Source organism: Olivibacter sp. XZL3, assembly GCF_004368405.1.
In the GTDB taxonomy this organism is placed as follows: Bacteria; Bacteroidota; Bacteroidia; order Sphingobacteriales; family Sphingobacteriaceae; genus Olivibacter.
Window position 1 is genome coordinate 1 of the sequence record NZ_SBJH01000003.1, and the last position, 57,671, is coordinate 57,671.

Genomic DNA, 57,671 nt, shown 5'->3' on the forward strand with positions numbered 1-57,671 from the left:
CAAAAATTAATAAATTTATAACTCGAAAGTCTCCTTAAGGTTTCATCCTAATGTGTCTAATTTAGTTTGAAGACGTACAAAGTGCGTGAAACAGAGGGCACAGGGGTAGGATTATACCTCGTAAAAACTTACTGCGAGCAATTAGGATGGCGCCCCGAACTGGTCTCTTCCCCTGAAAGCGGAACCCAGGTCACAATCCACTTAATGCTTGGCGGCCCCTCAACAGCAGCAGATTTTCAGGAAACAAAGGATGGGGAAAGAAAAAAAGTCCTGATCGTGGAAGACAATCAAGAACTCTCGTCTTTCTTAAAAGAATCACTCGAACCATTATATGCATGTGCTATCGTTCAGAATGGTCGACAGGCACTGCAGATGATCGATCGGCATTACCTGCCTGACCTCATCGTATCCGATGCGATGATGCCGGTAATGGACGGATTGGAGATGGCTAAAATGCTGCGAAAAAGCAGCTATACGGCTAGCGTTCCAATTATTTTGTTGACGGCAAAAAACGACGAAAGAGTCCAGCGGGAGCGTATCGCTGTCGGCATCGATGCTTTTGTTTCCAAACCATTTGATCTCGAACTGCTCAAATTACAGATCCGGCAACTGCTTGATAGGAAAGACAGGATAATGGCCCAGCTGCGTTTGGATAGCCTCCATCATCCCAAGACTGAAAAGGAGCTAGAATCGCCCGATGAATTATTGTTGGTCAAAATTACACGGATCATTGAAGAGCATATAGACGACTCGGAACTTTCTGTACAGCTCTTAAGTGAACATGCCGCTATAGGCACCAAACAATTGTACAGAAAAATCAAACAACTCACGGGCTTTACACCGGTAGAATATATACGAACCATCCGGATGAAAAAGGCGGCCATTCTTTTGAAGCAGCGAAATTTTACGGTAGCCGAGGTTATGTATATGGTAGGCTTCACCAATGCTTCTTATTTCTCTAAGTGCTTTCAGGCAGAATTTTCCCTGACCCCTAAACATTATATGGAACAGTATGCCACAGATTAGCTGATGGGCTCTTCCTGTCCGATTTGTGTCAACCTTTGTCCGATTTGTGTTTGTAATCATGGAGCATCATAGCTAGGTTTGTGCTACAATTTAGCAACCAACGTTTATAAATCGAATTTTTCCATGCGTATAATTCTATTATGTAGCTGTGCTATGCTGGCTTTTTTTTCATCCTTCGGCCAAGGCAAAAAAAACACACCTCTTATTTATATTGACAAACAGGGCGTCATGCGATGGTCGGACAACAAGCAAGAAGCATCATTTTATGGTGTGAATTATACCTTACCTTTTGCTCATGCATACCGTGCTATTAAAGCTAAAGGTATTGACCACAAAGCGGCTATCGACCGTGATGTGTACCATTTTGCCCGACTTGGGTTTAATGCGTACCGCATTCATCTTTGGGACGTCGAGTTATCCGACGGCGAGGGCAACTTGCTGCTCAATGAACATTTGGATTTGCTTGATTACCTGTTTTTCAAATTACAGGAAAGGGGCATACATATTTTAATTACCGCCATGACGAACTTTGGCAATGGGTATCCTGAACGCAATGAACAGACTGGCGCCTTTTCTTATTTATACGACAAATGCCTGGTACATCAGGATCCGAAGGCCATCGCGGCCCAAAAACGCTACATCTATGCGCTATTACGCCATGTCAACCCCTACACAAAGGTGGCGTATCAGGATGATCCCTACGTCATCGGTTTTGAGATTAATAATGAACCCTGTCATACTGGAGAACTGGCTATAACAAGCCATTATATCAAAGAAATGCTGGCAAGCATGAAAGCGGCCGGTAATAAAAAACCGGTGTTCTATAATGTAAGCCACAACCGGGATCATGTCCCCGCCTATTTTAACGCCCCTATACAGGGAACAACTTATCAATGGTATCCCATAGGATTAGTAGCCGGAAGGCAACGCCTCGGTAATTTCTTACCTTACGTTGATCGGTATCCTATTCCTTTTTCCAATATAGAGGGATTTAACAATAAAGCAAAGGCGGTGTATGAATATGATCCGGCAGATAATCTCTATAGCTATATGCACCCGGCCATGAGTCGTACCTTCAGGTCGGCCGGCTTTCAATGGATAACGCAGTTTGCTTATGACCCCATCGATATCGCCGCCTATAACACCGAATATCAGACGCATTACCTGAACCTAGCCTATACGCCGGCAAAAGCAATCAGCACCATGATTGCCGCGGAAGTAGCTTATAATATTCCCAGAAACCAATCGTACCCGGACTACCCAAGGGATACACTCTTCGGCAATTTTATGGTCAGCTATACACAGGATCTGAGCGTCATGAATACGAAAGACAAGTTCTATTATAGTAATGAGACGAACGTGCAACCGGTAGATCTCCGGCAGCTTGCTCATATAGCCGGACATGGCTCTTCTCCCGTCATTCACTACACTGGTTCCGGCGCCTATTTTCTGGATCGTTTGGAGGAAGGAATATGGCGACTGGAAGTAATGCCGGACGCGGAACCTGTGATCGATCCCTTTGAAAAACCGTCCTTATCGCGGGCGGTTGTCGACATTTTATGGACACCACAGCACATGACAATCCGTCTGCCCGATTTGGGTGAAGACTTTGCCGTACAGGCGCTTTCCGAGCAGACAGATGCCCAGCCTGCTGCTGAACGCAGCCGGCTTACGGTTCGTCCCGGCGTTTATTTACTGAGACGTAAAGAACGGGGGCAGCCGGACAAGTGGGATGCCAATAGTTCGTGGAAATCGGGTAAACTGGGAGCGTTCGTCGCTCCCCTTCCCTCGGTAATCCACAAACCGATTGTACTGCACGAACCGGATCCCTATTGGGAGAAAGGACAGAAAAAGGCTTTACAGATGCGGGTGATCTTTCCGACCAGGGTTGACTCGGTAATCGTACAGACCGACCAGGTTTCGTTTTGGCGGGAGGATAATCCTTCCGTCAAAATGACCGCCCTCGATGCCTATACCTTTCGCGCCGTCATTCCAGAAAAGCTGATAAAGGATGGAATGTGGCGCTACACGGCTACAGTTTATGTCGACGGCAAAAGCTATACCTACCCAGACAGCAGGCAAGGTACGCCGCTGGATTGGGATTATAATGTAACGCATTACTGGTCTACACGCATTGTAGACCCGGAGGATCGGCTGTTATTAGCTTCTCCATGGCAAGATCAGCCTGTTTTTGATCATTTTGCCATCCCGGAAACTTCTTATGCTACCTACGAAAAAGAGCAGTCGTCTTTTACAACAGCCCCTATCTGGACATACAGCTTCCGTGGCAAAGACACGGCGGCAAGGCATTTTTGGATACGGGACATTAAGAAACTGGTGGATAGCCGTCCACAAGGCGTCGGCCAAGCCACTTCGCTATGCGCGTATATCCGTGCGGAAGGCTACGACGACTGGCTGGAGCTGGGCTTTGTGACCAAAGTCGGATATACCTATGTAAAAAAGGTTTCCCTAGCAGGAAAGGACCGTATGGGGACTATCTTACGTATTCCACTATCGGAACTAAGGCAAACTGCTACCGCTTTGTTGCCCGCGCCATACCCCACGTTCTTGCCGAGGTATTTCTCGCCAACAGTAGATTTGCCCTGGCACAGGGATGATATGGAAAAACTGGTATTATCAACCCATAACGGACAGTGGTCTGACGCGAAAATTAGCATAGGAGCCGTTTGGCTCGAATAACCGGAATTAGAATTAAGCTAAAATTATAAACAAATAAATCTAACCAAATGAAGGGTGTTGTAATAAAAATAAGCCTCTTAGGCTTATCCCTACTCGGTGGGTGGGGCGGAATGATGGAGTTGCATGCAACTACCGAATGGGAATTGTCATCCCCAAAGCGACAACAAGAGATACGGGGAGTCGTACGCAATGACCGTGGCGAAGGAATTGCCGGCGTGACGGTACTGGTCGTTGGAACGAATATCGGTACGTCGACTGCAGAAGACGGAAGCTATCAGATTAGGGTGCCCGAGGGAAAATCACAGGTATCGTTTTCTATCGTCGGCTATGAGACCCGAACACTCCAGGCAACCGGACCAGTATTAAATGTCGTCCTGCAAAACTCATCCACACAGTTGGAAGAGCTGGTAATTGTAGGGTACGGCAGTACCACAAAGAAGGACCTGACAGGGGCGGTCACCACTGTCAGCAGCAAGGATTTTAATACCGGACTGGTCGGATCGTCCGAACAGTTGATTAATGGTAAAACAGCTGGCGTACAAGTGATGTCTAACAGTGGGTCGCCAACGGCGGGCAGCACCATCCGCATCCGTGGGGGAGCATCCTTAAGTGCAAGTAACGATCCCTTAATCGTACTGGACGGCGTGCCCTTGGAGACAGGCGGCATCAGTGGTAACAGCGGCAATTTCCTGAGTCTCATCAACCCAAATGACATAGAAAGTATGACCGTACTGAAAGATGCTTCATCAACAGCCATTTACGGTTCACGTGCTTCAAACGGCGTATTGTTAATCACCACCAAAAAGGGATCGGGCGATGAGCTACGTTTTTCATTTTCTTCTATTTTATCCTTGCAAAAGGCGCTGGGTGTGGCGGATATGATGTCGCGCGATGAATTTGCCGACCTCATAAACAGTAGAGGCACAGATGCGCAAAAAGCACTGTTAGGAAGCGTCACAACCAATTGGGTAGATGAAGTGTTTCAGGAGGCGATGGGAACAGACAACAACCTCAGCCTACAGGGCAAAATAGCAAAAACCATCCCATTCAGGGCTTCAACCGGTTACTATAACCAACAGGGCACGTTGCGTACCGACAAAACGGAACGGATAACAGGAGCGTTGGTGGTGAACCCTTCGTTCTTTGATCAGCATCTAAGCGTTAACCTCAACATCAAAGGGGCACGCAATAATAACCATTTCGCCAACACAGACGCGATATGGTCTGCGGTAGCCTTTAACCCTACTCAGCCTGTTTACTCCGGGGCCGACACATACGGAGGCTATTATGAGAGTCTGGATAATGCAGGTTTACCAGCTACGGGGGCTAACCGTAATCCCGTAGGCTTACTGAACCAAGAAAGGCACCGGAGCAAAGTCAACCGGATTGTTGGTAACCTCGACCTCGATTACAAGATGCACTTTCTTCCCGAGTTAAAGGCACATGTAACTCTAGGTTATGACTACGCAAACGGGGATGGTTATAATTATGTTCCTGCCAGCGCAGCAAACAATTTTCTGATAGGTGGCGCTTATGACACCTACGAGCAGACCTTGACAAACCGACTGTTTACTGGGTATTTAAACTATAATAAGACTTTGGAGGAGCTAAAAAGCACTATCGAAGTAACGGTTGGTCACGACTATCAATATTGGCGTGCTGAACGCCCGCCTATTACCTATTACAATGAGGCGGGAGATGTGCGTTCCACTGAAATTGCGTCGGACGAAAGGCACGCATTGATTTCTTGGTATGGGCGACTCAATTATCAATATAATGACCGCTACCTTTTAACAGCAACCGTAAGGAGAGACGGCACGTCGCGCTTCAGCCCGGATAATCGATGGGGCACTTTCCCCTCGGTGGCCTTGGCCTGGCGATTATCGGAAGAGTCTTTTCTAAAACCGCTTTCTTTTTTGGACGACCTAAAACTGCGCGCCAGCTATGGTGTAACCGGACAGCAAGAAGGAATTGGCAATTATGAATACATGTCGGTATATAATCAGGGTACGCCCTATGCGCAGTACCGCTTTGGGGATCAATATCACCTCGTGTATCGTCCGTCAGTATATAACCAAGACCTACGCTGGGAAACCACAAAAGCGTTTAACTATGGACTGGATTTTTCGTTCTTGCAGGGACGCCTTTCCGGTTCAGCGGAATATTACAAGCGAAAGACCCACGACCTGATTGCCAATGTTCCGGTGGCCGCGGGTACCAACTTTGATCAGAATGCAACAATTAACGTAGGGAACGTAGAAAGTAGCGGATGGGAATTCCAACTCAATACGGTTCCGCTACAGCAAGAGAACCTACGATGGGAAGTTAATTTTAATGCCACCAAACAAAACATCAAGGTAACGAATATCGCACTGGTACCAGACGCTTCTTCTATAGGCACCTATGTAGGGCCTGAAGTTAGCGGCCGCGGCATTCAGATATTAACGGCCGGTTACCAGCCTAATATGTTTTATGTCTATAAACAAGTGTACAACGCCGACGGGCGACCGCTGGAAGGCACGTATGCCGACCTTAATGAAGACGGCATCATCAATGAAAGTGATTTATACCGATATCACTCCCCTGCAGCCACTTGGCTATTTGGCTTCAACACTCAACTTAGCTACAAGAAATGGACAATAGCCACAACCCTTCGGGCTAATTTGGGCAACTACGTCTTCAACAACACAAAAATGAACCTGAGCGCTTGGGAGACCGTACAATATGTTGACGCCGCCATTAACAATCTGCACCGTGATTATTTCAATACAGGCTTTCAAAGTCGGCAATATTACTCAGACTACTACGTGGAGAAAGCTTCATTCCTGCGCATGGAAAATCTATCACTTGGATACAATTTCGGGAAGGTAGGCAAGATCAGCAATCTGCGGATTGGGGGCGTGATTCAGAATGTATTTGTTATTACAGGCTATAGTGGAGCGGATCCGGAGGTGCCGAATGGATTTGACGACTCGTTCTACCCCCGGTCGCGTACCTTTTCCCTCAGCTTAAATCTGGATTTTTAATAGGTGGTTCATCTATAAGTTATTGTTATGAAAAAGTTAAAGATATTTTACTTGAGTTTATTTGCCGCCTTGCTGTCGGTCGTTTCCTGTACCAAAGATCTGGATCAATATCCAACGGTAGAAACAACAGCTGAACAGGTATATACTAGTATTGACGGCTATCGTTCAGTACTGGCGAAGCTATATGCTTCGTTTGCCGTTGCCGGTAATGGCCGCGGCGATGAAGATCCGGATATGGCGGGAGCTACCGCTTCCTGGGGGTACCTCAGGGTGTATTTCAATATGCAGGAGGTGCCCACCGATGAGGTAATTTATACTTGGGCCGGCGGTGAAAACATGGTCGGACTGCAATTTATGAATTGGGGTGCGTCAGACACTTGGGTCAATGCCATGTATTATCGCATTTATTATTCGATCGCACTTTGTAATGAGTTTTTACGCAACGCCACGGAAGAGCGGCTTGCGGCTTTTACAGCGAGTGAACAAACAGAAATACAAACCTTTGCTGCCGAAGCCCGTTTTTTGCGTGCACTGGCCTACAGCCATGCCATGGATTTATTTGGTAATGTCCCTTTTGTGACAGAGAACGATGCCGTGGAGGCCTTTTTTCCACCTCGTATCGTGCGCAGTGATTTGTTCGACTACATCGAACAGGAGCTTATCGCCATTGAAGAATTATTACCAGCGGCCCGTCAAAATGTATACGGACGCGTGAGCCGCGCGGCGGCATGGGCACTGTTGGCTAAAAATTACCTCAATGCACAGGTATATACCGGTACAGAACGGTATACAGATTGTATCAACTATAGCAAAAAAGTAATCGATGCCGGTTATAGTTTGCACAATGATTATAAGCAGCTGTTCAATGCCGATAATGATCAACGTAGCAACGAAATTATTTTCCCGATAGAGGCCCAGGTAGAACAAACCACTACCTGGGGGGCAACAACCTATTTGGTGAACGGGCCGATCGTTGGTAGTATGCAAGCAGGTAATTACGGCGTGCTGTCGGGCTGGAATAGTATACGGACATTACGGGAATTTGTAGCTACATTCGACCCAAGTGATAGCAGGGGCGACTTTTGGACCGATGGGCAGTCGCTCGACGTAAACGACCCTTCGGTTTCCAGCCAGGGATACGGTTTGGTAAAATTCACCAACTTATACGACGACGGTACGTTTAATACGGACGAAGGCTTAGTGAATACCGATTTCCCAATGATTCGGCTAGCAGACATCTATTTGATGTATGCCGAAGCTGTTGTTCGGGGAGGTACCGGTGGATCCCTGCAAGATGCGCTGACCTTGGTCAACCAGATTAGAAACCGTGTCTTTGATGGCAATTCCGGAGAGATCAGTACCGATCAGCTTACCCTCGATTTTATCCTTCAGGAAAGAGGGCGGGAACTGTTTTGGGAATGTACCCGACGTACAGATTTGATTCGTTTTGGCCGGTTTACCGGCAGTAATTACTTATGGCAATGGAAAGGGGGAACGTTGGACGGGCAATCGGTGGATACGCGGTTTAACCTGTATCCTATACCCACAACCGATATGGCATCGAATCCAAATCTGATACAAAATGAGGGCTATTGAAGTTCGAAGAGACGATGACCGAATTTAGCGGATTGCTAAAACGGCAAAATGTTGTATTTAGCTGCTATTTTAATATGAACTTCATTATTTTTATTCACCTTCTATATAGTAAACACAAGAGGCAGGTGGTTGCTCTCGGGAATAAAATTTCCTGAGCGCCATTTACCAAAACAAACAAGACCATGATAAAAATTCATTATTTGGCCGGTTTGCTGATCATCAGTCAACTTTTATGCAACACGTCCTTAGCCCAAGTACGCATTATAACCGAATTAAAAGATGGGTGGAAATTCAACAAGGGCAGCCACAAACAGGCTATTCAGCCCAACTTTAACGATCAGGATTGGCAAACAGTCAGTATTCCGCACGACTGGGCCATTTATGGGCCTTTTGACAAAGAAGTGGACAAACAGGTCGTGGCTATTGAGCAAAATGGAGAAAAAATTCCTTCGGAAAAAACAGGCAGAACAGGATCCTTACCACATGTAGGGGAAGGATGGTACCGAAAAACATTCCGTCTGCCCCACTTTAAAAAGGGGCAACAAGCCCTCATTCTTTTTGAAGGTGCCATGAGCGAGCCAAAGGTCTATCTCAATGGCCAACAGGTTGGAGAATGGAACTATGGCTACAACTATTTTTATTTAGACATCAGTGAGCAGCTTTTGACCGATCAGCAGAACGTTTTGGCTGTCCAACTCAACAACCGTGAACTTTCTTCCCGCTGGTACCCGGGAGCTGGTCTTTACCGAAACGTAAGCATCATCGTAAAGAACAAAGAAAGTATCGATCAATGGGGCACTTTTATCACCACACCGGTTGTTTCGGAGGAGTTTGCGAAAGTCAACATCAAAACCAACATAGCAGGCAAAGGGCTTGTTTTAATTACACAGCTTATGGATGCGGAGGGCAAGCTTGTGGCGATAGACACGGCAAAGCAGCCTTTCGGACAGCAATTCGAGCAAAACATCAAGGTTCCACGCCCCCGTCTATGGAGTCCGGAGACACCTTATCTCTATCACGCCGTTTCCCGATTATACGCTGGGAAGGAACTAAAGGACGAGGTAAGCACCCGCTTCGGCATACGCTCCATTAGTTACCAGCCCGATACCGGATTTAGCCTGAACGGAAAAAACCGCAAGTTCAAAGGGGTTTGTCTGCACCATGATCTGGGCCCCTTGGGCGCGGCCATCAATAAAGCGGCATTGCGCAGGCAGCTGCGGATATTAAAGGACATGGGCTGTGATGCCATTCGGAGTTCGCACAATATGCCTTCACTGGAACAGCTCGAATTATGTGACGAGATGGGTTTTATGTTCTTGGCAGAGAGTTTTGATGAATGGGCAAAACCAAAGGTAAAAAACGGCTACAACCACTTTTTTAACAGCGATGCAGAAAAAGACATAGTGAACCTAGTCCATGCTACCCGCAACCACCCCTGCATCGTGATGTGGAGCGCTGGAAATGAAGTGCCGGATCAACACGGTACAGAAGGCGTGAAAAGAGCGAAATGGCTACAGGAACTCTTCCATCGGGAAGATCCGACCCGTCCGGTAACAGTGGGGATGGATCAGGTAAAAGCAACCTTACGATCCGGTTTTGGCGCCATCTTGGATATCCCCGGTCTGAACTACCGCTTACCCTTATATGAAGAAGCATACCGTACCTTTCCACAAGGCTTCATTCTAGGTTCAGAAACTGCTTCGACCGTCAGTTCCAGAGGCGTGTATAAATTTCCGGTGGTACCAGCAAAGGACAAAATTTATGCGGATGGACAATCTTCTTCTTACGATGTGGAATGCTGCAACTGGTCGAACCTGCCGGATGATGATTTTGTATTGCAAGACGACAAGCCTTGGGTTATTGGTGAATTTGTGTGGACAGGCTTCGATTATTTGGGAGAACCTACACCTTATGACAGCCATTGGCCTTCACGAAGTTCTTATTTTGGGATCAATGACCTGGCCGGATTACCGAAAGATCGCTACTACCTATACCGTAGTCGCTGGAATAAAGAAAAATCCACCTTGCACATCCTCCCCCATTGGAATTGGCCAGGCAGAGAAGATCAGCCAACCCCTGTATTTGTTTATACCAGCTATGATAGTGCAGAGCTTTTCTTAAATGGTAAAAGTCTGGGTGTACAACGAAAAAACCACAGCAGTCCACAAAACCGCTACCGCCTGATGTGGATGGATGTAAAGTATGAACCCGGTACATTAAAAGTAGTGGCTTTTGATCAGCACGGCAAGCCGGTAGCGGAGCAACAGGTAGTTACCGCTGGGGAGCCCCACAAAATTGTCCTGCAGCCCGACCGGACGACTATTCAGGCTGATGGGGAGGACATTTCGTTTGTAACCGTATCTGTGGTGGATAAAGACGGCAACCCGTGCCCGACAGCCGCCAATCAGTTATCGTTTAAGGTAAGCGGTAAAGGCACTTACCGAGCTGCTTGTAATGGCGATGCAACTTCTTTAGAATTGTTTCATTTGCCCACCATGAAGCTCTTCAATGGTAAATTAGTGGTGTTGGTACAGTCGACCCATGAATCAGGGACGATGGAACTGTCAGTAAAGGGCAAAGGATTGAAAGCGGCGAAACTAATGCTTACAACTAATTGAGCGACGATATAAATCGACTACTGAAATCTCGCGCTGTCTGATGAATAAAAGGCGGATCGATCACTTACAGCAGCAACATGCAGGGAGGAGCTACATTTTTGGTGGAACTTCCTGCATCGTAAAACCATCAGCCTCTTGCCCAATATGGGAACTTTTCAACTTAGCTCGCTTTCCCCGATCTCCATTTGAAAAAAAAGGTAGTTCCTTGCCCGAGCTCCGAGTCGATTTGGACGGTACCACCTTGTTTCTCCACAAACATTTTTACTAAATTTAAACCAACTCCGGTGTTATTTTTTACAGCATCGTCCCCTTTATCAAGTGTCTGGAATAGCCCGAAAACTTTGGCATAGTCTTTTTGTGCAATTCCAGCGCCATTATCTTTCACATAGAACGTATAGAAATCAGCGCTTTGATCCGACATACCGACCTCCACCTTTATGACTTCCTTATCACAATGTTTAATAGCATTTGAGATTAAATTCTGAAAGACCTGGTAGAGCTGCACGGCGTTGGTATACAAGGAAGGCAAAGGCTCAACAATTGAGAACTGTACGTTTTTTGGCAGGAATAACGCTTCTTTCAAATCTAACAATAATTGCTTCACCGATACCAGTTCATTCTTTTCGGAGTAGTTAGCACTTTTTGAATAATTGAGAATAGAGGAAATCATCTGATTTAATCTATTTGCAGAAGCTTCACCTAAACTACGGTATGAGCGAAGCGCCTCCTGATCATTATCTTCTAGCGCATATTTCATCATTCCGAAAATGGAAATAATACCTGCAAGCGGTGATTTAAGGTCATGCGCTACCACGTACATAAAACGCTCGAGCTGGCCATTGATTTCCTTTTTTTCTTCTATGGCCAACTGTAAGCTCTTCTGATAAAAATACATGCGTTCAAAAACATTCACCTTTGCTTGTGTCAGTTTAACATCCAGCGGTTTTGACAGATAATCAACGGCTCCATCTTCATAGCCTCTCATCACATAGTGTTCTTCCTTATTAATGGCCGTCACAAATATAATAGAGATATGTCTGGTACTCGGGTCCGACTGTAAAAAGGAGGCCACCTCAAAACCGTCCATCCCGGGCATTTGCACGTCCAAAATGATCAAACCGATGTCATCCCGCTTTAGTGCATACTTCAGCGCTTCGTTGCCACTTGTAGCTTGGATAAAAGTGCGATTAGGGGCCTCCAATATGGCCTCCAGTGCAAGCAAATTTTCCGGTTTATCATCTACCAGGAGGATACAGATATTTTCCTTGTTGTTCTGCATGGTTTTAAACTATTTGGCCAGCCATATTTTTAATAAATTCAGCAGTTTAGCGATGTCTAACGGTTTGGTCACATATTCGGACGCGCCTGCTTCCATACACTTTTCGCGGTCGCCCTGCATAGCTTTTGCCGTTAACGCAATGATAGGCAAATCGCGATATTTCTCTTCGGCCCGAATCCGTGCCATTGCCTCTAGCCCATCCATTACCGGCATCATGACATCCATCAAAACAAGATCAATATCAGGATTTTTATGCAATACTTCTATCGCCTCTTTTCCATCGTTTGCTACAACGATCTTAGCACCCTGCTCTTTCAAAAGAGCCGAAAGGGCAAAGATATTTCGCATGTCATCATCCGCTATCAATATCGACTTGTCTTTGAGATCCGCAAGTAGCATATCTTTAGGCCTAATGTTGCCGAATTCAATCCTTTCCTTTTCAGTTATACCCGTCCTCGTGTTTTTCTTCTGCAGAAAGTGATCAAGTTCATCTATTAAACGCTCATCGGCCTTCGGCGACATACGGATAAGCGATCCGGCATACCTTTTAAGCAACAGCTCTTCTTTCTCATCAATTTCATGATCAACGAAAACAATCATGTTGCCGCTATGTGGCTTCAGCACCTTGCTAAAAGCAGCCAAACGGGATTCCGTTTGCTGCGTAGGCTTGCTGAAGTAATAGAGCACGATGTCGTATGGGTCGAATTCGCCATTAGGCACCTGGCGATCATTCATCAGCGTCAGTTCAATCCCTTTATAAGTCTTCAACAAATCTTCGATCCCCCTAGCGTTCTGATTCTCGCCGGCAACAATCAGTACCCTTTTCTGCTGCCCTTTCTCCGCCTGATTATCAAGCAAACTGAAAACCGTTTCCATTTCCTCTACAACCAAGGGCTTCAGCGTATAACCGACAATATCCTTTTTGCTTATGCCGGGGTCGTCCTGTGAGCTGATAATGTGTACGGGTATGCGCCGAAGCTCTTCCGAACCTTTCAGATACCTGAGAATTTCCTGCCCGCTATAAACAGGCAAATTCATATCAAGTATCATTGCGTCGGGCTTATACTTTTCAGCACAAAAAATGCCTTCATCGCCACTCAGTGCCACGATTGCGCGGTAGCCTTTCGACCGGGCAAAATCTCTCAATATCGTAGAGAAATTGACATCATCTTCCACAATCAATATCCGTTTGTCATCCGCTTCCAAAGCGCTACGATCGTCTGGAATACGCGTTTGTTCTTTTACCGCCTTAGAAGTGCTGATCGGTCCGATCTCTTGAAAAGTGGAATTGTCGTTGTCGGGCCTTGCTTGCGTATTCTGATCAGAAGAAAGATCTAACGGAATATAAACGGAAAAATCACTCCCCGCATCCAGTTCACTTTCTAATTTAACAAAACCATTTAACCGTCGGGCCAGTTCACTGCTGATAGATAAGCCTAATCCGGTACCTGCATACTTTCTATTGATTGCTCCATCAATCTGTTGAAACGCATCAAAAATAAGCTCCTGCTTATCTTTAGCAACACCTATTCCGGTGTCAACCACATGAAATGCCATAAATTCTCTCCCAGCTACCGCTTCCCTTCTTATAGCTAATGTAACTTTCCCCTCTGCAGGGGTGAATTTGAATGCATTCGAAAGTAAGTTCTTCAAGATTTGCTCCAGACGTTTTTGATCAGATTGAATGTGCTCGGGTAAATCTTGCGCTCGCCGGACTGTAAAGTCAATCGAACGATCTTTAGCGACCTCCTCAAAAGTCTCCTCCATATTGCGTACGATTTGGTCTATTGCAACCGTCTCAAAGAACACATCGGTTTTTCCGGCTTCGATTTTCGATAGATCTAAAATATCGTTGATAAGATTTAAGAGATCGGATCCGGACTTGTAAATGATCTCGCTATACTGCTGTTGTTTTTCGGTTAAATTATGTGACGTATTGTTTGCCAGCATTTTCGCTAACACCAAAATACTGTTCAACGGCGTCCGCAATTCGTGGGACATATTGGCCAAGAACTCCGATTTATAGGTGCTACTTTTTTCAAGCTCATTCTTTTGCGATTCAATAGCCTTTCTTGCTTCGTCCATCATTTCATTTTGAATGGCTAGCTCTGCGTTAATCTCCCTCAGTTCTTCCTGTTGCACCCGCAGTTCCTCTTCCGAGGCTTGGAGTTCTTCTGTCTGCGTTTTGATCTGTTTATTGGAGGACGCAAGATCTTCCTTTTGAGCAACGAGTTCTTCATTTTGCTGATTGATACACTGTAGCAACAACTCCATCTTTTGATGGGCTAAACAGTTATTAAGTGCTCGCGCTATATTGGCAGCGATAATTTGCAAAAATTCTGCCTTATTGTTGATTGTATCACTTACACAGGCCAGCTCAATCAGTCCTTTCAATCCGGCGGCATCATAAAGAGGTATATAAGCCACGGTGTCTATATCGATACTGCCCAAGCCTGATTCAATTTTCCAATACCCGGGATCAATGCCGCTGATCACCTGCACCTTTCCGCTCAGCGCAGCTCTACCTGCTAAATTTTCGCCCAGCTTCGTACTTGTTTTTTTCGCATTTGGAACAGCTACCGCGGCCACAATTTCCAACAGTTGCTGGTCTTCACGGAACACATAAAATACGCCGGCAGGTACCATTAAATAATCGGTTACGACGTTCAGTGCATTCTGGGCTAATGGCTCCAGATCATGGGGATATTTTTGTAGTTCATCATTGATTTTCACCACCCCTTCCAGCTGCCAGTTCTTTTCATTGGTCTGCTCGTTTAGTTGCTCCATCCGCTGAATCGTTTCTGTGAGCTTTTCCTGGGCTTTCAGTCTAGCAATTAATTCTGCCCGAATGACGTAGCACAAAATCAGTACGATGCTTAAAACGATGAAAAGGTTGATAACAATCACAAGCAATGTCAAACGAACTAAATAATCGTTATGCGTTTTACGCTGTGCGAGCAATTTCGTTTCATTGCGCTGAAATTGATCAATGGTTTTGTTAATAACGGAAAAAAAACCGTCTTCCTTTAAAATCAACGCGGAATCTTTTTGCCTTAGGTCTGTTGTGTCTGACATTGAATCACTGAACTCCAGATAATTATAGACATTAGCCTTGATCTGATTTGCCAGGCCGTGCTGCACATGATTTTCAGTGGTCAGTTCCGTCAGTGAATCCAGTGTATATGTCAACCTACCACGCAGTTCATACACAAGATCGGCAAAAGACTTATCACCCGTGTTACGATAAGCCATCCTGTTGGTCTGCATTCTTAGCAGCAGGTTACGAACATATTGCGAGGTGCTAATAACCTGATAGGAACGCGTTACCCATTCGGCTTCCCTATGCTGATTTTGGATACGGGTATAGGAGACCACTCCGGTAACGATCACCAAACCGATGCAAAATGCTAGTCCGATATACAGACGAATTTGGAGAGGTATGCTGTTTTTCATTTAAGATGAGGTAATTTAACTTCGTTTTTTCTTTTTGATTTTTCCCAAACCGCACTTTGTCGGCCCGAAAAGTACCGGAATATTCCTGCTATCACGGCATAATTCATTAAGCAAAAGTAATAGGGAATAAAAAATGCTTTTATCTTCAAGGATATGCGTTCCATCAGCATACCGATCAGCGCCAAAGCATAAAAGGCAAACTGGCCACATAACATTACGACATATATGGAACCCTGCTCCCGAATCACCAACAAAACGTTCAACAACAGCACCAGCACGAGCAAAAAAGGCACGATAGTCCATCGTAGTACACGGTGGCTCACGTACTGAAAACAGAAAACCGGATATTTAAACGGATTAGCGGCTATCGGCAGACGTAAAATAGACTGCATCCCTCCCGCCGCAATGCGAATCTTCCTTTTCAGCTCTTCGCTTGTGTTTTCCGAAGCGGTCTCGCTGGCGTAAGCTTTTGGCTCATATCCGATGATGTAGCCCTTTTCTGCAATCCGCATGGCGATCATGTGATCGTCTATAATCGTATCTTCCTCCACGTAAGGGAACAACGCTGTCCGGATACTAAATAGTTCGCCGGCCGCGCCCACATTTGAGTAGAGTGCATAGTCCAAGCGTTTAAGCCATGATTCATATTTCCAATAAAACCCTTCGCCTGCTGCACTTGCGTCTGCCGCATCCGGCAATGAAATCCGCTTCTCTCCGGCAACCGCCCCTACGCTTGGTGTACGGTAATGCCTTACCAATTTTTTTATAGCTGCCTTGTTAAGAAATGTATTCGCATCGGTAAAAACTGTTATATCACTTTTTACGGAAGCCATAGCCCGTTTAATAGCCGCTATTTTGCCCCGTCGGGCTGCCTCATGCAGATGAGTAATCCCTTCGAACTGCTGAACCATTTTTGGGGTACGATCGGTTGATCCATCCGTAATGAAAATGATTTCTAATTTTTCGGACGGATAGTCGATCTCCAACGAATTCTTGATTTTTTCCTCGATTACGCCCTCTTCATTATAAGCAGCGACAATTAAAGTAACTGAGGGCAGAAATTCGCGCGTATTGTTCCAAGCAGGTGATTTGAACCAAATCCTTTTTAAGCCAACGAGCATATAGAGCAATAAGCCATAGCCTACGAAGGTATACGCGATTATTGCCAAACAAAACCAAAACATGAAAACCATACGTCCTTATAATTGAAATCCCAGCGTTTTACTCTGCTTACGATGGGTAAGATTCCACCATATCCCTTTGTAATGCCATTTAATCAGATCGCCCCGACCTTTTTTTATAAAAGACAGTGTTTGCTTAAAAGAAGACACACCTATAAAAAAAAGAGAAAAGCAGATTACTACCGGCAAAGCGCAGTTTTTTCGGATAAAAAGCATCCTGTTTCGGGCCATAAAATAAGTTTTCAACGCACTTTCTTTACCGACCGAGATGGATTCTTTATGATAAATGATCGCTTCTCCATGAAACCAGCAGCGCAATCCACTTTTTCGGAACTTTTCACACCAGTCCAACTCTTCGTAGTACAGAAAATAAGATTCGTCCATCCATCCCACGCGGTCCAGATCTTTCTTACGTACCATCATTGCTGCTCCGTGGCAGTAAGCCGTTTCACTACTAATACCTGCATACTGCCCCCTATTCAGTTCGTGATAGCCTATTTGCTTATTCCGGCCCGAGAGATAATTCATCTTCGTATAACCCGCATATTGTATCAGCTGTTTGTTGTCATAATACAACAACAAGGGGGATACCATACCCACGTTTTGATCTGCCTCCAGTACCTGAAGTAAAGCTTCTATCATGCCCGGCGTAATTTCTGTATCATTATTTAGAAACAGCAGATAATCGCCCTGAGCTATACTGATTCCACGATTGTTCCCGCCTGCAAAACCTACGTTTTTCTCCACCCGTCTGTAGATGACCTTGGGCAGAATATTCCCGAAGTAACCTCCCAGATCCTGTTCACTTTCATTGTCAATAATAATCACTTCGAGATCTAAGTTCGAAGCGTGCGCTGCAATAGATTGCAAAAATGCAGCCGTAACAGCGGGCTGTTTGTAGTTTACTGAAATAATCGAAACAAGCGCCATAAAAGCTATTTTTTCATACGCTACTTTATAGGCTGTACGAAGATAGGTGTCTCGCTTACTGCGAGTACCATTTTTCCGTCTACCAGTTCTTGCGTTTTCCTTCGCATATTTGTGCCGGAACGTTCAAGTTCATACACGGCTACTTCTTTAACATTTGGTAATGCCAATGTGTAGCTTTCTCTTCTGTTCTGCTCATCCGGCACGAAGGCGACATAAATCTGTTTTCCTTGATAAGTGTATTCGTCAATTACGGGATCTTTACTAAGGTTGGCTGTAAACCTATAGTTACCCATTAAGCGATTTACCTGTACAAAGTAGTTGGCAGCGGGACGTCTACTGTTTCTATTTACCAGACCACATTTTCCATAGGGCGTGCCCGAGTTTTGCCCTTCGCCATCAAAATCAAACAACTGATAAAAGAACAGCCTTTGCACGGCATGCTTCGCATAAAGAAGCGCCGTTCGCAGCAGCCAATCTGCCTGTGTGTCCATCACATCTTTATCACCGATGGGAATTGCTCGTTGCGTACTGGTTTTCCGGAGGTCGTAGCCTGTTTCGGTCACCCACACGGACAAGGCCGGTTTAAGCGTTTTACCATAGGCCACCCATTCATCTGCCACATCCGCCATATTACTCCGCTCGGGAGCGATACCGCGTCTTTTACTTTTATACACTTTGTAATACCAAGCAAGGTTATCGTTCGAATAAACATGATAATTCAGCACATCGAAACAAAGATCTACAGAACCATCCGCTCTGTATCCCCTATTTTCTGCGCACCAGGCCACCATATCCTTCACGAAACTGAGATCACCCTGTGCCAATCCGCCCATGACGACCACCATGTTTGGGTCTGCACTCTTGACGCCTACATCTTTGCCCAATTTACCTTTATGTCCGTCATAGAAGGCAGACATGTTGGCTGCATACTGGCGACCATTTTGTTGTGCTTTTTTTCCCTTCCACCATTTATCGGGCTCGTTATTACATTCGACATATTTTACCAGGTTTAACCCGGTTTTCACCTTGTTCACTGAATCGTCTTTCCAGCGGGGTTTATCATTCACGCGTACCAGCGCCCGATTTATATGTTTGTTCGATCCATATCTGGCGGCGAACTGGAAAGCCACGCGGCCCATGGCCTCATAAGACGAAGCGTCTTCGAGATTACTATGATAGGGGGCCGGAATATTTTCCGGATCACGTTCCCCTTCGGGATAAGTGTTATACAACCAATCTGGCACGTTCTTGATACACACTAACATGGTAAGACCATCCTGTTTGCATCGTTCGTATACCAGGTCCAAATTCCAACCACCACGAAAAGTGGGGTTAAACGTAAAGCTTCCTTCAGCATGCTCCAGCTTATCCCAGTCGAGGTAATGTCTTACCGAGCTAAACGATTTAATCAGCTCCATTTGCCCTTCCTGTATGCTCTCTATCTCATTGGGCACATTTGGATCTTGCAAAAAATCCCACTCAAATGCATTAATACCTAACATATTTTTCACTGGCGCAGGCTCTCCCGCAGGAGTCCATTTGCTGCTGTCTGGTATACATCCGGTAAAAAGAAAAAGGGAAATGATTGCAATAACCCGATAAGCGGTCGTATTTTTTATCATAATTCGAGTTTACTCCATGGCAACCAATCATACACTAAATTGTTATACAAAGATAGATATACGGTTCTCAAAAATAGAATTTTTACACACAAAAAGAACGTTTTTACATATCATTATATTACATTTATGACCACAACAACAAGTACCAGTACGTATCATAAGATGATGACGACACCGCTATATTTACCGTAAAAACCGGGTTACGTATACGTGTAAGGAAAAGCCAACATCTGTATTAGATTAAACAAAAGTAAACAAGTATAGCGCTCGGTGTATAAATGAAGACGGGAAAATTAGTTAAGAACATCCATTTATTGTCTCTCATGGGCACGGGAAGTATGTCCGTACTGACGTTCCTGTTTTCTGCCATCCTCTACCGCTTCCTGACAATAGAGGAAGTAGGCATTTGGTTTTTTTTTCAAACTTCGCTCTCCTTTCTAGACATGTTTCGCCAAGGCTTTTTGAGCACCGCCTTTGTTAAATTTTATGCCGGCGCTGCTTTTAAACGGCAAAGGGAGCTTATAGGCTCTACCTGGATCATTCTCGGAAGTATCACGCTTGTTGCGGTAATCGTCAATCTGATATTATTTCTTTTCATGGACCACATTTCCGACGAGAGCTTACGTAATTTTATAAACTACTTCTCCTTCAATTTTATTGCTTCGCTGCCAATGATCATCGCAATGTGTCTGGCGCAGGCGCAGTTGCGGTTCGATCGACTATTGTCCATCCGTCTAACACAAATGAGTGTGCTTATTATAAGCTTCGTGGTACTGATATTTTTTAAGCAAAACAACCTGCAACAGCTCATGTATATCAATATTTTCGCAAGCCTTTGCACGAGTGTCCGTTGCATTTTTAAGGGATGGACGGGCATGCAATATATTCGATTTACGAAGAAGCAGGCTATTTATGAGTTATTTAATTTCGGAAGATACACCGTTGGTACGATCATTAGTGCGAATCTGTTCAACGTAACCAACGCAACCCTGATTAATTTCATATTGGGACCTTCCTCCTTAGCGATCTATAATTTAGGAACCCGTTTAATGGAGATTGTTGAAATTCCGCTTCGTAGTTTTGTTGCTACGGCCATGCCTACTCTTTCCAAATACTACAACTTGGGCTTAAAGCACGAAGTCATTTTAACTACGCAAAAATACATTGGGACCATTACACTCTCCCTGATTCCAGCTTTGGCATTTGCGCTTTTTTTTGCAGACCTAGCCATGGGCATCATCGGTGGCAGCCAATATTACCACAGTCCCGCAGGCCATACAGCCGGTAACATCTTCCGCTTATTTGTGCTCTTTGCTTTATTTTATCCTGCGGATCGGTTTTTAGCGGTTATGCTAGATGCTATTCATAAACCCGAAATTAACTTCAGAAAAATATTGATCATGCTTTGCGTCAATTTATCTGTTGGAGGTATCGGGCTTTACTTGTTACAGAATATTTACGTTATCGTCTTTGCCAATACGCTTCCCGTATTAATTGCCGTTGCCCTATCTTTGAAAGCGGTCAATAAGCACTACGGCCTTTTTAAATTACCGGCAGCATACCGAATAGGCGCAAGGGAAATTTTACAAGCGCTAAAACAACCATGGAAAAACGAATAGAAAAAGAAATGATTTATGCCTGCTTTACGAACACCAAAATGGATTAAGCAATACGATTTTTCCTTCAATAAGTTTGAAGAGATTCCGCCTTCCTTATTTGCTTCTATTAATAAAAAGTTAGATCGACTGCAGGCATCTCCACCTTTGGTAAGCATTGTCATTACTGCCTGGAATGAAGAAACCAACCTCGTGAAGACCATTGCAAGTATGGCGGACTTTGCAACCGAGGTTCCACTGGAAATCATCGTGGTGGACAACAATTCCACTGATCGCACTGCTGATACCTTAGCCGCTCTACATGTAAAACACTATTTCCAGCCGATTCAAGGTTGGGGCCCGGGCCGACAAATGGGGCTGGACCACGCACAAGGAAAATACCTATTATCTGCCGATGCGGATGTGCTCTATCCAAAAAAATGGGTAGATGATATGTTGCACCTGCTGGAGGAACCCAATGTTGTTGCCGTATATGGCAGATATTCCTTTATTCCAGAAAAGGGATATCCACGTTGGAAACTCTATCTATATGAGCGCTTAAAGGATACGATCGCCTCGTTCAGGCATCTAAAGCGCCCCCACCTCAATGCCTATGGCATGAGTTTTGGCTATGTTACTGCACATGCCAAAAAAATTGGCTATGTGATGGAAAAAATACGAGGAGAAGACGGTCGGCTGTGCTTCGACTTAATGCAATATGGAGAAGTCAAGCAGCTCAAAAAGGAGCGCTCCAGGGTATGGACCAAACCACGTACGTTAAAACAGGACGGCAGCCTTTGGCAAGCCACGCGATTACGGATCAAGAAGGAAGCCAATCGTTTCATCACCTTAATGCGAAAACAAGAGCTGCATGACACCAAAACGTCAAAGAACGACTAATTTATTTTAGGTTATGAACCAGTTTCCTTCCGTCTCTTTATTAATTACACATTATAACCGCAGCAGGTCTCTACACAATCTCCTGCATGCATTCGCTAGCCTGAACTGCGTTTTCGGGGAAGTCATCGTGTCGGACGATGGCAGTAGTCCTGCGCATCTTGACTACATCCATCATATTCAGGACCAATTTCGTTTTCGTTGCATCACTACTGAACGAAACCGAGGCCTCGGCAACAACCTAAATAAAGGGCAAGATGCCGTAAGCAAAGCCTTCACCCTTTACGTACAAGAAGACTTTATACCCAAGCCTCTTTTTGTGGAAAGACTCGTTACCGCTTTACAATACATGCAAAATGATCAGCGGCTCGACATTGTTCGCTTTTATTCTTATATTCCCTTCCCTTACCTCCGTCCGTATGATGCCCATTTTTCGGAGCTGATCTTCAAGAATTTCGGAATAAAGTACAACAAGCTGCATCTATACAGCGACCATCCCCATCTTCGCCGTAGCACTTTCTTCGAAAAATTCGGTCGCTATACAGAAGGCGTTAAGGGCGATACTACCGAATATAACATGTGTCTAAGCGTTATCCAAAACAAAGGGGTGGTGTTACTTCATAACGACTACAAGCGGCTATTTATACAGGTAAACACGAGCGATGAACCCAGCACCATGATCCGGAACAAATTGCGGTATAGCAATTTCTTTCTTATAAAATGGGCCCGAGATATTTTCAGACAGTTGAAATTCAATTATGACATCCATTGGAAGCCGATGTATAAAAAAAAATAACTTATTGCTTTTGGTGATAATCATGCTTTGTCGCCACCGAAACCTTATTGGCCTTCCTTGCAAGCAGCAGTGCCTTCAACTGATAAAATATAAAATTTGGCACCGCTTTCAATGCGACGTATATCCTCCTATCCGCATTACCTTCTTTCAATGCAATTAAAAAAGCAGCTACAAACAAAAGAAAGCCAACAGCAAAAGCCGTTGCCGTCCACCAATGCTGTAAGATAACGTTTACCAAAAAGCAGAGCAAGGCCAGTCCGAGAAAAATAAATAAAGGTGGCCTCATTAAAACCAGTCCGAAAAGGAACTGGTTTCTACTCCAGTTTGAAACAGAAAGCAACATCAATTTCCAGCTATACCGTACGTACTTGAACCAGGTATTGATCCAACGGGCCCGTTGTTTCACTAGCTGATCCGTCTTAGCCGTTTTTTCGTCCCACACGATAGCCTCTTCAGCAAAAGCGATACGCTGGTTCAACCTTAAGATACCATACTGCAGAACTTTATCAAAGCCCGCGCCCTGAACATCGCTCTTACTGAATATCTGTTTGTAGAGCGCTACCTTAAAGGCCATTCCAGAGCCTGCCAATGTAGCCGAAGCACCTAAAGAAAACAAGACTTTCCCGTCGTAAAAATGATAATACAGATCACGTGCCGCGTCTAAGGCGGCATACATCGTGTTCATATTTTTAGGCATCCTCACACCTTGCACGCTGTCAAACCCTAAGGCAAAATAGAGATCCAAAGCCTTCAGGTAATCCGGGTGCACCAGGTTATCACTATCAATAATCGTCAAGCGATCGTGCGCCCGCTGAAATCGTTCGATCGCGTAAAAATGCGATCGCACATTTCCGGCCAATACCTTTTCAGGCCGGAGTAAAATCACCCTCTCTGAGTTGAAATGCAACGAAGAAATGTCACAGTTGTCGGCAACAACGTAGATTAAATACCGTTGATAATGAAGGGATAACAATGAATTTACCACAGCAGGCAGCATCGTAACGTCTTCATAAGCCGTTACGATGATCGCATAGTCCGCTTCCGCTGACAACGGAGGCGCCTTTCTCTTTCCAGTCCGCAAGAACTTGTAAAAAACATAAAAGATGATTGGCATCAACAAGTTAATCATTATAACGAACTGTATTAGCCATCCTATCGTTTTCAACACCATCATTTTTTCTTCCTCCTGGTTGTTAGCTCACTTAAACGCTGCTCCATCCGCCTGTAGATGGCATCGACAGCGTTCGACCAAGTGTGTGAGGCAGCGAGGTTCCTTCGCGCCCCAAGCACCGCATCGTCATCAGGTTCCGCCAACGCCTTACCTACCTGCCGAATAAAATCCGCCGGGCTGTCGGCTAAATATACATAGTCTTTAAACGGCATCATGGCATCGGTGGTGGTCGCCACAATTTTTTTGCCGAACGCTAAATACTCATCTATCTTCCGTGGATAATTACCGACGGTAAGCGGATTCAAAAGTTGGGGATTGATACAAACATCAAAGGCCTTCACATAAGCCGGCAATTCCTGTTGCGCCTTATTTCCGAGAAAATGGACGTTTTTACAGGCGTGTAATTCAGAAGTTTTAAAGTGTTCGTCCTCCGGTCCCACCAGCACCAACTGCCAATGAAGTTTCTCGGTAACCATTTTCAGTAACAGTTGAGTATCGAGCCTACTATGCTGCAGTGCGCCTACATAACCGATAAGCGGCGCCTTTATCATAGCCATATCCGCCGGGACAGGATACTCATTCACCGGCTCTGGCAAGTGACAACCTTGGCCAACATCATAGCTGTGGGGATTATATTGCTGACAATATCGCATTAAATAGGCAGAATTTGTTAAGCAGAGGTCGACTTTCTTAATCATTCTAGGCTCGGAAATTAAACCCTGTCGGCGCCAATAGGGTGTACCTAAGATATAATCGCGTGAATAGTAAACGCTAAGCGTCGGCTTCAGTAACTCTTGCAGGTAAAAACATTTAATAATTTCATTATCATTAAAAAGGATGAAATCCGTAAAGTTGAGGTCTGCAATTGCTTTAGCAATTGCCTTTGCAAATTTGCGGTTGTTGAAACGATTAAAAAAGTCAAAAAGGAAATAAGGTTTCAACCAATTGACGGATTCGACCAAGCAATCCGGATAGAGCACAAACAAGCGATCGTTTATCTTTAACAAGCCCTCTTCCTCGTGCCTGATAATCCGTTGCCTCCGCAACACCCCTTCCTCCTTGGCGCGTTTGATAGCGGTTATTCGATCTAGCGGAGTATTTACAAAAAGTACCTTATTTTTTTTACTAAATTCGAGTGCAATATCTTTGCAATTACTTCCGATGTCGATATCCCAGGGCTGTTGACCAACCACTACTATACATTGCTCTTTCAGCATAAGTTTTTCCATTGGAAATTACCTGTTCTTGTTTTTATCCGCATTCATTCCTCTGTAGAAGCCGAACACTAAACACAAGATACCTGGTACTAAAAATAGTTCGAACGGCATATTAAACCACTTTAGATGGATGATTCGCTTCTTTCAATTTTCTATCAAATCTTGGGCCGAGGTATACCAGGGCAAACGACATGTATACCACCAGAGACGAAGGCACCCTATTGATCACTTCATTGCCATAACTGGCAATGAAAACACCAAAGGCTCCCGCCGTGAGCCCTACCAATTTAATTTTGAGACCACGGTTTTCGATACGCCAAATGATGCCTCCGCATTTACCGAATAAATACATCATCATGCAAAACCAAATGATAAAGCCCACGATACCATACATAGCCCATACTTTCACCCAATAGCTATCCGGTTCGATGGTAGACAAATATTTATCGCTATTATACTCATGCCCCCAAATACCAATCACCCCTAAGCCTCCACCAAAGGGTCGGCTTTTCAGGTACTCCGAGAGCCTCCGTTGGTTGATAAAACGCAGATTTAGAGAAGCGTCTTCCGGGTCTAACGCCGTTCGCAAGCGAGCAATTTGATAATTTCCGCTTCCCACCGTTGTATACTTCAAAAAACCGATCAAAAGTGCCATCACTAAACCTCCCAACACCAGGGCTTTGAAGTTCTTGAACAGGATCAGCGAAAAGAACAGTCCAGAAAAAAGCACGAAAAAAGCGCCCCTGGTTCCAGAGATCAACATACCAACGAGCAAACACATCGCACAAAACGCACATAAAGCCTTCACCCACCATTTAAACGGCCCGACCGCCAAGATCAAAGTTATCAGTAAGATATGTGCCTGTGAAGCGCCAAACTGCCCCGCATCAGTATAAAAGGAGAATACCCGAAGCTTTCCCCATATCAAATGTGTAGAAGCCATTTCCTCCAAAAACAGCTTTTCGCCAGGCGTCAGAAACTTAAGTTGCCGATAGCCATTCAATGCTGCGAGTACAGATATCCCAATAAAAAGCCACAGTACGGTATTGATTGACCGCGCCTCTTTTTGAGACAGGATCAACAGCGCCAAGGGAATTAATAACATTGCATGCAATGCAGCGTTGCGAATTTCCTGTAACCAGCCCATCACGCTGGCTCCGGCGGGATTAAAGAGTTCCAAGACCGAAATGATAAACCAGACGGCTGTTAAGGTCATCAGGTCGGTTTTGAGCACCGCCCAATCATAGTCGCGGTGCTTAACGATTATAGCCAGCCATGTGCCAATCAACAGGACTTCCACACCGATGCCAAAGGGCATTCCATCGAGCTCACGACCTAACATGGGCATCAAAAAGCAAAAAGCCAAGGTAGTATAAAGTCCGACAGCAGGATTTTTTAACAGGAACACACTGTATATCAAGCCACAGCAGCAAACGACAACCAAGAGTGGAAGCACAAGCCCTATCTTGACAGTCATCACCGCTGATGCCAGCGCTAATAGAATACATACGACGATGATTCTGCGGCTATAAGGGATTACAATTTGCATACTTTGATCGATCGATATCATATTCGCTGCTGACCTTGCTAGGCCGATCGGTTCAGCAGCACCTTATTTAACACGGTACCTAAAAGACTAGGTTCCTTTTTTAATCGTTCCAATAATACTAAGCCATGATCATCCAATTTTGTACCTGCTTCGATCACCAACAGACATTTACTTACGAACATCATCCATTCCTTCACACGGTTCATATCCTGTAAGCTGTCCATATCAATAATAATCAAATCAAATTTGTCTTTTAAATAAGAGAACCCGGCTACCAGGCTGTTTGCGTCTTTCATTTCTAAAAGTGATTTACCCCCAGCATTACGGTTTAAAACCGTAATCAAATCCTCTACCTTTATTTCCTTTTTCACCAAGAAAGACTCAAAACGCTGCATAGGTTGTTCTTTACCATTACAGATCATACTTGCCAAACTTGGCGAATATTCGGAGATAAGCAGCACCTTGCGGCCTGTCATTGCGAAGGCATAAGCTAAGCCAGCACTTAGGAAAGTCTTTCCACTTTCCCGATAGATGCTTGTAATACCTAGCACCTTACCTTCGACTGCCGTCAGCTCTCGGTCTACCTCAAAGCGTAGCGAGCGTACGAAATCTTTGTAAATACCATAATCAGGAACGGTAGCGTCATCTTCCCAAATATCGCGGAGGTCTTTATTTTTTTCCTTAACACAATTTAAACCTCCAACCACTCTCACACCGGTTGCAGCCTTCAAATCCTGTGGTGTACGGATCGTTTTATCCAACACAAAAGAGAGCGTCAAAATAGCTAAACACAAGGAGAGGCCGGCAAAACCGGCGAGCCCGACATAAATAAATCGTTTTGAAGGTTCCGGGGTACCGAGTAAACCTGGCTGGGCGAGAACCAATTCGGCTGTGGTATTCTTCTCAACACTGGTTTGATTATAGCGTGCCAATGCATCCATGTATTCTTTGGTTGCCACATCCGCATCCCTTTCCAATTTCTGCACACCGGCGTCAGTTGGCACCAGCGCGCTATAGCGTCCACGTAAGGTTGCCAAGGCCCCTTCGATCGTTGATATGCTATTCTGTGCAAGCGCTAAATCCGTCTCCAATTTCATCCGTTGATCGTTCAATTCTTTTCTTACTGACGCCGGGCTCGTTATATACTTGTCTGAAGCAGCCGCAATTTTAAGGCGCCTCAAAGCAGTAAGCGAATCAATCGTTTGTTTGTCTTCCCTCCTAAAATTGTTGTTTATGTATTGCTGATTAGCAATTTTCAGTTGATTTTCCAGATTGATAATTTCATTATTCTCCTCCAGCGAAGTTCCGCCGATAGACGCTTCTCCCCCCGCAGCGAGCTTCGCATTGATTGCTTTCAGTGCCCCCTTCAACGATTGGATCTGACCGATGGTTTCGGCTCTTTTGGCCTCAACTTGAGATATTTGTGTGTAAATTACATCAGATTGTTTATCCAAATTCAAGACACCGCTGTTTACCTTATAATTTTTCAGTTCGGTATTTTTTTCTACCATGACCCGTTCCTTCTCTTTCAACAAAGAGTCTAAACGGGAAAGCGAGTTCCGTTGATTGATAAAAGTGGTATGGGTGTAATAGGCAAGAAACTCGCGTGCCAAGGTGTTCACCACATAGGCCGAAAGCTCTGGATTGGTAGAGGTAAATTCAATATTAATGAAATCGCTTTCGCCCAAACGTCGGATATTTAAGTTTTTCAGTAGTCCTCTTTCATCGTAGCCCATGGATTTGGCCACATCATAAAGTGGCAATCCCGAAATTCTATTGTCGTCTAAGGTCAGCGGCTCCTTTGAGATCAACTTTTGCCGAAAATATGCTGCTGCCTTTCCCCTATCCTGTGGCGACAGTTTCTGTAGCAAATCGCTCCAAGGTTGAAATGCTATAACGCGGCTTTCCAAGTCGTGCAACATCAATCCATTTGTTAGCGTACTCAACACGGTGCGGCTCCGCATCATTTCCATGATGTTGCCAAACTGTGTAGTGACTCTAAAATAGTCTAAGTTTTGGCTATCGGCGGTTCGCTGCGACTCATCTGTTAAGCCTGTAGCCAGCTGTGCTTGCGAAACATATTCCTTTGGTAGATCTCTTACCAGAAAAAAGGTCACGATTACAGACAATAAGGGCACCGAAATGATGAGCCACTTATATCTGCCATAATGCTTCAATAGCGCTTTAACGTCCATAGGTTATTGTTTCTTTATGCTCAGTCTTCCTTGATTTCCGTAAGTTTCACTCCAATGATATCCTCCAGCGCGTCGCGTGCTTTCAGGAAATCGGCCTCAGCCTCTATCTTATCTGTTTCTGCCGTCGTCAGAGCCGCCCGCGCTTCACTGTAAACATCGAGGGTAACTTCCGCCTTTTCAAACTTAAACCGAAGATCTTCCATTAAACTACTGGCGTCCTGCTCTGCCTGCGTTTTGATTTTGAGTTTACGTTGCTGAAGAATGTAATCATAGTACCTTTTTTTCACTTCGTTGCTCAATAAAATATCGTATTCTTTCGCTTCATATTGCGCTAACTTGTAATCTGCTTTCGCTTGTTTTACCTCAAAGGGTTTCTGCAGGAAGTTTCCAACATTTAAAGTCGCTCCAAACTGAAAGCCATTTATAATGTACGGGTTGACCACGTCAATGGCACTTTTTCCTTCCGGCCGGTAAAAGTATGAGGCGTTTAAGACATCTAGGTAGGAAACTTTAGCGAAAGGAACAGCAGCCTTCGCTTTTTCTTCTGCCGCTTCGAAAATTTTCTTTCTTGGATAGTGTTCCTTGGCCAATGCTATAAAACGCTCCAGCTGTCCGTAATTAACGTCCTCAATGATAGATTCCTGTGCGTTCAATTTCATGCCAGCCAAGAAGAACAGGACGACAAGCGCAAAATGTATTCTCATGGTTTATAAGTCGGTTTTCTAAAATTTTATACTTTTTCTTTTTGCAGGAGTGCGGGGAAAGTCTTCAATAAGATTTTTAAATCCACCCAAAGCGAACTTTGTTGAGCGTAGAAATTATCGAGGTTCTTACGTTCTTCGTCGGACATTTCGCTTTTACCTCTCTTGGTTATTTGCCATAAGCCGGTAATTCCCGCTGGGCCTAAAAAGCGCATGGACCATAAATTCGAGGTCAGTTGTTCTGCTTCATACAAAGGAAGCGGCCGGTTCCCCACAATGGACATATCTCCCTTCAGCACGTTAAAAAGTTGCGGAAGCTCATCCAAGCTCGTATTTCTAATGAATTTCCCAACCTTCGTTACACGTGGATCATCTTTAATTTTCACAAAAGCCAGCGGTTCCGCTTGCGGTTCGTCCGTTACTGCATATTGATTGGAAGTTTTTGCTAACTCTTTCAACCTGGTGTCGGCTCCTACGGCCATTGATCTGAATTTATAAAAATCAAAAATCCTATATCCTGTGCCCGCTCGTTTGCTTTTATAAAACACGGGGCCTTTTGATTCCAGTTTGATACAAACAGCAATCAGAATAAAAAGCGGAGATAGGACCAGGATCGCTACTGCAGAAAAGAGGATATCAAATAACCGCTTCATGAAAGGCATTTTGTACTCCTGAACTGTATTGGGGATCAACTTTTTGATATCCGGCTTAATCAATTTGAATTTGATCAGAAATTTAAGACGCTCCATCAACTCTGCCTGATCAAAAGGATATACATAGAAGTCATTCACTTTCGCTTTCAACGCCCGTGTCTTCAATCCGGCATCCTTTTTTTCGGCCAGTAAAATAATAACCGACCCGGACGTTAACGGGTTTGTCCGTATAGCGTCGATCAGCGCAAAGACCTTTCGTTCCTCATCCATCTCCATCATGACGATCTCCGGGCTCGTGATAATCGAACAATGTTCCAGATGTATTTCTAACGCCTCTGTTGAGGGTAAAAAGCTGAGGTCAAAATCACGTTCCAGTGAAGGCTTCAATTCGTACATGTATCGCTGACCACAATAGGCCAGATTGGGAACAAAGGCCCGTCTGGGTTCTACCTCCTCATAAGGATTTTTCATGTACATTCTCCTCTAGAAGTTCTTTCACTACGTTTCTCAAATAAATAGGATCGAAGGGCTTTTTTATAAACTTGTTTACGAGATAGGGCGTCCTTTTTGCCAGAGACTCCATATCTTCGGTAACCGACAAAATAATCACCGGAATGTCCCTAAACAAGCCACTAATCCTAATCGACTTCAAAAACTCAGGGCCATTAAAATATGGCATTTCGACGTCCAACAATATCAGATCCGGATAATTCGCTTCCTCCAGCCATAAAGTGGCATCATAACCATTGCTTTTTAGCACCACATCGTAATCCTTTGCAAGAATGAACTTCAAAAGCTGCAAGATAGATGGCTCGTCATCAATTACCAAAATTTGCTTTTTCATATTATAAATGCATGTTGACTAGAAGATTAAGGGGCAAGCATGAAGAAACACAAAATTTCACGGGAAACATAGTAAAAAACACGCGTCACATTTTTTTACAAATATACACATTACTAGTCATGTAAAAATATTATTACAAAAAAATTATACCACCGGCAAACGCGCCATAATTAACTAATAAACACCAACACCAAAAAGACGCATCCTTTATGCCGCCTGTATTATACATCATCATAACATTAAGGCAATTAAAGCGAAAAAGTTTTCGAAAAAAATAAGTTTATGCCACCGACTCTTGGATTTTCAGCAGCGTATCGTTCAGTTTTTCGAGGGTTATCGGCTTCTCGAGTACGGCACTGACCGTGGGGTATTCGCCAAGCTTCTTCAATCGATAAGGGTCATTAGAGAGGGTTAGGATCATAATGCGGAAATGTCGTTTAATTGAAGGCGGAAACTTCGAAAACTCATCCAAAAACTGAAAACCGTCCATCCCGGGCATCATGACATCGAGCACAATTACCCATGAAAAACTGGGAGCAGTATACTCAAAACCAGACAGGAAATTTAAAGCCTCATTCGCGCTCTGCATAACGCTTATTTCTGTTGCCTTCCCTGTTAAAGAGATAAATTTCTTTGCAATCATGCAATCCAGATCATCATCGTCAATGACAAGAAAAGAAAACATCATAAAGGACATCTTTAAATACTTACAAATCAAAATTAAACAAAAAAAGCTGAAAAACTATTTATTCGGCAATACCACCCTGAAGGTGGACCCTACATCAAAAGTAGACGCTACCGAAATTTGCCCTCCTAACTGCTCAACTACGTTCTTAACGTTATAAAGCCCTAAACCGCTACCGGCCTCGTCCAAGGAAGCCCTGAAAAACAGTGTAAATATTTCAGTGAGATAATGTTCCTTAATGCCAATGCCATTATCTCGCACAGAAAAAACAGCTACGCCATTTTCCACCTCAATATCCACCTCCACATATTTCGACTCGCCCGCTTTCTTTTGGTATTTGAAAGCATTTGAGATGAGATTGGTAAGTATTAAACGAATAGCCATTTCGTCATTACGGAAGGGCTCTTCGACATGAAGGTTTATGCTGAACTCGATCTGTTTTGCATTGGCCATCGCTTCATAAAGTTGCTCCAGCTCCTTTTTCAATATTACAAGATCGATCTCCGTAATGCTTAGCTTGCCTCTGCGGATACTGTAATAATCATGTAGATTAATAATATAACGATCCAAACGCTCGGCAGAATTGATAGCAATCTCGACAATCTCTTTGCGTTCATCGGGATCGTCCGTAATTCGTAGCAATTGCATGGCCGACATAATACCGGCGAGTGGGCCTCGCATATCGTGACTCACACTATAAGCAAATTTGTCGAGCTCGGCATAGGCTTCGGTCAGTTCACTGTTCTTTTGCTGGAGCAAGGAAGTAGTTAGATAGCTTTTATTAGCTTCGGCTATTATTCTATTTAACGTTTCCACGCTCCATGGCTTTTTCAAATAACGAAAAATGTTGCCTCTGTTAATTGCATCTATGATATGCTGTTCGTCTTCGTTGTACCCCGTAACCAATATCCGTATGGGCAGTGGATACAAGTGGCTGATCTTTTCAAAAAAATCTGTTCCAGAATGTGTTGGCATAGACTGATCGGAGAATACGATACGTATATCACGATGCTGATCCAGCAACTCGTAGGCGTGCTGTTCATTTGTGGTAATAAAAACCTCATGCTGTTCCCGTAGCACTGCTTTAAAAGCATTTAAGCTAGGGCGTTCATCGTCCAAATAAAGAATTTTAATCTTATCTACCGCCAATTGATTTGTCATATAAAGCTAATAACTTCTTATATACCATTCATCTAATCGTTCAAGCCCGCAGATAATCGTGAATTAAATCTGCAAACTGCTCGGCCCGTCGCTGCCACGTATTTGCTGAAGCCACTTGCAAACGCATCTCTACATCGGCATGCCCATGCAACAACGCTTCTCTTATGAGAGCGCTAAAAGAATCCGAGCCCGCACTATATTTTACGGCTTTGCCGGTAAATTCCTGCAAATCCATATTAAAATCCGTTGATATTACCGGCCTGCCCATACCTAAATACTCGAACAATTTTAATGGAAAAATTGTGTCGCTCACCTCGTCCTTTTTAAAAGGAATGATACATACATCGAATTGCGCTATATAAGAAGGAACCTCTTCGTACCTTACCGACGGCAGTATATATACGTTCTGTTGTTCTAAAAACCATGTTGGCACCACGTCACGACTTACCGGGCCAACGAAAACGAAATTCAGATCGCTATTCTGATTCAATACCTTATAAAGCAAGTCAAAGTCGAATCGCCTCTCAACCGCACCTATATAGCCTATGCGGGGATAGCCAATACCGCTTAAGCCGGGATGCGATGCTATTTTCAAATCGTCTTTGTGCGTTTGAAGCACTAAATCAGCCGCATTAGGAATAAAAAAAGTATGTTCATTCAGCAATTTCTTCTCGCGCTGCAATGACCTGCTGGTACATATGATTAAATCGCTTGCCTCAACCAACAGCTTTTCTGAGATTTCACCATGCTTTTTATCGTAAGGTGTAATCAAGGGATCAACACAATGATAGACCTGCAAATCTGCGTTCAGGTACTTTCCTACGCTAGGATAATGAAAGTCCCAAGAGTTAATAAAGATATAATTACTTATGCCATCCTTTTTCAGGACGGATTTTATCTTTCTCGCGACCAGCTTTTCATTAAGTTTCAGCAGGAAACGATATAAACGCCCCTCCGGTAACCAGTTGATGGGGAATACGGGCGTGGGGATAATAATTCTTAATTTCTCAAGCGTTAAAACTTTATTTGAAAACCAGGAGAAGAAAGGCTTTCTACAGAGAAAAGCATCGGTGCTTCCATCCGAAAAAAAATAATCACGCCAAGTGTATGGATGATCCACATAATAAACCGTGTTTTCCTCGCTCAAATATCGCGCTATAGTAAAATTTGTGGAGGCCAGTCCATCAAACCGCATATAGCTCAATATCACAATAGCTTTGTTCTTTAATTTCATAGCCGGCCTTCGTGGACATACATCAACCTTCCACTTTACATATACTAACAGGCCTGAGGTTGAGCCGCATCGTCTTTACACAAATTTAACATGTCATACGTCAAATATACACATCTAAAAATTAAAAAATTATAATAAGAAAATATTAGTCACAGGACGGGTATCTAGCAGGTTAAGAAGCAAAGCCCGGTTTTTGGGATTCCGAGCTTTGTACAAATGGATCTTTTTCACTAAGCGAAGCTCTTATCATTCGTTGTACTGATAGCAGCCTCACATCGATTTTTATTTTTTTATCTAGTCCTTTTCCATGACCCACCGATTTACGGTATTTTCAGGAGTTTCCAGCACTACTTTATAAAATGAGGAAGGCATATCTTTAATAGAAATAAGCGCATGTTTACGATTTAATGGGAACGTACCCATCAGTTGATAATGGTCTTCTCCGCCCGTTTTTTTATTGTTCGTTGTCGACAACCAGACCTTTAGCTCCCCATCCTGTTTAAGCGGTAACCAGGAAACATCCAAGTGCTCTTTTAAGCGATGAACCTGAGGCTGGGCTACGGCTACGCTTCCTAACAAAGGCACACCATCCAATTCTCTACCGGTAGCTTCCCGTACAGGAATATTCATAAACCGAGCGATGGTGGGCACAATATCTACCGATGCAGGATAAAGCAGTTTACTGTAAGCATTGTCAAGCGGTCGGTTGCTCAATAGCCAGGCCGATCGTTGGCGGAAAGACTGGCCTCCGTGGCCTTTACCATCTTTTTCAGTGCGACCATGATCGGTCGTTACAATCAGTAACCAATCTTCATTAAATTTCTGCTCGCGTTCATTAATAGCCGACAGGATCTGCCCGATCTCCTCGTCCACCTTTTCGATCGCTCGAGTATACTGCGGACTGTCACCGTACATATGTCCCATATCGTCTGTATATTCCAAATAAACCCATGACAAATCTGGAGCACGTTCTTTAATCGATTCCGCTGCCTTTGCGGTGACAGCCTGATCGATAGCCAACATGAATTGCCGCCCCTTATCGTGCGGATAATGTACCGTATCCAATTCCAATCCATCAAAAGCCTCATCCATCTTTATTTGACCGGTTTCTGCCAAACCCTCTCCGATTAGTTTGGTGCGGTTATCCAACCAACTGGAAAATACCGCAATTTTCTTTTCCGGAAAGGCGTCCTTTAATAAGCGAAAGATGGTAGGATAGTGATAATTCGGCGCTTTAATATCATTATCCGGAACATTATGCTTATTATACCAGACCCCGGTTATGACATTGGTATATCCCGGAGCAGAGATCGTGGGCGTTTCGCTGTATCCACCAACTTCGCCGCCTTGATAGGCACGCAAATAACAGCCTTTATCTACAAGCTGTCTGAAATGTGGCGGATTGGTTTGCTCCAATGCGTCGGCGGCTATTCCATCGGCGATAACAAACACTACTTTCTTTTGCCTCTGGGCCAAAATAGACCCCGAACAAACACATAAAAACAGTAAAATACTTAATTTCTTCATCTTCTATTTTTGTTGGTTGCTAATACACAATAAACAGTAATCCCAATTGAGCCGACCTGATTAAAGGAGGATACCGTTTCACAAGTATCGCTAAATTCGCTTAAATTGCACCAATGCGGATAACATCTGTGAAGATCATGCTTCGCTATTAAGCCATGATTAACAAATGTTTATTTTATTTATTAATTGAATATTCATTCAATAAAAAGCGATTTTTGTAACTGTTCAGTATCAGACAAACCCATGGGAAGAAAAAGCATAAAAGATACCCGAAAACAAGAGATCATTCAGTCTTTTTATAAAGTATCAAAAAAAATAGGCTATAACAACACCTCGATTGCCAAAGTCGCCAAAGAGATGGATATCAATCCAAGCCTCATTATTCACTACTTTGCCACCAAAGAAGACCTGAAAAACGCCTTGATCGACTACCTCTTGGAGCGGTATTTATTGATTTTCAAAATCGATCATGAAAAAGACTATGGACTGGAAGAACTTCATCAGATCGTTGACCGCTTGTTTTCAAAAAAATGGAATAAGCTATTTGACGACAGTCTTTTTTACGATTTTTATGCAGAAAGCTTTCGGAATAAAAAGATTAAACGGAAGTACATCCGCATCCTCGACTCGCTGCGTTCCGCCCTTACCATCGTCCTCACTAAATTAAACGAGCAGCAGCTGTTAAAGTTAACCGACCCAAGTCATACAGCCGACCTTATTTTTATTTTCCTGGACGGAGCCTATTTTTATTTGTCTTTAGTGGAAGACAAGGCCTTGATCGAAAAGCGGCTTACTCAGTATAAAGAAGAAATTTATGACCTACTAGGTTTATCCCGTTAAGATCATTTCCGCAGCTTGATTAAGCGCCTCCACGGGATTAATCTGCTTAAAGCAATGAGCGCCCACAAAACGTTCACCAACACATTCGGCCGATCGTGATAATACAGTGCATTGACGGCTAAACCGCTTGCCCCTGCGATATTCAACATTTGATACATCCGGTCATCTGGCCGTATGTAATCGTAACTAATTAATAAATAAGCCAATAGGCAAAGAATGACGCCAAGCCATCCCAGCGCGTCAATTACATTTAAATGCATAATAGCACAAATGTAAACAGTACCGGCACCAAAAACAGGGGAGAGTTATTAAATTATTGTTAAGGATTATACTGGCAGGCCATCAAAAGTCGACGTCAAAAAGCCACTTCATCTGCTTTTTAATATACCACTGAGGCAGGGCGCGAAGGCAGTTATTTCGTAGGGAGCAAAGCCAAGCTTGTTCCCACTGGGAAACTTGGCCTAACAAACGGGAAAGCTGGATTATTCTGGCCGTCCGCTCCATTCTACGCCTTTCATATTGCGCTAAAGCCTCAGCCCATCCTACCCGTCTCAGGCAATCGGCCAGTACCACCGCATCCTCGATCGCTTGGCAAGCTCCTTGCCCCATATTGGGTGTTGTTGCGTGTGCCGCATCGCCCAATAAAACCACCCGGCCGAACACAAACTGTTTGAGTGGTCGGATATCGATGATGTCGTTCCAGATCAATTGTTCAGTTTTAGTTGCCGCCAACACTTCGGGAATGGGATGATGAACATTTCGAAAACGATACGCCAATTGCTCTGGTGTCATTGTGCGCATCCCTTCATCGCCCTTTGCTGCATTAACGCAACAATACCAATAAATGCGCTCACCGGGTAGCGCTGCCATTCCGAATCTCCCTTCCGGCGCCCAGGTTTCGGCGGAAACCTCGCGGTTAAAATCAAACCCCCTATCCGTAATAACAGCCCGCCAACAGGTATAACCCGCATATCTCGGTGTACTGTGCGGCAGGATCTGTAGTCGAACAGCCGAATGGATACCATCTGCCGCAATTAACAGATCAGCTTCATCAGTCGAACCATCAGTAAAAATGACTTTCACTTTGTCTGAATTCTGTTCCATTTTTGCAAACCGTTTGCCCAACATCAATGTGCCCTCTTTGATATATCCTAACAACAGCTCATGCAGTTCGGCCCGGTGGATAACAAGATTCGTATTGCCGTAATAAGGATTCAATAAGGAGGTATCTTGGTCGCTGATCATTCGCCCCTTTTTGTCGAGCATCTGTAAAGCGGTAAGCCGTTTTCCCTTTTGGATAACAGCAGTTGCCAATCCCAATTTATCCAATCCACGAACGGCATTGGCAGCCAATCCAATACCTGCTCCAACGGGTTTCAAAACAGTCGTCATTTCATATACCACCACCTGCATACCTAAGCCTTGAAGAGCTCTTGCCGCACAAAGACCGCCGATGCCTGCTCCGATGATAATAACTTTCATTTTATATACCAGTTACTTTAGTAAGCGAAAATAGCGATTAAAGAATTGATCTGTATCCCTCCTTTGAATTCCTAACCAAAACGGATAAAAGCAGACAATCCCGGCACACTCACCACTAAGCGATTACGAAATTTTAATTGAATGAACATTCAATTAAAATAACGAATTATTAATTCGCCCTTAACATACAAAACTCATCTTTGCCTCAAATCCCTAATCGAAAAAATTTTATGAGCCCGATATGATCAACACCATCAGTAAACACTAACGATTGTTTTTGATCATCAAAGGCTCCATCAGACAACTCAAAACAAAAAACAAACGGATGAAACAAACCCTACTATTACTGGTTATATCCTTGCTCTTTATAGGTCGACAAGGCATATATGCCAGACAAGTTTCCGAAGAGGACAGGACCATTTCGGGCCTAGTGCGTGATTCTGTGGGCGAAGCAATACCGGGAGCTAGTATTGCTCTTGCTGGAAAAACGCGAGGAACGTCCACCAAAATCGATGGAACGTTTACGTTAAACGTTAAAACGGGCGATGTATTGCATGTTTCCGCAATCGGCTACTTACCAAAGGACATCACCATCACCTCAGCTGAGCACTATGAAATTGTCTTGGACGAAGACAATCAGAGCTTAAACGAAGTGGTGATTGTTGGCTATGGCACGCAGAAAAAAGTCAACTTATCCGGCGCTGTCGATCAAGTAAAGGCCGAAGATTTACAAAACCGTCCGATAGCCAATGTGGCTCAAGGATTACAAGGAATGGTGCCGAACTTAAATATCCGCTTCAATTCCGGTGCGCCAGGGGCTGCTGCCAATATCAACATCCGCGGTATCACTTCTATTAATGGAGGCGATCCACTTATCCTGATTGATGGGGTTCAGGTGAGCCCAGCGGAACTGAACTTATTGGCATCGCAGGACATTGAAACCATGTCGGTAATCAAAGACGCATCCGCGGCCGCTATTTATGGAGCCCGGGCGGCATTTGGGGTTATCTTGATCAAAACCAAAACCGGCTCCGTAGCGGGCGCTACGGTCAACTATTCCAACAACTTTAGCTTGAACAAGCCCACCGTTATACCTAAAATGGTGACCGATCCGTATATCTTTTCTCGCTTATTGGAACTGTCGACTGATAACACACCTTGGGACAATGTCAATTACAGCGACCAGTTCTACCAATATGCCAAAGAGCGGTCGGATGATCCGTCTATTCCTGGTGTAAGGGTGAACCCTGCTGATCCCAGCTTATGGGAGTATATGGGCGATCGTGACTGGAGTCGTTATTTCTTAGATGATTATAATTTCAACCAGAATCACGACTTAGCTATTAGCGGTGTAAGTGACAATAATAAAGCGCAATACTATCTTTCCGGTGGATACAACCGCCAGAATAGTCCGCTTACCTTAGCTGATGACTATAATGATCGTTATAGTTTAAGAGCTAAAATCGATTATAACTTGAGAAAATGGCTAAAAATAGGCAACAATACGTTCTATACTTTTACCGATAGAACCGCTCCTACTGCCTTTTTTGAGGCGCCCAGCAGATCTACATCCACTTACTCCACTCCTTATAATACACCCTTTGATATTTATAACCTTTATACGTTGTTTCCTACGTCATGGGATAAAAACCCGGATGGTACCTGGGCGAATGAAAGCGTAGGTAGGATGGCGGCCCAACTTGTTGACGGCGGCGCAACCACGATCAAGCAAAACATGATTCAATCAACCTTTACAGCGGAATTGTCTTTCTGGGATCGATTGCTCACCGTTAACAGTGATTTCACCTTTAGAAACACAACAGCCAATACAAACTCCTACCAAACCAAATATAAAATCGGCTATGGCCCGAACGACGTACGGGAAGAAGGCACCAATGCCGCACGAAGAGGTGCCGAGTTCATTGGCTATCAAGTGTTCAACCTATACGGTACTTTAAACAAAAGCCTTGGCAAACATAATTTATCTGCTATTATCGGATATAACCAAGAAAATTATCGGGACGAATTTTATTATGTTACCAGACAAGACTTGATTTCGTCCTCCTATCCGACCGTCGGGCTCGCTACCGGGGCAACCACCGGAGATGAAGAGATTCAAACCTATGCGATAAGGGGAGCCTTTGGACGGGTCAATTATACCTATGACGATCGTTATATAGTGGAATTTAACGGTCGATACGACGGCTCTTCCCGCTTCCCTAAGGATAAGCGCTTCGGATTTTTCCCCTCAGCATCCGCAGCCTGGCGTATCGAGCAGGAATCCTTTATGGAAGATTTTCGTTCTACTATCAATAACCTAAAACTTCGTGCTTCTTATGGCTCTTTAGGGAACCAGAACGTAGCCAATTATGGCTACCTTCCTTATATGAGTACCTCCCAAGCTGGTTATCTGATTGGTGGCAACCGACCAACAATGATTAGCCCACCCGACCTTGTTTCGCCGAATTATACTTGGGAAAAAGTTAACACGCTAAACTTCGGATTAGATCTTGGCTTCTTACAGGACCGCTTCACCGCAACGTTTGACATCTATAAACGGAACACATTGAATATGCTAACTTTCGGAAAAGACTTGCCCGATATTTTGGGAGCTGGCGAGCCCAAAGAAAATGCAGCCGACTTACAAACTAAAGGTTGGGAACTTTCTTTAGCTTACCAGGATAAATATGATGTGGGAGGAAGTCCGTTAAACTTCCAGGCGCGCTTCGTGTTATCCGATTCAAAGACGCATATCACCCGTTTCGATAACCCGAGTGGCAGTATCTTGCAATATTATAAGGGCATGCAACTCGGTGACATCTGGGGATTACAAAATAATGGTTTGTTTCAGAATACCGATGAAATTACGCAACTGGATGAATCCTCTATTATCCCATGGGGTGCTTTACAAATTGTACCAGGATGGCCGAAGTATGTTGATCGGGATGGTAATGGTAAAATCGAAAAAGGATACACTTTAGACGACACAAAAGACCTCACTATCATCGGCAACTCTACTCCACGTTACCAGTTCGGCTTAGATCTCAATTCTTCCTGGAAAAACTTTGATATCCGGCTCTTCTTACAAGGCGTAGGAAAACGAGATTACTATCCTATTGATTATACTTACTGGGGCTTCTACCAACAACCCTATGGCAATACGTATGAGCATCTGCTCGATTTCTATCGCCCTACGAGCGACAGTGAAGAACAGCGAGCAAGGCATTCGCAATCTTACCTGAACGCAGGTTTAGCCGATGCTAACTTAAATGGTACCTACCCCATTCTGCAATCTTGGTTAGCGGATGCTAACCTAGGAACTAGAATTGACGATGCTATGGGTTTAGCCATCCCTCAAACCGGGTATTTACTTAATGCCTCTTATCTCCGTATAAAAAACGTGACTATTGGCTATACCTTACCAACAAACCTGATCAAAAAAATTGGTTTTGCCAGACTTCGCATATATGCTTCAGGCGAAAATGTTTTTGAATGGTCGGGTATTAAAAAATTCTACGATCCAGAGAGCACTAATGCCAATATCAACCCAGATCCCACCGTCGGTTCCGGACGTAATGGGAACGGGATGACCTATCCATTCCAAAGAAGTTATTCAATAGGAGTTAATGCCATATTTTAAATAAGAAGAAAATGTCGACAAGAATATATATAAAACCGAGCAAGTTAATAAGCATTCGTTTGTTCATAGGCGTCCTAGCCCTATCTTTCATGGCCTGTAACGACGACTTTTTAGAGAAAACACCAGAAACCGACATTGACGCCGGAAGCTTTTTTAATACCGAAGAAGATCTTAACTTATATGTTTATAACCTCTATGATTTCCCGTCTCCCGGTATCTATACCGACGATGCTTATAATTTGACGGACAATGCATTCACTACCGGGAATGTAGAGTTGAAGACCATGATGACTACCAATCCTTCCTCAACTACCATTACCGGTGGTTGGGACTGGAGCCAATTACGAAATGTGAATTTCTTTCTGGCAAATTTTCGCAAAGCCAATATCGCGGAAGAACGTCTCAACCACTTTGAAGGTCTGGGCCGCTTTTTCCGTGCTCGTTTTTATGTAGATAAAGTAAAACGCTATTCTGATATTCCATGGGTGGATCAGGTGGTGACAACCGATAATGAGGATGTATTATTTGCACAACGTGACACGCGCGAAACCATCGTAAACCATATTCTGGAAGACTATGAATTTGCTGCAAACAACGTAAACATTTCAGCAACAAGTGGAGAAGTAAGCAGATGGGTGGTAAAAGCGGATTATGCACGGTTTCTATTGCACGAAGCAACCTTCCGGAAATACCATGCTGAATTAAACCTGTCAGAATCGGCAGCAAATCTTTTCCAAAAAGCGATTGATGTAACGAAAGACATTATGGACAATGGATCATTTAGTATTTACACGACGGGGAAACCAAATGAGGATTATGCCAACCTATTTGCCAATGCGGATCTATCTGGCAACCCAGAGATAATTTATGCCAGATTTTATCAGGCTAATCTGCTCAATGGCGATACTGGTGAATGGCTATTTGGAAATTACGAAACCTATCCCCTTAAGGACTTAATACAAGCATACCTGATGAAAGACGGCTCTTTTTACAGCAGCCAGCCGAACTACCAACAAAATGAATTCGTCGAAGAATTCCGTGATCGGGATCCCCGTTTATATCAAACTTATGCTTACCCCGGATGGATATTGGTACGTTCTGGCACCTATGCGCAAGGAACGGGCTTATATGTGCAACAGTTAGCCAAAAACTTTTCGGGGTACCATCAGATCAAAGGCTTCTACAACACAACCGATCAAGATACCCGCAATAACATCGATATACCGCTGTACCGTTTTGCCGAAATTCTGCTGACTTATGCAGAAGCGAAGGCTGAACTCGGCGAGCTCACTCAAGGTGATCTGGATATGACCATTAATAAATTGAGAGACCGGGTAGGAATGCCACATATGAACTTAAACCCACCGATTGATCCTATTGAAGCGGCCAAATTCTCAAATATAGTTTCTGGACAACGGGCAGAAATATTGGAGATCAGGCGCGAGCGCCGAGTGGAATTAGCATTTGAAGGCAGGCGATATGATGACCTAATGCGTTGGGAGACTGGGAAGTTTTTGGAAAAGGAGCCACAAGGTATTTATTTTGGATCACTGGGTAAGCATGATCTCACCGGTGACGGAGTACCAGACATCTATTTACTACCGGCTTCACAATCTATTCCGAATGATAAAGAGACTAATAGTTTAGGAAAAGTACTGCAATATTACCGTGTTGGCACCTTCGGCCAAGACGTATCGCTTTTCTTGGGCGGAGCAACTTCTGGAAATATCCAGATTATCGAAGACATGGGAACATTTGTTTCCCCTAAATATTATTACCGTCCAATACCACAACAACAAATTACATTGAATCCAAATCTTGGTCAAATTTTTGGCTGGCAATAATTACCTCAAACAAACGACAGGTTCAGCCAGGTTCAGCAATAACAATTGCTGGAACCTAGCTGAACCTTTCAGTCAACTTACAGAGAAGCATCAGCCCATAGCATTACCGTTATTAAGATTTCGTCCCAGATCTCGTATTAAGTTTTAAAAACACAAATTGGCGCCTGCACGGCAATCGATACGAATAGAAATTTTGTTGTTTCAAAGCCTATGCAATATCTGCACCGCCTTGAGAATCACTTACCGTTCGCCCACCCAGTGTGGGTAGATAGGTGTTTGGTCTGTAGCCGTAGTCAGTGCAGTCAATTGTTCGCTTGTCAACGACCAATCCACTGCCCCTAAATTTTCAAGCAACTGTTGTTCATTCCTGGCGCCGATCACGATGTTGGAAACCGTATCTCGCTGTAACAGCCAGTTAAGTGCAACCTGCGCTATAGTTTTGCCCGTCTCGTTTGCAATCCGTTCCAGAACGTCTACAACGGTATATAGAAATTCATCGTCTACGGGTGGTGATCCTACTGCTCCTCCAGATTTTATACGGCCTTCGCCAATCGGCTGATTCCTTCTTATTTTTCCTGTGAGTCGGCCCCAACCAAGTGGACTCCAAACCATTAATCCCAACCCTTGGTCTTCGATCAACGGCATCAGTTCCTGTTCATAGTCCCGGCCTATCAGTGAATAATAACCTTGGTAAATGACATATTGTTCCAGATTATACTTTTCTGAAATAGACAATGATTTCATCAACTGCCAAGCTGCAAAATTTGAGCAGCCAATATATCTAACCTTACCACTTGTTACCAGATTATCCAAGGTTCGCAGCGTTTCCTCTACAGGCGTATAATTGTCAAATCCATGCATAAAATACACATCGATATAGTCTGTTCCCAAGCGTTTCAAGCTATTATTAACAGCGTTGACAATGTGAAACCTCGATGAACCCCTGCCATTTACGTCTTCACTCATTGCAAAAGATCCTTTGGTAGCGATGATGGCCTTTTCACGCCCTCCTTTGACTGCAGCGCCAAGAATCTCTTCTGAAGCTCCTTGTGAATACACGTCAGCTGTATCAAAAAAGTTTAAGCCTCTATCCAAACAAATATCAATCAATCGCGAGGCTTCTTTTAAGTCTGTTTGCCCCCAACGACCAAAGAACTCATTAGTCCCCCCAAAGGTGCCGGTACCTAAGCTCAGAACAGAGACTTTCAATCCGCTTTTCCCTAAATTTCTATATTCCATCTTACTTTATTTTAAATAATATCTGTTCGATAAATAATTGGTATTTCCTGCAATTTTTCACTTGCTGTCTGCCTAAAAGTTTTTATATATGGCTGCTCATTATGAAGGGCGAAGCCTTCTTCGTCTTTCCATACCTCATGAAAGATGAAAACATTCGGATCTTCCACACTCTGGTGCAGGTCATACTGCAAGCAGGCAGGCTCCTTTTTAGATTGTACAACAAGATCTTTCAATACACCCTTGATTTCTTCAGTACAGTCGGTTTTACTCTTGATAAAGGCCGTTAAATTAATTTTCATTTGCTTTTGTTTTGATAAAGCAAATTTCAGCAGTTCTATTTTATCATTAAAATAACATAAGTTATATACTTGTATCATAAAAATGATATAATTCTCACCCACACCGCATTTAGTAGAGCCTGTCCTTAGTATGTATTTCAACCGGTGTCTATAGCAAACGGTTAATCTGGTTATCGCTACAGATAGGACACTATTTTCCGTCTCGCGTTGATGAAGTAAATTGTCACGGAACAAGTATTTGCCTCTAACATCAAAATACCTGATAGCCTATATTTAACAGCGTACTAACATCTACTTTATGTAAAAAGAATATCTTTGCCCCGCATTACCAGTCGGAATTACAGCGACGGGGTTGTTTAATATGTTGATTAACATGTGGAATGCGGATGAATGGATCTGATCAAGAATTACTAAGAGCATTGTCTTTAGGTGATGAAGAGGCTTTTCATGCCTTATTCGACAGGCATTGGAAAAAATTATTTTCTTTTATTTATAGGTTTACCAAAGACGAAGATCAAACAAAAGATATTCTCCAAGATGTTTTTCTGTACATTTGGAATCGCAAACACCTGCTATATGCTGAGGAATCCTTTCTACCTTATTTAAATAAGGTAGCCAAAAGCAACATCATGATGTCCTTTCGTAAAGACAAAATCAAGCTCAATGGCATCGACATTCTAATGGAACGGCTCTCCCGGCTGGAAGAAACTGATGATCAGCTGATGCTGAAGGAGACCCAGCATGTAGTGGATCAGGAGCTACACAAAATGCCGCACAATATGCGCCTATGCTTCATACTCAGTCGCTACGAAGAAAAATCAATTCATGACATTGCCAACGAATTGAACTTGTCTGAACAGACTGTAAAAAACAATATTTCAGAAGCCCTTCGTAGACTCCGATCATCGCTAGAGTCTGCATCAATGGCTTACGCCCTACTCCTCCTGTTCGACCTACTGAATAAAAATTTAACATACGTTTAATTTCTTCTTAAAGTACTTTCTGCGTTGTCGTGCACTATAGTTGTGAATGAAGGCAAAAAAACAGGAAGCTTTAAAACGGCTATTTTACGAATACGAGAGGCATACGCTTGACAAACAGCGTAGTGCCATAATTGACGACTGGTTCGAAACGGGAGATAACGATGTGCCGGAAGATATCTTCAGGGATGCGAATACTGAACGGCGTATATATACCGAACTTAAACAGCGACTAAAAACTTCTATTGCCGTTACACCTGTACGTCGTTTACCTATAAAGAGCTGGTTGAAAGTCGCCTGTATTTTCTTGTTGGTAGCTGCGGCAATTATACCGCTAAGCACATTGTTCCGCAGTCGCCCTCTTCAGGTTGTTCAACAATCTTATCAAACGATCGCCACAGGGGGTAACGAATTCCTCAAGGTGAGCATGGATGGTACGACCATCTGGCTCAGCCCTTCCACCACCCTACGATTGCCAAAGTACCGATTAGAAAAGGAGCAGACAGTATTCCTCGACAAAGGTGAAGCATTTTTTGAAGTACGTCATGACAATAGCCGATTATTTAAAGTCGTTACCGGTGATCTGATCACACGGGACATCGGTACGGCTTTCAATATTCAAGCTTATGAGCCGCAAACGGAATATCGCGTTTCGGTGGCTTCCGGAGAGGTTGACGTTTGCCGGGTGCTACCTGATGGCAATTTACAGGTCGTTAATGCCAGTTTGCGGAAAGGGGCAATCTTGACCTACCATCCTACAGAAAATAAAACGACCGTACTCAAGTCAGCTGAGGAAATAGTGCCTCGCGTTAAAAATAAAACGCCCTTACAGAGCAAGCTGACCATTCACGAAATCGGAAAAGAACTGGGAAGGCATTTTCAAATGGAGGTGACGGTCAATGCTTCCGAAACCGATACAGCCCGCTATACGCTCCATTTAGCGAATCAGAGCCTGTTCGATGTGCTTAACCAGCTTACCACTACCGCAGGAATAACCTATAGTATAGACCATAATCAACTAACCCTTAATGCACAAAATTCATCCATGAAATAAGCGACAATAAAAGAAGCCGGATAGTGTTACCAGCACTTCCGGCTGAGGTCGGGGCTGCAGCAGTCCTTACCTACCATCAATTAACTCACAGAAATTAATTAACGCAACAAGATAAAAAAATGCGCAGATTACTTACTTTTTTTATTTTAATATTTTTTACTTCCATCCTCCAGGCTCAGGTGACCACGGGAACCCTGACCGGAACAATCAGAGAAAACAACGAGGTACTTTCGGGCGTGACAATCATTGCCACCCACCTTCCTTCCGGAACGGTATATGGAGCAGCCTCTAACAACGCCGGTACTTTCAATATACCGAATATGCGCCCGGGAGGCCCTTACCGCGTGCAGATTACCTTTATTGGTCACCAACCGAAAGTCATTGATAATATCGACCTTAAAATTGGTGATCCTTATGTATTAAATGTTTCCTTGGATAACTCGGCCACGCAGCTCGATGAAGTGACAATCGGTACAGCCGATAAAACGTCTATCCTCAATGCGAGCAGAACCGGAACGGCCACCACGCTTTCCACCCGCGAAATCCAGTCGGTCCCCACAATCAGTCGTAGTTTAAATGATTTAACTAGATTGACACCCCAGTCAAGTGGCAACTCTATCGGCGGCGGTAACTCCCGCCAGAACAACATCACCCTTGACGGGGCCGACTTCAACAACAACTTCGGTATCGGTAGTAATTTACCGGGAAACGGAAATCCGGTATCTATTGATGCCTTGGAGGAGATATCGGTAAACGTCACTCCTTATGATGTCCGGCAGTCTGGATTTATAGGCGGATCAATCAATGCCGTTACCCGCTCAGGTACAAACGATATTTCTGCTTCGGCTTACACCTATTTCCGTAATCAAAATCAAATCGGTACCAAAGTAAGCACCTATCCGGAGCTGAACGCTACAGATCAGTCGTACAAGATTTATGGTGCCCGTATTGGTGGTCCGCTCATCAAAAACAAGCTCTTTCTATTCCTGAATGCGGAAAGAGAGACCCAAGCAGAACCGGGTCAAACCAGGGTAGCTGCTACTCCGCAAGAACCATTTGGCAGCCAGACGAATATTACGCGTCCAACGGTGGCAGAGCTGGACGAAATCAGCAATTACTTAAGAACAACCTATGGATATGAAACCGGCCCTTATCAAGGATACAACTTTGAATCGGAACGCACGAACTTATTGGCACGACTGGACTGGAATATCAATAACGACAATCACTTTAACATCCGTTATAGTTATGTAAAGACAAAAAGTCCTTCTTTCGTGAGTACATCACGCAGTCCGCTTCCCGGCTTTTCGAACGGCTCGCGCCGGGACACCTATGCCTTACCATTTAAAAATGCCAATTACTACCAGGAGGCAAACCTATATTCCTTAACCGCAGAATGGAACAGCAAATTTGCCGGCATTTTCAACAATACATTCCGGTTTTCTTATACCAACCAAAATGATCCGCGGAGTTCGGACAGTGAACTCTTTCCGTTCGTAGATATCCTGCAGGATGGCAGGCCATTTACGTCCTTTGGATATGAACCTTTCACCTATGGTAATCTACGGGACGTTCAAATGTTCTCATTCAACGATTATTTAACATGGTCGGTTGGAAAGCACAATTTTACAGCGGGGATACAAGCGGAATTCAGCACCACCAAAAACGGATTTCAACGCTTCGCCACCAGCTATTACACCTTTAACTCTTGGGATGACTTTGTGAATGGCAATAAACCCGTTGACTTTGCACAGACCTACTCCTTATCTCCAGGTTATGAACAGGCCTATCCCTCATTCAAATTCGGCCAATATTCGATTTATGGTCAGGACGAAATAGCGGTAACCGACAAATTTAGGGTGACGGCCGGCTTGCGCCTAGATTACGGATCTTATCCCAAGGTACTGCAGGAGCACCCATTGGTTTCAGAACTTACATTCGCCAACGGAGAACGCTTGAATACAGGTAATCTACCCGATGCACGCATATTATTCTCTCCTAGAGTAGGTTTTAACTGGGACATCAAAGGCGACAGATCCTTGCAATTGCGCGGGGGCGCCGGTATTTTTACAGGAAAAATTCCTTACGTGTGGATTGTGGCACAGGCCGGCGATGCGGGCATGCTTCAAGTGACCGAGACCTATCAGGGACAAGAAAACACACCGGGGCCTTTTAACGCTGATATAGGCGCCTATCGTCCTGCTACGCCTCCTGTTGCCGGAACCGTGTTACCTAATCCGATTACCGTCATGTCTAAAGACCTGAAGATGCCGCAAACCTATAAGATGAGCTTGGCATTGGATGCCAAACTGCCTTTTGGAATCATTGGTACGCTGGAAGGGATATACAATAAGGACATCAACACAGTCTTATTCAGAAATGCCAACTTAGTAGAGCCACAGCCGCTTAACGTAGACGGTTATCCAGACAACCGCTTAATTTACCCAAGCGCCAACCGGGATAAATTTATTAATCCAATCCTCAACGGCCTAGCAGTCCCTAACGGAACCGTTGTTCCAGGACAAAATGCGCAACAACCGGGCGCTTTCAATGTCATCGTCTTGGATAATGCTTCGCGCGGCTACTATTATTCACTTACGGCAACCCTTAGCAAACGGTTTAGCAATGGCTTCGGCGGAACGGTTTCTTATGTCCGCAGCCAAGTCAAGAAATTATATGAGGGTAGTGGCGATCAGACGCTTTCAGGTTGGCAAGGCACCACCTCAGTAAACGGCGCTAACCAGCCTGAACTGGGCTATTCCGGTGCGGCCTCGCCGGATCGGATTATTGCCTCGGTGTATTACCGTAAAGAGGTGTTGAAGCATCTAGCTTCTCAATTTACTCTGCTTTACGAAGGTTCAAACAACAGATTCTCCTACACCTATTCGGGCGATATTAACCGGGATGGAGCGAATTCAGACCTTATCTATGTTCCAAGAGACGCATCTGAAATTACCTTTGTACCTTTAACCATAGGAAGCGGAGATAATGCAGTGACTTACACGCCGCAACAGCAAAGTGATATGTTCTTCCGTTATGTAGACCAAGACAAGTACCTCCGTAGTCGCAAAGGACAATATGCAGAGCGCAACGGCGCTATTGGCCCTTTTAACGGACAGTTCGATTTCAAATTTTTGCAGGATATCTTTACCAATATTGGCGGTAAACGTAATACCCTCCAGTTCAGTTGGGATATTCTGAATGTAGGCAACTTCCTAAATAAGGAATGGGGCGTTCGTAGAAGTGTAATTACCAACTCCATTCTAGTGCCGACGAACACTTCTTCCTTGGTTCCGGGCGGAGATGTTAGGCCTACGTTTAGGTTACAAACCGACCGCAACCTGCCGATATCCCAAACATTTCAAGACAATGTAAGTTTCTCGTCAACGTGGACGATGCAATTTGGTTTCCGTTATATTTTTAATTAATCAAACCCTTAGAGGCTGCCTAATAACAGCCTCTAACTTAACAAATGTTATGCGATATAGAAAACCACTCCTATCCCTCGTATTAGTGGCATTAGTCGCCCTCCTATCTTCTTGGGGTGTAACTGGCCATCGGACGATCGGCCTACTTGCTGAACGTCATTTAACCCCTCAAGCGAAAGCCGCTGTTAAGGAATTGCTAGCGGATGAAACATTGGCTCAGGTAAGCACCTATGCAGACGAAATACGATCAAAAGAGGCTTACCGTTATACCGCGCCCTGGCATTATATCAATTTACCGGCAGGGCTTCACAAAAAAGATTTTATGGACTCCGTAATTCATCAAAATCGGGACAACATATACAAGGCGCTCCAAAAATGCCAGTCGGATTTAAAAGACCCATTAAAAACGCGGGAGGAAAAAATTTTTGCACTGAAATTCATCGTACACATAGTAGGCGATTTGCACCAGCCGATGCACACCGGGCGTGCTGAAGATCTCGGAGGCAACCGTATCCGCATCACTTTCCTAAATAAACCCGGGAACCTGCATGGCTTATGGGATAGCCGCTTAGTGGAGCATGAAGGCCTGACTTATGAACAATTAGCGGATAAGATTGGCCACACGAAGCGAAGAAAAATCCGTAAATTGCAGCGAGACGACCTGATCAAGTGGTTACATGAAAGTTATCAGCTAAGCGAACGGCTTTATGACGATGCTGCTAAAAACGCAAACTTTGACGAAGCTTATTACCAAAAACAGGTCCCTGTATTTGAAGATCGCATGGAGAGAGCGGGGATTCGTCTAGCGGGCGTTTTAAATGAAATTTTTCAATAATAAATATTGACTCATGCGATTCATCTCAAAAAACTTGTCAATCCTCACTGCAACCTATTGGTCTAAAAATAAGTTCTAGAATTGGTGGAAAGAAGAAAGTCCTGTTCCACTGTTAAAGTAAAAAACAGGAGACGGATTCCTACACAGGCAATAGAGGAAGCCGCTCTCCATGTTTTTGTTAGATCTCACCTCCTTCATGGGCAAAACATTATCTTTGTATTCATCAAATCCGGAGAAAGTGAAAAATTACATATTCCTCGCAGCCGCCATTCTTTGTGAGATTGTTGGAACATCTTTTTTAAAGAAAACCGAACAATTCAGCAGGCCTATACCAACATTTATCTTTTTTGTAGCGATGGCAACTTCATTTTACTTACTGTCTTTCGCGCTGAAAGGAATTCCCATTGGTATCGCCTATGCAATATGGTCGGCAGCGGGGATTGTACTGATTTCGTTGATCGGCTATTTTGTGTACGAGCAACGTCTTGATTTCCCTGCCGTATTAGGAATTGCTTTTATCGTCATTGGGGTTGTTATAATTAACTTATTTTCAAAATCAAACGTACATTGATAGGCTGGCTTGTTTTTTCATAAAAGAAGTAACCGCCCCGCGCATTATGCACAGCTCAACTATTGAATGCTATATCACCGAGCGGTAGGTAGATCAAAGTAAAAAACAGAACCCATCCCTTCTTTGCTTTCCAGGCCTATGTGCCCTTGATGCTGTTTGACAATTGCGGCACAAATATATAAGCCAAGGCCTAAACTGGGGAGACCCAATTTATGGGAATCCGTTGCTCTATAAAAACGGCCGAAAATCTTCGCTTTTTGATCTTCGGCAATCCCTTTACCCTCGTCGGCAACGCTTATCCTTACATAGTCATTCTCAGTCATTGTAGTGCTAATTTTGATTCGCCCACCTGCCGGCGAATATTTTATGGCGTTAGACACCAGATTCATCAATACCTGACCCACCCGATCTTTATCTGCAAGCGCTGCATGAATAGATCCTGCTTCAAAAAATAAATCATGCTCTTCGGTGAGGGATTGCAGCTCTGAAACGTAATCTGCAATTATTGGGTTAAGGTCTACCTTTTCAATATGCAGACGTAACTGTCCGTCCATTACCTTCGTTGTATCTAGCAAATCATAGATCAGCTTTACCAATCGATCCGTCTGCTTACCCAATTTGCTTAAAATCTGGAAATTTATTTTGGTTGGGTCTTGCTGAAACTGCTGTTGTAAGAGTTGAGCATAGGCTTTAATGCTGGTAACCGGCGTCTTAAGTTCGTGGCTTGCTACGCTGATAAACTCATCCTTATGTTGCTCGACTGTCTTTCTGTTTGTAATATCGGTAACACATCCTGCCACATAAGATTGACTGATGCTTTCCGAAAAACAAGCTTGGGCGTTTACGCAGATCCAACGAATGGCACCGGAAGGAAGGACGATACGAATATCTTCCTCTAAAGCTCCCGCTGTATATAAACTCTTCGCTTTATCGGCCGCCTTCGCTAAATAACAATTGCGGTCATCGGGATGGATAATGTTTTGCAGAGCCTGTCGCGGATTCGGCGTAGTCGGCGGTAGCCCAAACAGTGACAGCAACTGTGCGTCGGGGCGGAAACTATCCTTTTCCAAATTCCAGATAAACGTACCTACCGCACCCGCTTTAACAGCCATCCTCAACCGCTCCTCTGACTCTTTGAGCGCTTCTTCCGCTTTACGTCGCTCGATCACATCGGCAGCTTGCCGCGCTAAGACATCTAGTAAACTGAGGTGATATGCCGTAGGTCGGTGAGCTTCTTTCCAGTGTGTAGAGATCATACCAACCACTTTTCCGGATCGTGAAATCAAGGGGGTCGTCTGGACCGACCGAATGTCTGACAGCCTATAGAAATGAAGATCTTCTGTCCCGCTAAGGAACTCACAATCCTCTACGTCAGATGCGACAACCCGTCTACCCAAGGCCAAAGCCTTTCCACAGGTGCTGGCAGAGTCGAGCGTTACTACTTTCCAAAAACTTGCAGATAGCGGATGAAATCCTTTCTCGGCAAGCAATGCCAATTCGTTCCTTTCCGGGAAAAGGATTTGCATGCTGCCCATATCGGAACGAAGAAGATCGATAGCTGCATCGAGAATTTCCTGATAAAGCTTGTCGACATTGTTTTCCACTATGAGTTTCGCACTGATCGCTTGCAATTTTCTCATGTCAGCGAGTTGCGTCGCTAATTCGTTGGCACTAGGTTCGTAAGAAGATTGTTCCATTAACGCTTATCCTGAATAAGACAGCCAAAAGTACACTAAAAATTCGATATGAATAAGTTAATTAACCAATTAGTAGAGAAGGGCCCAAAGGAAACGAGCGCTTTGCATACAACCATAGAAAGAATAAAGGTTTATGCTAATTGCATAAACACACACCAGAAAGCAGAAAATACGGATTGCCAAAGGGCATTCTTTCGTCCCGCTATGCAAAAAATAAAAAAATAAGCCTTACCTTTGCGACCGTTCTTTTTTAATAAAGAGCCCTTTACGGAGCACCACAAGGGTCGGATTCGACCCATATTAAAATTTATCTGCTCCTGATGTATACGAATGCACATGGCTTTCGTTGAACGAAATAATTTGGCGAAAGAAAACAGCGGTGAGGGGCGTAAACTGTGTTAGCCGCTAGATGTACAAGTTAAACAGTAAACCCAATGCAAAGCTCATTGGACTAAAAAATTTCACAAACATGTTAAATTTAGTTTTATTTGGCCCTCCAGGCGCCGGAAAAGGTACACAATCCCAAAAACTTATTGAAAAGTATCAGTTAGTCCATTTATCTACAGGAGACATATTAAGGGGAGAAATCGCTCAGGGAACCGCCTTAGGAGTAGAAGCTAAAAAGCTTATGGATGATGGAAAATTAGTTCCTGACGAAGTAGTAATTGGCATGATCAGCAATAAGCTGGACAGCAATCCGGATGCGAAAGGTTTTATTTTCGACGGCTTTCCACGCACAGTGGCCCAAGCGCAGGCCTTAGATGAACTGTTGCAATCAAAGGGAGCTCAGATCTCAGGGATGATTGCACTTCAAGTTGACGAAGAAGAACTTGAAAAAAGATTATTGCTACGCGGACAGGAATCAGGTCGCGCGGATGATGCCAATCCGGAAGTTATCCGGAAGCGCATTGTAGAATACAATTCGAAAACAGCGCCTGTTGCCAACTATTACCAGCAACAGGGAAAGCTTCAAAATATTAATGGAATAGGATCCATTGACGAAATTTTCGACGAAATCTGTAAAGTTATCGATCGCTATTAACCCTTCAAAAATCAAGTATTAAAATGGCCCAAGGTTCAAACTTTGTTGATTATGTTAAAATATGTTGTCGTTCCGGTCACGGCGGAGCAGGCTCTGCGCACCTTCATCGCGACAAGCATACAGCAAAGGGCGGGCCTGACGGAGGCGACGGAGGTCGAGGCGGCCATATTATACTGAAAGGTAACAATCAGCTGTGGACACTCCTGCATTTAAAATACAGAAAACATGTGATCGCTGAGCCCGGGGGATCGGGCTCCAGCGCATTGCAACATGGTAAAAATGGGAAAGATGAGATTTTGGAAGTGCCACTCGGCACCATTGCAAGAAACGCAGAGACCGGCGAAATCCTTTTTGATATCACCGAAGACGGTGAAACCAAAATCCTTACCGCGGGCGGGCGCGGTGGCTTAGGCAATTGGCATTTTAAGACTCCTACGCAACAAACGCCTCGTTTTGCCCAACCGGGCGAACCTGGAAAGGAAGAATGGATCGTACTGGAACTGAAAGTACTAGCCGACGTGGGACTAGTCGGCTTTCCAAATGCAGGCAAATCCACTTTGTTATCGGTGGTCTCTGCCGCTAAACCAGAGATAGCAGATTATCCATTTACCACCTTAGTGCCCAATCTCGGTATTGTTTCCTATAGAGATGGTAAATCGTTTGTTATGGCAGATATACCGGGTATTATAGAGGGCGCTTCGGAAGGAAAGGGACTCGGATACCGCTTTTTACGGCACATTGAACGTAATTCGGTGCTGCTTTTTATGGTGCCGGCTGACACGCATCGATCGATCAGCGAAGAATTCGACATCCTCTTACATGAGTTAACCGCTTATAACCCCGAATTGCTCGATAAACCGCGTTTACTGGCGATTACCAAATCGGACCTATTGGATGAAGAGCTGCAACTAGAGACGGAACGAGAATTGCCAAAAGAGGTTCCCCATGTCTTCATTTCATCCGTCGCGCAAAAAGGACTACAAGAATTAAAAGATTTAATCTGGAAGGCGATTGTCGGTTAATAGGTTGCTCGTTACTGATTGTTAGTTCCTAGGTTGGTTGTTGGTTTCCCCTGATTGGTCGCTAGTTTCATAGCTAATAATAAATGTTCATTGGGTCACATGTAAAAACATCGAGTGCCGGTGGGGTAAAGATTAAAAAACCTGTTTAATACTCTTTATTTTAAACTTAAAGATCTTCAGCTCCTCCTTTCTTCGCACAAGCAGCATAACCTCTTTCTTTGGCCTTTGCAAAGCCTTCTTATACTGAACGAAGTCCATACTGAAATTACCGTTTACCGCTAGCAATAAATCCCCTATTTTTAAGCCTGCCATATCCGCCGGTGATCCTTTGGCTACCCCTCCAATCTCTATATGCCCTTCTATGAGCTGCAAGTCCAGGCCCGAATAAGCGTAATCGAAGCGATCACGAAAACTATTATTAGGGGTAAGGTGGACATCCCCCTTTTCATAATTGTAGATTACATTAAAACGCCTAAATATGTCGTTACCGATTAAGCCGCCTAAATAAGGATAAGAAGTAACATCGTACACATCATCAAAAATTAAGGTCGGGACCTGTTTAAACCGATACGGACCGAAACGCAGCTCTTTTATCACCGTCAAATCCATCTGAATCTTCCCGCCTAAGCCATGGCCTTCTTTTGGCCACAACTTCCGGTTCCACGCCAACAAGGTGCTATCCTCAACAAATTCCTTTGAAAGCATGACGCAAACACCGGCGCCGATATCATGCAAAAAGCGGGCATTCACTTGGTGCCTGTCTTTCAGAAAAGCGCGTTGTACTACTAAGTTTCTTATATTCGGCTTCAAAAGAAACCCGCCTTTCGGATAGCGGAGTGTCCCCTTTGAGCAAAGATGGATAAGGCTATCATCATAATTTATTTTCACTATGTACCGGCTGAACAATGCGTAACCGATAATTCCATCGACCTTTATGCCGTATACACTGGAAAGAAAAGAATAATCGTTGATATGGAAGTTTAAGCTATCAACGGTATATGATGGAAAATTAAGCCGTTGGTTATAAAGGTAACTCACTTGTTTGATTCCCGCTACGCCCCGAATCCGGGTAGCGCTTGGCTCTGGCTTCAAGCCCATCGACGCCACGGTCGATGAATCCAGGGAAATCCCGCCACTACCGGTGTCTAAAATAAAATTGAGCGTATCTGGGGAACCGTTTAATCGTGCGGGAAGAATTATTACACCGCCCATTAAGGTCTTAAAGCGTATTTCACTCAGTAATTGTGAGGGCGAAGGGACAATCTCTTCCTGTGCAACGCTAGGAATATAGGTCGCCAACAACAGGACAAACAGGACAACACGCATGCTCCGCTATAATTGGTTATTCAAAAGTACGGAATTCTATTGAAAAAGTAACAGGCCAATAATCGGAGAGATTAGAGGCCTGTTAACCAATTATAAACCTAAATTATGAAAGTGCAAAGATAGCGCTTTTTTCCGTAAATACAAAATTTTCCTAAGAAGCCCCCACTTCTTTAAAAAACAACAAAAAGACAGGGACACACGAGCTCCCTTCGCGCCTAGAGTGCGTACCATAAAAGAAACTTCCAGCGTGCCTTCGCAACATATATGCCCATTTTCACCAGCTATTGCTACCAAAATAGACCAGCTTTTGTTATTTTCGCGGATGGCTAAATTAATTAATATTAAATCCTTTCAGGAGTTTTTAAAATCAGGCACTGCAGGCGGAGTGATACTGATTCTTTGCGTTGTTCTTTCCCTTATCATTGCTAATAGCCCTTGGGGCGACGCTTTGGATGATTTTTTAGCGATCAACATCGGATATCATTCCGAAACCGTCCATTTGGACTATCCGATTATCATATGGATTAATGATGGGTTAATGGCGATCTTCTTTCTTTTGGTCGGTTTAGAGATCAAAAGAGAGTTAGTAGAAGGCGAGTTGGCATCGGTCAAGCGGGCCACCTTACCTGTAATTGCTGCGCTTGGTGGCGTTATCGTGCCCGCCTTGATTTATACCTTCTTTAACAAAGATTCCGAATTTGCCGGTGGTTGGGGTA

General features: G+C 44.0%; 41 protein-coding genes (1 of these 41 running past the window's edge). 19 read left to right on the plus strand and 22 right to left on the minus strand.

Going from position 1 to position 57,671, the window contains the following annotated elements; translation table 11 throughout:
* Window positions 1-66: 66 nt before the first annotated feature.
* From EPX21_RS00455 to EPX21_RS00475, 5 genes are all read left to right on the plus strand, one after another.
* Window positions 67-1,026, plus strand: coding sequence for a response regulator (locus EPX21_RS00455; protein ID WP_134087713.1), 960 nt, complete (start codon window positions 67-69; stop codon window positions 1,024-1,026).
* 123 nt (window positions 1,027-1,149) lie between these two features.
* Complete coding sequence (locus EPX21_RS00460; RefSeq protein ID WP_206105961.1) at window positions 1,150-3,726, plus strand: hypothetical protein; 2,577 nt, start codon at window positions 1,150-1,152, stop codon at window positions 3,724-3,726.
* Between the two features lie 47 nt (window positions 3,727-3,773).
* Entirely contained in the window at window positions 3,774-6,752 is a 2,979-nt protein-coding gene (locus tag EPX21_RS00465; RefSeq protein WP_206105962.1) for a SusC/RagA family TonB-linked outer membrane protein, read from the plus strand.
* A gap of 27 nt (window positions 6,753-6,779) precedes the next feature.
* Window positions 6,780-8,348 (plus strand): RagB/SusD family nutrient uptake outer membrane protein, encoded by a 1,569-nt coding sequence (locus tag EPX21_RS00470; RefSeq protein ID WP_134087714.1) that lies wholly within the window; start codon window positions 6,780-6,782, stop codon window positions 8,346-8,348.
* A 182-nt stretch (window positions 8,349-8,530) separates the two neighbouring features.
* Window positions 8,531-10,966: a DUF4982 domain-containing protein gene (locus tag EPX21_RS00475; protein ID WP_134087715.1), complete on the plus strand. Its 2,436-nt coding sequence runs from the start codon at window positions 8,531-8,533 to the stop codon at window positions 10,964-10,966.
* 160 nt (window positions 10,967-11,126) lie between these two features.
* Here the strand turns inward: EPX21_RS00475 and EPX21_RS00480 are convergent, their stop codons facing one another.
* The 5 genes from EPX21_RS00480 to EPX21_RS00500 are packed head-to-tail and all read right to left on the minus strand — an operon-like array spanning window position 11,127 to window position 19,431.
* Window positions 11,127-12,245 (minus strand): ATP-binding protein, encoded by a 1,119-nt coding sequence (locus EPX21_RS00480; protein ID WP_134087716.1) that lies wholly within the window; start codon window positions 12,243-12,245, stop codon window positions 11,127-11,129.
* 9 nt (window positions 12,246-12,254) lie between these two features.
* Window positions 12,255-15,698, minus strand: a complete 3,444-nt coding sequence (locus tag EPX21_RS00485; protein ID WP_134087717.1) for a response regulator — start codon at window positions 15,696-15,698, stop codon at window positions 12,255-12,257.
* Window positions 15,695-16,882 carry a glycosyltransferase family 2 protein gene (locus EPX21_RS00490; RefSeq protein ID WP_370450911.1) on the minus strand — a complete coding sequence of 396 codons (1,188 nt, stop codon included), beginning with the start codon at window positions 16,880-16,882 and terminating at the stop codon, window positions 15,695-15,697. Before EPX21_RS00490 ends, EPX21_RS00485 begins: the two co-directional genes overlap by 4 nt.
* 15 nt (window positions 16,883-16,897) lie before the next feature.
* Window positions 16,898-17,809 (minus strand): glycosyltransferase family 2 protein, encoded by a 912-nt coding sequence (locus EPX21_RS00495; RefSeq protein ID WP_134087719.1) that lies wholly within the window; start codon window positions 17,807-17,809, stop codon window positions 16,898-16,900.
* Between the two features lie 20 nt (window positions 17,810-17,829).
* Window positions 17,830-19,431 (minus strand): hypothetical protein, encoded by a 1,602-nt coding sequence (locus EPX21_RS00500; RefSeq protein WP_134087720.1) that lies wholly within the window; start codon window positions 19,429-19,431, stop codon window positions 17,830-17,832.
* A gap of 278 nt (window positions 19,432-19,709) precedes the next feature.
* Between EPX21_RS00500 and EPX21_RS00505 the strand changes: the two genes are divergently transcribed.
* Genes EPX21_RS00505 through EPX21_RS00515 form a run of 3 tightly spaced genes read left to right on the plus strand, consistent with a single transcriptional unit; the run spans window position 19,710 to window position 22,719 of the window.
* Window positions 19,710-21,050, plus strand: coding sequence for a lipopolysaccharide biosynthesis protein (locus EPX21_RS00505; RefSeq protein ID WP_134087721.1), 1,341 nt, complete (start codon window positions 19,710-19,712; stop codon window positions 21,048-21,050).
* A gap of 15 nt (window positions 21,051-21,065) precedes the next feature.
* Entirely contained in the window at window positions 21,066-21,926 is an 861-nt protein-coding gene (locus tag EPX21_RS00510; protein ID WP_134087722.1) for a glycosyltransferase family 2 protein, read from the plus strand.
* A 13-nt stretch (window positions 21,927-21,939) separates the two neighbouring features.
* Window positions 21,940-22,719 (plus strand): glycosyltransferase, encoded by a 780-nt coding sequence (locus tag EPX21_RS00515; protein ID WP_134087723.1) that lies wholly within the window; start codon window positions 21,940-21,942, stop codon window positions 22,717-22,719.
* A 1-nt stretch (window position 22,720) separates the two neighbouring features.
* Here the strand turns inward: EPX21_RS00515 and EPX21_RS00520 are convergent, their stop codons facing one another.
* The 11 genes from EPX21_RS00520 to EPX21_RS00570 form a co-directional block, all read right to left on the minus strand.
* Window positions 22,721-23,890, minus strand: coding sequence for a glycosyltransferase (locus tag EPX21_RS00520; RefSeq protein WP_240768436.1), 1,170 nt, complete (start codon window positions 23,888-23,890; stop codon window positions 22,721-22,723).
* On the minus strand, window positions 23,890-25,119 hold the full coding sequence (locus EPX21_RS00525; protein WP_206105963.1) for a glycosyltransferase: 1,230 nt from the start codon (window positions 25,117-25,119) through the stop codon (window positions 23,890-23,892). The genes EPX21_RS00520 and EPX21_RS00525 overlap by 1 nt, the downstream gene beginning before the upstream one ends.
* Window positions 25,120-25,219: 100 nt before the next feature.
* The gene (locus EPX21_RS00530; RefSeq protein WP_166670638.1) at window positions 25,220-26,656 is read right to left on the minus strand and encodes an O-antigen ligase; all 1,437 of its coding nucleotides are present in this window, start codon (window positions 26,654-26,656) and stop codon (window positions 25,220-25,222) included.
* Between the two features lie 38 nt (window positions 26,657-26,694).
* Window positions 26,695-28,851 (minus strand): lipopolysaccharide biosynthesis protein, encoded by a 2,157-nt coding sequence (locus tag EPX21_RS00535; RefSeq protein ID WP_134087726.1) that lies wholly within the window; start codon window positions 28,849-28,851, stop codon window positions 26,695-26,697.
* 20 nt (window positions 28,852-28,871) lie between these two features.
* On the minus strand, window positions 28,872-29,555 hold the full coding sequence (locus EPX21_RS00540; RefSeq protein ID WP_134087727.1) for a TolC family protein: 684 nt from the start codon (window positions 29,553-29,555) through the stop codon (window positions 28,872-28,874).
* A 26-nt stretch (window positions 29,556-29,581) separates the two neighbouring features.
* On the minus strand, window positions 29,582-30,676 hold the full coding sequence (locus EPX21_RS00545; protein ID WP_206105964.1) for a sugar transferase: 1,095 nt from the start codon (window positions 30,674-30,676) through the stop codon (window positions 29,582-29,584).
* Window positions 30,660-31,049, minus strand: coding sequence for a two-component system response regulator (locus tag EPX21_RS00550; RefSeq protein WP_134087728.1), 390 nt, complete (start codon window positions 31,047-31,049; stop codon window positions 30,660-30,662). Before EPX21_RS00550 ends, EPX21_RS00545 begins: the two co-directional genes overlap by 17 nt.
* Before the next feature lie 280 nt (window positions 31,050-31,329).
* A complete protein-coding gene (locus tag EPX21_RS00555) occupies window positions 31,330-31,737 on the minus strand; it encodes a response regulator (protein ID WP_166670639.1) in 408 nt (135 codons plus the stop codon).
* 54 nt (window positions 31,738-31,791) lie between these two features.
* Entirely contained in the window at window positions 31,792-32,895 is a 1,104-nt protein-coding gene (locus EPX21_RS00560) for a hybrid sensor histidine kinase/response regulator (protein WP_134087730.1), read from the minus strand.
* Between the two features lie 40 nt (window positions 32,896-32,935).
* Window positions 32,936-34,129, minus strand: a complete 1,194-nt coding sequence (locus tag EPX21_RS00565; RefSeq protein WP_134087731.1) for a glycosyltransferase — start codon at window positions 34,127-34,129, stop codon at window positions 32,936-32,938.
* A 294-nt stretch (window positions 34,130-34,423) separates the two neighbouring features.
* The gene (locus tag EPX21_RS00570; RefSeq protein WP_134087732.1) at window positions 34,424-35,656 is read right to left on the minus strand and encodes an alkaline phosphatase family protein; all 1,233 of its coding nucleotides are present in this window, start codon (window positions 35,654-35,656) and stop codon (window positions 34,424-34,426) included.
* Between the two features lie 243 nt (window positions 35,657-35,899).
* On the opposite strand from EPX21_RS00570, the gene EPX21_RS00575 reads away from it, so the two are divergent.
* Window positions 35,900-36,496, plus strand: a complete 597-nt coding sequence (locus EPX21_RS00575) for a TetR family transcriptional regulator (protein ID WP_134087733.1) — start codon at window positions 35,900-35,902, stop codon at window positions 36,494-36,496.
* Between the two features lie 2 nt (window positions 36,497-36,498).
* Here the strand turns inward: EPX21_RS00575 and EPX21_RS00580 are convergent, their stop codons facing one another.
* Both EPX21_RS00580 and EPX21_RS00585 read right to left on the minus strand, forming a co-directional pair.
* The gene (locus EPX21_RS00580; RefSeq protein ID WP_134087734.1) at window positions 36,499-36,756 is read right to left on the minus strand and encodes a hypothetical protein; all 258 of its coding nucleotides are present in this window, start codon (window positions 36,754-36,756) and stop codon (window positions 36,499-36,501) included.
* A gap of 82 nt (window positions 36,757-36,838) precedes the next feature.
* Window positions 36,839-37,978 carry an FAD-dependent monooxygenase gene (locus EPX21_RS00585; RefSeq protein WP_134087735.1) on the minus strand — a complete coding sequence of 380 codons (1,140 nt, stop codon included), beginning with the start codon at window positions 37,976-37,978 and terminating at the stop codon, window positions 36,839-36,841.
* 325 nt (window positions 37,979-38,303) lie between these two features.
* Here EPX21_RS00585 and EPX21_RS00590 point away from each other — a divergent pair, with 325 nt between their 5' ends.
* Complete coding sequence (locus EPX21_RS00590; RefSeq protein ID WP_134087736.1) at window positions 38,304-41,618, plus strand: TonB-dependent receptor; 3,315 nt, start codon at window positions 38,304-38,306, stop codon at window positions 41,616-41,618.
* An 11-nt stretch (window positions 41,619-41,629) separates the two neighbouring features.
* Entirely contained in the window at window positions 41,630-43,462 is a 1,833-nt protein-coding gene (locus EPX21_RS00595) for a RagB/SusD family nutrient uptake outer membrane protein (protein WP_134087737.1), read from the plus strand.
* Between the two features lie 240 nt (window positions 43,463-43,702).
* Here EPX21_RS00595 and EPX21_RS00600 read toward each other — a convergent pair whose 3' ends face one another.
* Both EPX21_RS00600 and EPX21_RS00605 read right to left on the minus strand, forming a co-directional pair.
* Entirely contained in the window at window positions 43,703-44,701 is a 999-nt protein-coding gene (locus EPX21_RS00600) for an aldo/keto reductase (protein WP_134087738.1), read from the minus strand.
* A gap of 11 nt (window positions 44,702-44,712) precedes the next feature.
* Window positions 44,713-45,000, minus strand: coding sequence for a putative quinol monooxygenase (locus tag EPX21_RS00605; RefSeq protein ID WP_134087739.1), 288 nt, complete (start codon window positions 44,998-45,000; stop codon window positions 44,713-44,715).
* Window positions 45,001-45,386: 386 nt separating this feature from the next.
* Here EPX21_RS00605 and EPX21_RS00610 point away from each other — a divergent pair, with 386 nt between their 5' ends.
* The 5 genes from EPX21_RS00610 (at window position 45,387) to EPX21_RS00630 (ending at window position 51,868) form a co-directional block, all read left to right on the plus strand.
* Entirely contained in the window at window positions 45,387-45,983 is a 597-nt protein-coding gene (locus tag EPX21_RS00610) for an RNA polymerase sigma factor (protein WP_166670640.1), read from the plus strand.
* Window positions 45,984-46,029: 46 nt separating this feature from the next.
* Window positions 46,030-47,034 carry a FecR family protein gene (locus EPX21_RS00615; protein WP_134087741.1) on the plus strand — a complete coding sequence of 335 codons (1,005 nt, stop codon included), beginning with the start codon at window positions 46,030-46,032 and terminating at the stop codon, window positions 47,032-47,034.
* 119 nt (window positions 47,035-47,153) lie between these two features.
* Entirely contained in the window at window positions 47,154-50,462 is a 3,309-nt protein-coding gene (locus EPX21_RS00620; RefSeq protein ID WP_134087742.1) for a TonB-dependent receptor domain-containing protein, read from the plus strand.
* Window positions 50,463-50,511: 49 nt separating this feature from the next.
* The gene (locus tag EPX21_RS00625) at window positions 50,512-51,297 is read left to right on the plus strand and encodes a S1/P1 nuclease (protein WP_134087743.1); all 786 of its coding nucleotides are present in this window, start codon (window positions 50,512-50,514) and stop codon (window positions 51,295-51,297) included.
* Window positions 51,298-51,535: 238 nt separating this feature from the next.
* Window positions 51,536-51,868, plus strand: coding sequence for a multidrug efflux SMR transporter (locus tag EPX21_RS00630; protein WP_134087744.1), 333 nt, complete (start codon window positions 51,536-51,538; stop codon window positions 51,866-51,868).
* Window positions 51,869-51,942: 74 nt separating this feature from the next.
* Here EPX21_RS00630 and EPX21_RS00635 read toward each other — a convergent pair whose 3' ends face one another.
* Entirely contained in the window at window positions 51,943-53,565 is a 1,623-nt protein-coding gene (locus tag EPX21_RS00635) for an ATP-binding protein (RefSeq protein ID WP_134087745.1), read from the minus strand.
* A gap of 469 nt (window positions 53,566-54,034) precedes the next feature.
* Between EPX21_RS00635 and EPX21_RS00640 the strand changes: the two genes are divergently transcribed.
* Window positions 54,035-54,607 carry an adenylate kinase gene (locus EPX21_RS00640; RefSeq protein ID WP_134087746.1) on the plus strand — a complete coding sequence of 191 codons (573 nt, stop codon included), beginning with the start codon at window positions 54,035-54,037 and terminating at the stop codon, window positions 54,605-54,607.
* Between the two features lie 23 nt (window positions 54,608-54,630).
* Window positions 54,631-55,629 (plus strand): GTPase ObgE, encoded by a 999-nt coding sequence (obgE, locus tag EPX21_RS00645; protein ID WP_134087747.1) that lies wholly within the window; start codon window positions 54,631-54,633, stop codon window positions 55,627-55,629.
* Between the two features lie 132 nt (window positions 55,630-55,761).
* On the opposite strand, the gene EPX21_RS00650 is transcribed toward obgE, so the two are convergent.
* The gene (locus EPX21_RS00650) at window positions 55,762-56,955 is read right to left on the minus strand and encodes an aspartyl protease family protein (protein ID WP_134087748.1); all 1,194 of its coding nucleotides are present in this window, start codon (window positions 56,953-56,955) and stop codon (window positions 55,762-55,764) included.
* A gap of 322 nt (window positions 56,956-57,277) precedes the next feature.
* Between EPX21_RS00650 and nhaA the strand changes: the two genes are divergently transcribed.
* Window positions 57,278-57,671: the start of a Na+/H+ antiporter NhaA gene (nhaA, locus tag EPX21_RS00655; RefSeq protein ID WP_134087749.1), read on the plus strand. The gene runs 791 nt beyond the window's last position; only the first 394 of its 1,185 coding nucleotides appear in the window; the start codon lies at window positions 57,278-57,280; the stop codon falls past the right edge of the window.

Excerpts from the sequence above, each read along its gene's own strand:
- EPX21_RS00460 (WP_206105961.1), top strand. The coding sequence starts at position 1,150 with ATGCGTATAATTCTATTATGTAGCTGTGCTATGCTGGCTTTTTTTTCA.
- EPX21_RS00465 (WP_206105962.1), top strand. The coding sequence starts at position 3,774 with ATGAAGGGTGTTGTAATAAAAATAAGCCTCTTAGGCTTATCCCTACTC.
- EPX21_RS00470 (WP_134087714.1), top strand. The coding sequence starts at position 6,780 with ATGAAAAAGTTAAAGATATTTTACTTGAGTTTATTTGCCGCCTTGCTG.
- EPX21_RS00475 (WP_134087715.1), top strand. The coding sequence starts at position 8,531 with ATGATAAAAATTCATTATTTGGCCGGTTTGCTGATCATCAGTCAACTT.
- EPX21_RS00480 (WP_134087716.1), bottom strand. The coding sequence starts at position 12,245 with ATGCAGAACAACAAGGAAAATATCTGTATCCTCCTGGTAGATGATAAA.
- EPX21_RS00485 (WP_134087717.1), bottom strand. The coding sequence starts at position 15,698 with ATGAAAAACAGCATACCTCTCCAAATTCGTCTGTATATCGGACTAGCA.
- EPX21_RS00490 (WP_370450911.1), bottom strand. The coding sequence starts at position 16,882 with ATGTTTTGGTTTTGTTTGGCAATAATCGCGTATACCTTCGTAGGCTAT.
- EPX21_RS00495 (WP_134087719.1), bottom strand. The coding sequence starts at position 17,809 with ATGGCGCTTGTTTCGATTATTTCAGTAAACTACAAACAGCCCGCTGTT.
- EPX21_RS00500 (WP_134087720.1), bottom strand. The coding sequence starts at position 19,431 with ATGATAAAAAATACGACCGCTTATCGGGTTATTGCAATCATTTCCCTT.
- EPX21_RS00505 (WP_134087721.1), top strand. The coding sequence starts at position 19,710 with ATGAAGACGGGAAAATTAGTTAAGAACATCCATTTATTGTCTCTCATG.
- EPX21_RS00510 (WP_134087722.1), top strand. The coding sequence starts at position 21,066 with ATGCCTGCTTTACGAACACCAAAATGGATTAAGCAATACGATTTTTCC.
- EPX21_RS00515 (WP_134087723.1), top strand. The coding sequence starts at position 21,940 with ATGAACCAGTTTCCTTCCGTCTCTTTATTAATTACACATTATAACCGC.
- EPX21_RS00520 (WP_240768436.1), bottom strand. The coding sequence starts at position 23,890 with ATGGTGTTGAAAACGATAGGATGGCTAATACAGTTCGTTATAATGATT.
- EPX21_RS00525 (WP_206105963.1), bottom strand. The coding sequence starts at position 25,119 with ATGGAAAAACTTATGCTGAAAGAGCAATGTATAGTAGTGGTTGGTCAA.
- EPX21_RS00530 (WP_166670638.1), bottom strand. The coding sequence starts at position 26,656 with ATGCAAATTGTAATCCCTTATAGCCGCAGAATCATCGTCGTATGTATT.
- EPX21_RS00535 (WP_134087726.1), bottom strand. The coding sequence starts at position 28,851 with ATGGACGTTAAAGCGCTATTGAAGCATTATGGCAGATATAAGTGGCTC.
- EPX21_RS00540 (WP_134087727.1), bottom strand. The coding sequence starts at position 29,555 with ATGAGAATACATTTTGCGCTTGTCGTCCTGTTCTTCTTGGCTGGCATG.
- EPX21_RS00545 (WP_206105964.1), bottom strand. The coding sequence starts at position 30,676 with ATGAAAAATCCTTATGAGGAGGTAGAACCCAGACGGGCCTTTGTTCCC.
- EPX21_RS00550 (WP_134087728.1), bottom strand. The coding sequence starts at position 31,049 with ATGAAAAAGCAAATTTTGGTAATTGATGACGAGCCATCTATCTTGCAG.
- EPX21_RS00555 (WP_166670639.1), bottom strand. The coding sequence starts at position 31,737 with ATGATGTTTTCTTTTCTTGTCATTGACGATGATGATCTGGATTGCATG.
- EPX21_RS00560 (WP_134087730.1), bottom strand. The coding sequence starts at position 32,895 with ATGACAAATCAATTGGCGGTAGATAAGATTAAAATTCTTTATTTGGAC.
- EPX21_RS00565 (WP_134087731.1), bottom strand. The coding sequence starts at position 34,129 with ATGAAATTAAAGAACAAAGCTATTGTGATATTGAGCTATATGCGGTTT.
- EPX21_RS00570 (WP_134087732.1), bottom strand. The coding sequence starts at position 35,656 with ATGAAGAAATTAAGTATTTTACTGTTTTTATGTGTTTGTTCGGGGTCT.
- EPX21_RS00575 (WP_134087733.1), top strand. The coding sequence starts at position 35,900 with ATGGGAAGAAAAAGCATAAAAGATACCCGAAAACAAGAGATCATTCAG.
- EPX21_RS00580 (WP_134087734.1), bottom strand. The coding sequence starts at position 36,756 with ATGCATTTAAATGTAATTGACGCGCTGGGATGGCTTGGCGTCATTCTT.
- EPX21_RS00585 (WP_134087735.1), bottom strand. The coding sequence starts at position 37,978 with ATGAAAGTTATTATCATCGGAGCAGGCATCGGCGGTCTTTGTGCGGCA.
- EPX21_RS00590 (WP_134087736.1), top strand. The coding sequence starts at position 38,304 with ATGAAACAAACCCTACTATTACTGGTTATATCCTTGCTCTTTATAGGT.
- EPX21_RS00595 (WP_134087737.1), top strand. The coding sequence starts at position 41,630 with ATGTCGACAAGAATATATATAAAACCGAGCAAGTTAATAAGCATTCGT.
- EPX21_RS00600 (WP_134087738.1), bottom strand. The coding sequence starts at position 44,701 with ATGGAATATAGAAATTTAGGGAAAAGCGGATTGAAAGTCTCTGTTCTG.
- EPX21_RS00605 (WP_134087739.1), bottom strand. The coding sequence starts at position 45,000 with ATGAAAATTAATTTAACGGCCTTTATCAAGAGTAAAACCGACTGTACT.
- EPX21_RS00610 (WP_166670640.1), top strand. The coding sequence starts at position 45,387 with ATGAATGGATCTGATCAAGAATTACTAAGAGCATTGTCTTTAGGTGAT.
- EPX21_RS00615 (WP_134087741.1), top strand. The coding sequence starts at position 46,030 with ATGAAGGCAAAAAAACAGGAAGCTTTAAAACGGCTATTTTACGAATAC.
- EPX21_RS00620 (WP_134087742.1), top strand. The coding sequence starts at position 47,154 with ATGCGCAGATTACTTACTTTTTTTATTTTAATATTTTTTACTTCCATC.
- EPX21_RS00625 (WP_134087743.1), top strand. The coding sequence starts at position 50,512 with ATGCGATATAGAAAACCACTCCTATCCCTCGTATTAGTGGCATTAGTC.
- EPX21_RS00635 (WP_134087745.1), bottom strand. The coding sequence starts at position 53,565 with ATGGAACAATCTTCTTACGAACCTAGTGCCAACGAATTAGCGACGCAA.
- EPX21_RS00640 (WP_134087746.1), top strand. The coding sequence starts at position 54,035 with ATGTTAAATTTAGTTTTATTTGGCCCTCCAGGCGCCGGAAAAGGTACA.
- obgE (WP_134087747.1), top strand. The coding sequence starts at position 54,631 with ATGGCCCAAGGTTCAAACTTTGTTGATTATGTTAAAATATGTTGTCGT.
- EPX21_RS00650 (WP_134087748.1), bottom strand. The coding sequence starts at position 56,955 with ATGCGTGTTGTCCTGTTTGTCCTGTTGTTGGCGACCTATATTCCTAGC.